At 71.1% G+C, this 44,007-nt stretch carries 38 protein-coding genes (1 of these 38 running past the window's edge); 29 read left to right on the forward strand and 9 right to left on the reverse strand.

Going from position 1 to position 44,007, the window contains the following annotated elements; translation table 11 throughout:
• Positions 1-2,018 carry the 3' portion of a glycoside hydrolase family 95 protein gene (locus AB0C03_RS18120; protein WP_357637912.1) on the forward strand. Its footprint begins 982 nt before the window's first position, so the window shows 2,018 of its 3,000 coding nt (coding positions 983-3,000); its start codon lies beyond the left edge, outside the window; the stop codon is at positions 2,016-2,018.
• A gap of 146 nt (positions 2,019-2,164) precedes the next feature.
• Here AB0C03_RS18120 and AB0C03_RS18125 read toward each other — a convergent pair whose 3' ends face one another.
• Together AB0C03_RS18125 and AB0C03_RS18130 are read right to left on the reverse strand one after the other, a co-directional pair.
• On the reverse strand, positions 2,165-5,632 hold the full coding sequence (locus tag AB0C03_RS18125) for an alpha-glucuronidase family glycosyl hydrolase (protein ID WP_156057261.1): 3,468 nt from the start codon (positions 5,630-5,632) through the stop codon (positions 2,165-2,167).
• A 145-nt stretch (positions 5,633-5,777) separates the two neighbouring features.
• Positions 5,778-6,860: a LacI family DNA-binding transcriptional regulator gene (locus tag AB0C03_RS18130; RefSeq protein ID WP_036410772.1), complete on the reverse strand. Its 1,083-nt coding sequence runs from the start codon at positions 6,858-6,860 to the stop codon at positions 5,778-5,780.
• Between the two features lie 185 nt (positions 6,861-7,045).
• Between AB0C03_RS18130 and AB0C03_RS18135 the strand changes: the two genes are divergently transcribed.
• Genes AB0C03_RS18135 through AB0C03_RS18150 form a run of 4 tightly spaced genes read left to right on the forward strand, consistent with a single transcriptional unit; the run spans position 7,046 to position 11,158 of the window.
• Positions 7,046-8,266 carry an ABC transporter substrate-binding protein gene (locus AB0C03_RS18135; protein ID WP_030328246.1) on the forward strand — a complete coding sequence of 407 codons (1,221 nt, stop codon included), beginning with the start codon at positions 7,046-7,048 and terminating at the stop codon, positions 8,264-8,266.
• Positions 8,263-9,378, forward strand: coding sequence for an ABC transporter ATP-binding protein (locus AB0C03_RS18140; RefSeq protein WP_030328244.1), 1,116 nt, complete (start codon positions 8,263-8,265; stop codon positions 9,376-9,378). The genes AB0C03_RS18135 and AB0C03_RS18140 overlap by 4 nt, the downstream gene beginning before the upstream one ends.
• Positions 9,375-10,268, forward strand: coding sequence for an ABC transporter permease (locus AB0C03_RS18145; RefSeq protein WP_030328241.1), 894 nt, complete (start codon positions 9,375-9,377; stop codon positions 10,266-10,268). Before AB0C03_RS18140 ends, AB0C03_RS18145 begins: the two co-directional genes overlap by 4 nt.
• Positions 10,268-11,158, forward strand: coding sequence for an ABC transporter permease (locus AB0C03_RS18150; protein WP_156057259.1), 891 nt, complete (start codon positions 10,268-10,270; stop codon positions 11,156-11,158). Before AB0C03_RS18145 ends, AB0C03_RS18150 begins: the two co-directional genes overlap by 1 nt.
• Here the strand turns inward: AB0C03_RS18150 and AB0C03_RS18155 are convergent.
• Positions 11,136-12,659, reverse strand: coding sequence for a gluconokinase (locus tag AB0C03_RS18155; protein WP_051708140.1), 1,524 nt, complete (start codon positions 12,657-12,659; stop codon positions 11,136-11,138). The two genes, AB0C03_RS18150 and AB0C03_RS18155, sit on opposite strands and share 23 nt — an antisense overlap.
• A gap of 162 nt (positions 12,660-12,821) precedes the next feature.
• Between AB0C03_RS18155 and AB0C03_RS18160 the strand changes: the two genes are divergently transcribed.
• On the forward strand, positions 12,822-13,592 hold the full coding sequence (locus tag AB0C03_RS18160) for a class I SAM-dependent methyltransferase (RefSeq protein ID WP_030328235.1): 771 nt from the start codon (positions 12,822-12,824) through the stop codon (positions 13,590-13,592).
• A 13-nt stretch (positions 13,593-13,605) separates the two neighbouring features.
• Here AB0C03_RS18160 and AB0C03_RS18165 read toward each other — a convergent pair whose 3' ends face one another.
• From AB0C03_RS18165 to AB0C03_RS18175, 3 genes are all read right to left on the reverse strand, one after another.
• A complete protein-coding gene (locus AB0C03_RS18165) occupies positions 13,606-14,319 on the reverse strand; it encodes a hypothetical protein (protein WP_030328233.1) in 714 nt (237 codons plus the stop codon).
• A 106-nt stretch (positions 14,320-14,425) separates the two neighbouring features.
• Positions 14,426-15,088, reverse strand: coding sequence for a response regulator (locus AB0C03_RS18170; RefSeq protein WP_030328231.1), 663 nt, complete (start codon positions 15,086-15,088; stop codon positions 14,426-14,428).
• 70 nt (positions 15,089-15,158) lie between these two features.
• The gene (locus AB0C03_RS18175; protein WP_357637920.1) at positions 15,159-16,289 is read right to left on the reverse strand and encodes a sensor histidine kinase; all 1,131 of its coding nucleotides are present in this window, start codon (positions 16,287-16,289) and stop codon (positions 15,159-15,161) included.
• 144 nt (positions 16,290-16,433) lie between these two features.
• On the opposite strand from AB0C03_RS18175, the gene AB0C03_RS18180 reads away from it, so the two are divergent.
• From AB0C03_RS18180 to AB0C03_RS18230, 11 genes are all read left to right on the forward strand, one after another.
• Positions 16,434-17,423, forward strand: a complete 990-nt coding sequence (locus AB0C03_RS18180; RefSeq protein WP_030328227.1) for a carboxymuconolactone decarboxylase family protein — start codon at positions 16,434-16,436, stop codon at positions 17,421-17,423.
• 10 nt (positions 17,424-17,433) lie between these two features.
• Complete coding sequence (locus AB0C03_RS18185) at positions 17,434-17,883, forward strand: DUF6220 domain-containing protein (protein ID WP_030328225.1); 450 nt, start codon at positions 17,434-17,436, stop codon at positions 17,881-17,883.
• On the forward strand, positions 17,880-19,622 hold the full coding sequence (locus AB0C03_RS18190; protein WP_030328223.1) for a multicopper oxidase family protein: 1,743 nt from the start codon (positions 17,880-17,882) through the stop codon (positions 19,620-19,622). The genes AB0C03_RS18185 and AB0C03_RS18190 overlap by 4 nt, the downstream gene beginning before the upstream one ends.
• Positions 19,623-19,647: 25 nt before the next feature.
• The gene (locus AB0C03_RS18195; RefSeq protein ID WP_030328221.1) at positions 19,648-20,091 is read left to right on the forward strand and encodes an OsmC family protein; all 444 of its coding nucleotides are present in this window, start codon (positions 19,648-19,650) and stop codon (positions 20,089-20,091) included.
• A 57-nt stretch (positions 20,092-20,148) separates the two neighbouring features.
• Positions 20,149-21,231 (forward strand): hypothetical protein, encoded by a 1,083-nt coding sequence (locus AB0C03_RS18200; RefSeq protein WP_156057257.1) that lies wholly within the window; start codon positions 20,149-20,151, stop codon positions 21,229-21,231.
• A 185-nt stretch (positions 21,232-21,416) separates the two neighbouring features.
• Positions 21,417-22,823 carry a glycoside hydrolase family 62 protein gene (locus AB0C03_RS18205; RefSeq protein WP_357637926.1) on the forward strand — a complete coding sequence of 469 codons (1,407 nt, stop codon included), beginning with the start codon at positions 21,417-21,419 and terminating at the stop codon, positions 22,821-22,823.
• Between the two features lie 212 nt (positions 22,824-23,035).
• Positions 23,036-23,536, forward strand: coding sequence for a GNAT family N-acetyltransferase (locus AB0C03_RS18210; protein WP_357637929.1), 501 nt, complete (start codon positions 23,036-23,038; stop codon positions 23,534-23,536).
• Between the two features lie 101 nt (positions 23,537-23,637).
• A complete protein-coding gene (locus AB0C03_RS18215; protein ID WP_357637932.1) occupies positions 23,638-24,252 on the forward strand; it encodes a dihydrofolate reductase family protein in 615 nt (204 codons plus the stop codon).
• Between the two features lie 61 nt (positions 24,253-24,313).
• Positions 24,314-24,988, forward strand: coding sequence for a DUF6891 domain-containing protein (locus AB0C03_RS18220; RefSeq protein ID WP_357637934.1), 675 nt, complete (start codon positions 24,314-24,316; stop codon positions 24,986-24,988).
• Between the two features lie 123 nt (positions 24,989-25,111).
• Positions 25,112-26,005: an SGNH/GDSL hydrolase family protein gene (locus AB0C03_RS18225; protein WP_210859870.1), complete on the forward strand. Its 894-nt coding sequence runs from the start codon at positions 25,112-25,114 to the stop codon at positions 26,003-26,005.
• A 153-nt stretch (positions 26,006-26,158) separates the two neighbouring features.
• Positions 26,159-27,586, forward strand: a complete 1,428-nt coding sequence (locus tag AB0C03_RS18230) for a serine/threonine-protein kinase (protein WP_357637938.1) — start codon at positions 26,159-26,161, stop codon at positions 27,584-27,586.
• Positions 27,587-27,710: 124 nt separating this feature from the next.
• Here the strand turns inward: AB0C03_RS18230 and AB0C03_RS18235 are convergent, their stop codons facing one another.
• Positions 27,711-28,688: a glycoside hydrolase family 11 protein gene (locus AB0C03_RS18235; protein ID WP_374224345.1), complete on the reverse strand. Its 978-nt coding sequence runs from the start codon at positions 28,686-28,688 to the stop codon at positions 27,711-27,713.
• On the opposite strand from AB0C03_RS18235, the gene AB0C03_RS18240 reads away from it, so the two are divergent.
• Positions 28,687-28,809 (forward strand): hypothetical protein, encoded by a 123-nt coding sequence (locus tag AB0C03_RS18240; protein WP_256443362.1) that lies wholly within the window; start codon positions 28,687-28,689, stop codon positions 28,807-28,809. The genes AB0C03_RS18235 and AB0C03_RS18240 overlap by 2 nt on opposite strands.
• Positions 28,810-29,160: 351 nt before the next feature.
• Here AB0C03_RS18240 and AB0C03_RS18245 read toward each other — a convergent pair whose 3' ends face one another.
• Positions 29,161-30,306, reverse strand: coding sequence for an RNA polymerase sigma factor (locus AB0C03_RS18245; RefSeq protein ID WP_210867031.1), 1,146 nt, complete (start codon positions 30,304-30,306; stop codon positions 29,161-29,163).
• A gap of 8 nt (positions 30,307-30,314) precedes the next feature.
• Positions 30,315-30,722 (reverse strand): YciI family protein, encoded by a 408-nt coding sequence (locus AB0C03_RS18250; RefSeq protein WP_030337686.1) that lies wholly within the window; start codon positions 30,720-30,722, stop codon positions 30,315-30,317.
• Between the two features lie 199 nt (positions 30,723-30,921).
• On the opposite strand from AB0C03_RS18250, the gene AB0C03_RS18255 reads away from it, so the two are divergent.
• From AB0C03_RS18255 to AB0C03_RS18305, 11 genes are all read left to right on the forward strand, one after another.
• On the forward strand, positions 30,922-31,377 hold the full coding sequence (locus tag AB0C03_RS18255; RefSeq protein WP_280940615.1) for a Fur family transcriptional regulator: 456 nt from the start codon (positions 30,922-30,924) through the stop codon (positions 31,375-31,377).
• Entirely contained in the window at positions 31,374-33,650 is a 2,277-nt protein-coding gene (katG, locus tag AB0C03_RS18260; RefSeq protein ID WP_357637942.1) for a catalase/peroxidase HPI, read from the forward strand. Before AB0C03_RS18255 ends, katG begins: the two co-directional genes overlap by 4 nt.
• A gap of 141 nt (positions 33,651-33,791) precedes the next feature.
• A complete protein-coding gene (locus tag AB0C03_RS18265) occupies positions 33,792-34,061 on the forward strand; it encodes a metal-sensitive transcriptional regulator (RefSeq protein ID WP_210859486.1) in 270 nt (89 codons plus the stop codon).
• Positions 34,062-34,255: 194 nt separating this feature from the next.
• A complete protein-coding gene (locus tag AB0C03_RS18270; protein WP_030337682.1) occupies positions 34,256-35,656 on the forward strand; it encodes an MBL fold metallo-hydrolase in 1,401 nt (466 codons plus the stop codon).
• A gap of 92 nt (positions 35,657-35,748) precedes the next feature.
• On the forward strand, positions 35,749-36,348 hold the full coding sequence (locus AB0C03_RS18275; RefSeq protein ID WP_030337681.1) for a rhodanese-like domain-containing protein: 600 nt from the start codon (positions 35,749-35,751) through the stop codon (positions 36,346-36,348).
• Positions 36,345-37,223, forward strand: a complete 879-nt coding sequence (locus AB0C03_RS18280; protein WP_357637947.1) for a sulfite exporter TauE/SafE family protein — start codon at positions 36,345-36,347, stop codon at positions 37,221-37,223. Before AB0C03_RS18275 ends, AB0C03_RS18280 begins: the two co-directional genes overlap by 4 nt.
• Before the next feature lie 231 nt (positions 37,224-37,454).
• Positions 37,455-38,771 (forward strand): glycosyltransferase family 4 protein, encoded by a 1,317-nt coding sequence (locus AB0C03_RS18285; protein ID WP_156057993.1) that lies wholly within the window; start codon positions 37,455-37,457, stop codon positions 38,769-38,771.
• 179 nt (positions 38,772-38,950) lie between these two features.
• Positions 38,951-40,408 (forward strand): O-antigen ligase family protein, encoded by a 1,458-nt coding sequence (locus AB0C03_RS18290; RefSeq protein ID WP_156057990.1) that lies wholly within the window; start codon positions 38,951-38,953, stop codon positions 40,406-40,408.
• 24 nt (positions 40,409-40,432) lie between these two features.
• Positions 40,433-41,440 carry a Wzz/FepE/Etk N-terminal domain-containing protein gene (locus AB0C03_RS18295; RefSeq protein WP_357637950.1) on the forward strand — a complete coding sequence of 336 codons (1,008 nt, stop codon included), beginning with the start codon at positions 40,433-40,435 and terminating at the stop codon, positions 41,438-41,440.
• A 31-nt stretch (positions 41,441-41,471) separates the two neighbouring features.
• Positions 41,472-43,067, forward strand: a complete 1,596-nt coding sequence (locus AB0C03_RS18300) for an oligosaccharide flippase family protein (RefSeq protein WP_357637953.1) — start codon at positions 41,472-41,474, stop codon at positions 43,065-43,067.
• Positions 43,064-43,930 (forward strand): sulfotransferase family protein, encoded by an 867-nt coding sequence (locus tag AB0C03_RS18305; RefSeq protein WP_357637956.1) that lies wholly within the window; start codon positions 43,064-43,066, stop codon positions 43,928-43,930. The genes AB0C03_RS18300 and AB0C03_RS18305 overlap by 4 nt, the downstream gene beginning before the upstream one ends.
• Positions 43,931-44,007: the final 77 nt, after the last annotated feature.

Raw genomic sequence — 44,007 nt, forward strand, 5'->3', positions numbered from 1 at the left:
CCCTGGATCTGGGTCGCACGTCCGCTGCCGACCAGACGACGGATGTCCGGATCGCCCAGCACAACAGCGTCAACGACCCGCAGTTCTCCACGCTGCTGTTCCAGTACGGCCGGTACCTGCTGATCTCGTCGTCGCGGCCCGGCACCCAGCCGGCGAACCTCCAGGGCATCTGGAACGACTCACTGGCCCCGGCGTGGGACTCGAAATACACGATCAACGCCAACCTGCCGATGAACTACTGGCCGGCCAACACCACCAACCTGGCCGAGTGTCACAACCCGGTCTTCGACATGGTCAGAGACCTTGCGGTCGCCGGAGCGCGGACCGCCCAGGTGCAGTACGGCGCCGCCAGTGGCTGGGTCACCCACCACAACACCGACGCCTGGCGGGCCACCGCCGTGGTGGACGGCGCGTTCTGGGGCATGTGGCAGACCGGTGGGGCCTGGCTGTCCACGTTGATCTGGGATCACTACCTGTTCAACGGCGACATCGAGTTCCTGCGGACGAACTACCCGGCCATGAAGGGCGCCGCACAGTTCTTCCTCAACACCCTGGTCACCGAGCCGACCCTCGGCTACCTGGTGACCAACCCGTCGAACTCGCCGGAGCTGAGCCACCACTCGAACGCCAGCGTCTGCGCCGGCCCCACCATGGACAACCAGATCCTGCGGGACCTGTTCGACGCCTGCGCCCGGGCGAGCGAGATCCTCAACGTGGACAGCACGTTCCGCGCCCAGGTTCGTGCCACCCGGGACCGGCTCCCACCCATGAAGGTCGGGTCGCGGGGCAACATCATGGAGTGGCTCTACGACTGGGTGGAGACCGAGCCCAACCACCGGCACATCTCGCACCTGTACGGGCTGGCCCCGAGCAACCAGATCACCAAGCGCGGCACCCCGCAGCTGTTCGAGGCGGCCCGGCGGACCCTCGCCCTGCGCGGCGACGACGGCACGGGCTGGTCGCTGGCCTGGAAAATCAACTTCTGGGCTCGGATGGAGGAGGGCAAGCGGGCCCACGACCTGATCCGCTACCTCGCCACCACCGCGCGACTCGCGCCCAACATGTTCGACCTGCACCCGCCCTTCCAGATCGACGGCAACTTCGGGGCCACCGCGGGCATCGCCGAGATGCTGCTGCAGAGCCACATCGGCGAGCTGCACATCCTGCCCGCGCTGCCGCCGGCCTGGCCGAGCGGGCGGGTGACCGGCCTGCGCGGTCGGGGCGGGCACACGGTCGGCATCACCTGGGCGAGCGGTCAGGCCACCGAGATCCTCGTCCGACCGGACCGGGCCGGCACCGTCCGCCTGCGCTCCCGGATCCTGACCGGCACCGTGACCGTGGTCGACACCGCCGACGGTACGGCGGCCCGCACCACCCGGATCGAGTCCGACCTGATCGAGGTCGCCGTGCAGGCCGGGCGCACCTACCGGGTCACCAGCTCCGGGGCCACCACACCGACGTTGGAGCAGAGCTTCAGCAACGTCGGCATCACCAGCGACAGCAACACCAACGTCGGCAACTTCGACGGTGGCGGGGCGTCGCTCTCCGCGCAGGCGCTGGCGCAGGCCGGTGCCAGCCCGGGAGGCACGATCAGCCGCAACGGGGTCACCTTCCGCTGGCCCAACGTCAGTTCCGGGGCCTCCGACAACGCCATCGCCTCGGGCCAGACCATCGGCATCAGCGGCACCGGCAGCACGCTGGGCTTCCTCCTCACCGGCACCTACGGCGCGGTGTCCGGCACCGGCACCGTGGTCTACGCCGACGGCACCCGCCAGACGTTCACGCTCAGCTCGCCCGACTGGTACGGCGGGCCGCACTCCGGGGGAACGGCGGCCATCGTGTCCGCGTACCAGAACCGGCCCAACAACGTCCGCCAGAACACCGCCGCGTGCATCTACTACGTCGGTGTCGGGTTGCAGAACAAGGCGGTGGCCTCGGTCGTGTTGCCCAACATCAGCGCCCGACCGGCGACGAACGTGCCGACCATGCACATCTTCGCCATCGCGATCGGAGGCTGACGGCAGGGGCCGCAGCCTCGGGGGAGCGTGACCGGGCCCGTCCCAGCTGGGACGGGCCCGGTCACGGATTTCGGGGGCGCTGTCGGGGTGGATGCGGTATGCCGCTCATCAGCACATCGACATGCCGGGCCAGCCGGAGCGCACGGTCAGCGGACGCGTTCCCCGTGGCTCTCGATGCGGAAGTAGTCGAAGGCGACGTCGAGGTCGGTGGAGGTGCCGGCCCGGTTGAAGGCCAGCAGCCCGGCCTTCGTCGGCTCGACGTTCAGCGTCTGCGAGCCGATGTAGCGGTAGACGCTCCCGTCGCTGGAGTAGTAGGCGCGGTAGCGGTCCCCGACCTTGGTCAGGCGCAGCCAGATGGCCCCGTCGGCCCCGACGATGCGCTGGGCGTCCGCACCGGTGATCTCCAGCGTCGACGCCGTGCCGTTCTGTTCACGCAGGAAGACGATCCGGGTCTTGTTGATGGCCGCAGTCGCGTTGCCCATCTCCCAGGCGAGCTTCACGTAGTTGTTGTCGTCCGCGTACCCGAGAACACCGCCCTGCTCGTTGTTGCCGGCGAGGGGACGGGAGAAGACCACCCGGGACTCGGCCGTCCAGTCGCCGTCGACGTCCTGCAGGGCCAGGTTCCTCGCGGTGTTGACGTTGCCCTGGAGGTCGCCCTGCTGGGCGGTGACGACCAGGGACCCGTCGGCCAGTCGTTGCCTGCTCTCGTCCGGCCGGACCCACTGCCACTGCGGGCCGAGCGGGGTCGACTCGAACTCGTCGCTGCCGGTGAGGGTGGTGTTCAGGTCCACCGTGTAGACCGACGACGCCGCGCCGTTCGTGACGGTGACCCGGGCCTGCCCGGTGGCGTTGGCCGCCTGCTCCACCGCGACCGAGGCGGCGGGGTCGGCGGCGCTGGCGGTGACCGTCGGCACTGTCGTGGCGCCGGCCGGCGTGAGGGCGTTGTAGCGCAGCACCGTCGGCGCGAAGGACGTCAGGCGCCTGCCGTCGACGCGCAGCGCCGTCAGCGTGGTGTCGGGCACCAGGTTGAAGACGTAGTTCTTTACGAGAGGCCCGAAGAAACTCTCGGTCGTGACCTTGACGACCGCCTGCCCGGGTACGCCGGCCGCCTGGGAGATGATCTCGTAACGGGCCTTGCGGTCGGCGGTCCGCACCTTCGTGATGGTCGGCGACGCCCCGGCCGGCAGCGGGATGGTGTACGAGGCGTCCGAGAGGTTGAAGCCGCCGAACGTCTTCCCGTTCACGACGATCGTCGCCGACAGTGGCGCGTCGTCGACCGGGATGTCCCGCCCGCTGAACTCCTTCCAGTAGTTCACCGAGGTGTCCCGCCAGTCGGCGGCGTCCGCCTCGTGGACCGCCAGCTTGGCACGCACCTCGGCGAACCGGCGCGCGTCGATGTCGGGCTGGAGCGCGTCCCAGGTCTCCCGCATCCAGGTCACGTACTGCACGCCCATCTGGTAGCGGTAGACCAGCTCTTCCCAGAACGTCCGCCCGCTGTCCATCCGATGGCCCCACGGCACGTGGTGGAACCACATCAGCAGGTTCTCCGGGATCGAGTCGATGGTGCCGTAGCGCTGCTCCAAGCGGGGGAAGTACTGGGCGGCCAGGTTGCTGCCGGTGGGGGAGCGGTCGAAGCCCAGACCGACGCTGTCGGCCTTGTTGTAGTAGACCGGGCTCCAATCGTCGCGGCCCGCCCAGTCGGCGGGGTCGGGACGGTAGTGGGCGCCCTCGGCGAACTGGTGACCGATGCCCAGCGGCGTCTGGTAGCTGACCAGCGACTCCCACGAGCCCATCATCATCTTCCGGATGGTGTCGACGACACGCCGGTCGTTGCTCCAGGTCATCCGCGTCCAGTCGGTCGCGATGTCCGCCGAGTCGAGGGTCCAGTCCCACGCCTGACGTCCGAAGGCGAAGAGGTTCGCCTGGGCGAAGTGGTGCCCGGTCAGGTTGTCGGCGTTGCCGAGGTTCGCGACACCCACGATGGCGGTGTCCGAGTGGTGCTGCGCGGTCCCGTCGACGATGTCGCCGACCAGCCGCTCCTTGAGCAGCTTCCCGTTCGCGTCGGTCGCGTACGTGTCGGTCTTGAGGATCTCCTCGTACATCGGACCGAGGTAGGCCAGCATCCAGTTCTGGCCGGTGTACTCCTGCGTGATCTGGAGTTCCAGGGCCTGGTTGGTGTTCTCCATCCGGCCGAACATCGGGTGGATGGGCTCGCGGGCCTGGAAGTCCAGTGGCCCGTTCTTGGTCTGCAGGAACACGTTGTCGGCGAAGCGTCCCCGGCTGCCGTCCGGCTGGACCTCGTCGTCGATCGGCCCGAACTCCAGGTAGGCCCGCTTGAGCCGGTCGTTGTCGACGTCGGCGTTGTAGACGAACGTTCGCCAGTGCACAGTCATCCCGAGCGGCGCCACCGCGGCGGCGATGGCGTTGGCGCCGTCACCGTGGTCGTACCCGAAGTCCTGTGGCCCCGGCTGGCCCTCGGAGTTGGCCTTGACGGTGAGTCCCATGAAGTCCGGGATCGCGGCCTGGATCTGCTGGGCCCGGCGGTGCCACCAGCCCCGGAAATCCGCGCCGTACGGGTCGAGCTGGCTGTTGGTCAGCGTGTCCGGCGCGAACCTGCTGTCGGTGGGCGCTGTGTACCGGATCGACAGGCCCAGCCTGATGCCGTACGGCCGCAGCGCGTCGGCGAGGGCCGCCTCCTGCGCGATGCGCGCGCTCGTCAGGTACGCGTTGTCGGCGTTGACGTTGTTGATGGTGATGCCGTTGATGCCCAGTGACGCCAGCGCGCGCGCCATGACGAGGTAGCGGTCGAGGATGACGGGCAGGTTCCGGCCGGCGCTGGCACCGGTCGCCGCGAAGTTGAAGATCGCCCCGCTCTCCCCGTTCAGCCCGCCCAGCCCGGAGGCGTTGTTGCCCGCGTAGAGACGCTCGGTCTCCCAGTTGTTCAGCAACCGGTGCTTGATCTTCGGTGACTCCGCGACCCGGAGATGGTCGATCGGTTTCCGGGTCTGAAGGAGCCGGAGGAAGGCGAAGGTGCCGTACAGCGCGCCGAGGTCGGTGTTGCCGGCGATGACGGTGAACCGTGCCCCGCCCTTCGACACCGTGCGGACTAGGTAGCCCTCGTCGCCCACAGTGGCCAGGTCGCGGGTCGCGATGGTGCGGCCCACCAGCGGTGAGCTCGCCGGTGTGCCCACCACCACCGCGCCGTCCGAGACGCCGTCGGCCGGCAGCGTCGGTGTCGACTGGACGAGCAGCCCGTTCAGGCCGCGTACCAGCTCGTCCCGGGCGGCGCCCAGCGTGGTCTCGACGAGCTTCTCGGCGGAACCGGGTGCCATGGCCAGGTCCGTGGTGTGCCGGTGCACCTTCGTGGCGTCGGCGTTTTCGACCACGATCGCCGTGGCCGCGCGGCGGTAGTCGCGCAGCAACTTCGCGTCGTCGACCGGCACGTACCGCAGCCACAGGTCAGAGCCGTTGTAGTCGTCGGGCGACGCGACCGCGGTGACCGGTGTCGCGGCGACCGGTGTCGAGGTGACAGTGAGGGTGGCCGCGACGGTGGCGAGCACCGTGCCCAGCACGATGAAGGTCCGTCGTAACCTGGGCGTCGAGCCTCGGATCATCGCCATCTCCTCGTTCGTCCGCTGGGGGCGCCGTCGCGCCCGTCCCGCGAGCGCCCGACGTTGACGGATGGATGCGCGTCGATCCTGGTCGCCGCCGCCGCGCCTCGGCAACGAGTTGTCGTTTCTTGTCGTGGGCCGGGCGGCCTCACGGCCGGTGGGCCGCCGGGTCCGGTGCGGACCGGTTCCGCGCCCACTGCCGGCGGGCGCGACCCGGGCCCGGGTTACGCGTGGCCGTCGAGTCGCGGACCACGAGGCGTACCGGCAGGACCATCGGCCGGCCGGTATGCCCGGGTGCCCCCGCGATCATCGTGAGCAGGTGCCGGGTCGCGGCCGAGCCCTCCGCGTAGAGCGGCGCCGCGACGGTGGTGAGCCCGGGCGTGACGATGTCGGCGGCGAGGATGTTGTCGAAACCCACGACGCTGACGTCACCCGGAACGTTGACGCCCATCCGGCTGAGGCCACGGATGATCCCGATGGCCATCTGGTCGTTGAAGGCGAGGACCGCCGTCGCCGGGCGGGCGCACAGCTCCCGCGCGGCCCGCTCACCGCCGGCCATGGTGGGGCTGAACGGCCCGATCTGACGGACCTTGATCTCCAGCTCCATGCCCGCCTCGAGCAGCGAACGCCAGCGGATGCCGTTGGGCCAGGACGCCTGCGGCCCCGCGACGTAGGTGATGTGATCGTGCCCCAGCTCGCCGAGGTGCTCGGCGGCCCGCCGCACCCCACGGGGGTCGTCGGTGACGACGCACGGCACGTCGGCGAGAGCGCGGTTGAGGACCACCACCGGCCGCTGTTTGGCGACCATCCGGATGGCCGAGTCGGACATCCGGCTGCTGGCCAGCACGATGCCGTCGACAGTCGACATGGTGCGTTCGACAGCCGCCCGTTCCAACCGGTCGGACTCCTGGGCGTCGATCAGCACTGTGGTGTACTCGCCGTCGGTCGCCGCCTCCTGCGCGCCGCGCACGATCTCCGCGTACACCGGGTTGGTGATGTCGGCGATGACCAGCGCGATCATCCGCGTGCGGGACGTGGTGAGGGCGCGGGCGAGGGGGTTGGTCCGGTAGCCCAACCGCTCGGCGACCCGTCGGATCCGATCGGCGGTCTCGGAGTTGACGCGACTCGGTCGCGAGAACGCGCGGGACACCGTCGAGGGTGAGACGTCCGCCTCGGCAGCGACGTCGTAGATCGTGACTCTCTTTTCCGGCGGCCTGGTGTGGTCGGGCATCTGCATGCTCCTCCCGGCTACGCGCAGTGATCATGGTATGGCGGCCGTGAATACTCGGCAATGCCCCCGCAACAATCCGGCCGCCCGATCGCATTCGCACGAGGCAATACATGGCAACCCGTTGCCGCCGTGGCGCGCCGGCTGAATCAATCAGCACCGATGACACCTGGCGGAGGGAACGGCTCATGGGTATGACGCGGCGCGGCGCTCTCCTGGTCACGGCATCGTCGCTGCTGGTGGGCGCGGTCGGGTGTGGAGCACCCGAGGCTCCCGGTGACACCACCGGCGACACCACTGGCGAGGTGCCACAGCGGCCCGGCAAGGCCGTCACCCTCAACGTCCTGGACGTGGCGGGCAACCTCCAGTTGACCCAGGGGATGATCGACGAGTTCGTCTCGAAGAACCCCGACGTGATCTCCCGGGTGACGTATTCGAAGGCACCGGCACCCGAGCTGGCCGGAAAGATCAAGGCCCAGCAGGGGGCGGACCGGGTGGACATCGGTCTCGTGCTGACCGGCGTCGACGGCCTGGCCGCCGGGATCGAGCAGGGGCTCTGGATCGACGTGTTGCCGACCTTCCAGGACCGCCTCGGCGGCATGCGCGACTACCTGGCACCGGCCGCCGCGATGCAGCAGCTCGCCGGCAACGCGGGGGTCACCGTCACCTACTACCCGTCCGGCCCGCTGCTCGAATACCTGCCGTCGCGCCTTCCGACGCCACCCACCAGCGCGGACGCGCTGCTCGCCTGGGCCAAGGCCAACCCCAGGAAATTCCAGTACGCCCGCCCGGCCAACTCGGGCCCAGGCCGGACCTTCCTGATGGGGCTGCCCTACATCCTGGGCGACTCGAACCCCAAGGACCCCACCGCGGGATGGGACAAGACGTGGGCCTTCCTCAAGGAGCTGGGCCAGTACGTCGACTACTACCCGTCCGGCACCACAGAGACGATGAAGAACCTCGCCAACGGCACCGCGCACCTCATCGTCAGCACGACCGGTTGGGACATCAACCCGCGGGTGCTCGGCACCGTGCCCAAGGAGGCCAGGATCACCCCGATCGACGGCTTCCACTGGGTCACCGACGCGCACTACGCCGTCATGCCCAAGGGCGTGTCGACCGACACCCAGGCCGCGGTGCTGGCCCTGTTGGCGTTCATGCTCACCCCCGAACAGCAGGCGAAGGCGTACGACGAGGGTTACTTCTACCCGGGCCCGGCGATCAAGGAGGTCCAGCTCTCCTCGGCCCCGCAGAAGAGTCAGGACGCGATCCGGGAGTTCGGTCGCCCGGAGTACGACGCGCTGATCGCCGGAAACCCGACCGAGGTTCCGCTCGACGCGAAGAGCCTGGTGGCGGCGTTCAGCCGCTGGGACCGTGAGATCGGCGGCGGGAAGGTCAAGCAGGGATGAGCGCCTTCTCCCAGCTGCGGCTGGACGGGGTGTCCCGACGGTTCGGCGGCCAGGCCGCGCTCACCGAGCTGGACCTGACGATCGGGGCGGGGGAGTTCATCGCCCTGCTCGGCCCGTCCGGCTGTGGCAAGTCGACGGCGTTGAACTGCCTGGCCGGGCTGCTGCCGTTGACGGCGGGGAGCATCTGGCAGGACGAGCGCCGCATCGACACACTGCCGCCGGAGCGGCGCGGCTTCGGCATGGTGTTCCAGAGCTACGCCCTCTTCCCGCACCTGACCGTCCGGGCGAACATCGCCTTCGGGCTGCGTATGCGGCGGCTGCCCAAGGAGGAGACGCGCCGGCGTACGGACGAGGCGGTGCGGCTGGTGCGACTGGAGGACCACGTCGACAAACTGCCCGGTCAGCTCTCGGGTGGACAGCAGCAGCGCGTCGCCATCGCCCGCGCCGTCGTGTTCGAGCCGTCCCTGGTGCTGATGGACGAGCCGCTGAGCAACCTCGACGCGAAGCTGCGCCTGGAGATGCGGACCGAGATCCGCCGGCTGCACCAGTCGCTGGGGCTCACCACCGTCTACGTGACCCACGACCAGGAGGAGGCGCTCTCCCTGGCCGACCGGCTGGTGGTGCTGCGGGAGGGGCGGGTGCAGCAGATCGGCTCGCCGCGCGAGCTGCACACCCGACCGGCGAACTGGCACGTCGCCGACTTCATGGGCTACCGCAACCTGTGGCGGGGGCGGGTGGAGCGGCGGGACGGCGCGCGGGCCACCGTCGAGTCGTCCGGGCACCGTCTGCTCGGCGAGGTGGTGGGCGACGTCCAGGCCGAGGCGGAGGCAGTGCTCGCGGTGCGCCCCGAGGACATCCGCGTCGACGGGCCCGGCGAGGCCCACAACGCCCTGTCGGCGACCGTCGAGGTGGTGGAGTATCAGGGCCGCGAGTTGGCGGCCGAGGCCCGCACCGACACCGGGCTGCTGCTGCACCTGCGCACCGAGCGGCGGATCGCCCCGGGCGACCAGGTCAGGCTCGGGGTCGACCCGCAGCGGCTGCTCGTCTATCCCGCCGACGCGGCGGCGGCGCAGACCAACCGCGTCCCGCAGGCCTCGGGGGCGACGCGGTGAGCCGGTCCGGGCGGCCGCTGACGCACTGGCAGCACCGCCTCGCCGAGCGGGGCGTCGACCGTCAGCTCTGGTTGCTGGTCCCGGCGCTGGTCTTCGTCATCGCCCTGTTCCTCTACCCGTTCTTCTACGGGCTGACGCTCTCGTTCCAGCCGACCACCGGCGGGCCGTTCAGCGACTACGCCCGGTTCTTCTCCGACTCCTACGAGCGGGGAACGATCGGCATCACACTGCGGATCGCGTTGCCCGCCGCGCTCCTGAACGTGCTCGCCGCGGTGCCGATCGCCTACCGGATGCGCGGCCGGTTCCGGGGCAAGCGGTTGGTCACCACCCTGCTGGTCGTGCCGATCACGCTCGGCACCGTCCTCACCGCCCAGGGGTTGTTGAACTTCCTCGGCCCGACCGGCTGGTTCAACCGTGTCCTGCTGGCCACCAACCTCGTCGACGAGCCGGTGCGGCTGACCCACAACTACTGGGGTGTGTTCCTCTCGCTGGTGATCACCGGCTTTCCGTTCGCGTTCCTGCTGGTGCTCTCGTACCTGTCCGGCATCGACCCGACCCTGGAACGGGCCGCCGCGACGCTGGGCGCGGACTGGCGTCACCGGTTCACCCGGATCACCCTGCCGCTGCTGATGCCCGGCCTGGCCACGACCTTCTGCCTGACGTTCGTCCTGGCGTTCAGCGTGTTCCCGTCGGCGGTTCTGGTCGGCAACCCGGCCGGTGAGACCCGGGTCATCTCCCTCGCCGCCTACCAGGCCGCGTACGAGCAGTACGACTATCCGTACGCGTCGGCGATCGCCATGATCATGGGCTTCGTCGAGCTGGTCGTCATCGCTGTGGTGCTCGCCGCCCGCAGCCGCTTCTACACCGGCTCCACCGGAGGCAAGGGCTGATGGCAACGACCACCCAGGCCCCACCGGCGCGGCCCCCCGCCACCAGCACCGACCGGCGGCGGCGCATCGCCGCGCGGCCGGCCGCCTGGATCGTGTGGGGCGTCGTCATCTTCTTCTTCCTCAACCTGCTGGGCGTCGTGGCGTCCGTGCTGGTCAGCTCGTTCGGCAGGCGATGGTTCGACACCTGGCTCCCGGACGGCTACACCACCGACTGGTACGTCCGGGCCTGGGACGAGTTCGCGCTGCTCCAGGTCATCGTCGTGACCCTGGAGGTCTCCGTTCTCGTCGTGGGCCTCTCGCTGCTGATCGGCGTGCCGGCCGCCTATGCCCTCGCGCGACGCTCGTTCCCGGGCAAGCGGCTGATCTTCCTGGTGTTCCTGCTGCCCATCCTGATGCCCCCGATCACGTACGGCATCCCGCTGGCGACAGTCCTCTACAAGTTCGGCCTGGCCGGGCACCTGTCCGGGGTGGTGTTGGCCAACCTCGTACCGTCGGTGCCGTTCGTCATCCTGACCATGACCCCGTTCATCGAGCAGATCGACCCGCGGATCGAGAGCGCCGCGCGCATGTGCGGCGCCGGCCTGCGCACGGTGTTCCTCCGGGTCCTCACTCCGCTGCTGGTGCCGGGCATCCTCGCCTCCGCGATCCTCGTGCTGGTCCGGACCGTGGGGATGTTCGAGCTGACCTTCCTGACCGCCGGGCCCGACTCGCAGACCCTGGTGGTGGCGCTGTACTACTCGATGTCCGCGTCCGGGATCCGGGCCCAGCAGTCGGTCGACGCCATGGCGGTCATCTACACCTCGATGATGCTGGTCCTGCTCGTCGTCGCACTGCGCTACGTGAACCCGACCCAGCTCGTGGCGCAGGTCAAGGACGAGCCGGAGCACTGAGCCCGGTGCCGGCGTCGAGGATCTCACCCAGACGACCCGCCACCGTGACGAGCGTGGGCAGCCTGGTCCGCAGACCGCGGTAGGCCGTGGCGAGCGCCGGGTCGACAGTGACGCGGTCGCCGCCGGCCCCCGGGTCGAGCTGGGTGACCGCCGCCTGGAGGTCGGCGGTGTGGCCGATCGCGAAGAGCCCGAGCGCCGCCGCGCCGAGGGTGACCTGGTCGGCCGCGCCCGCCACCTGGACGGGGCAGTCCAGGACCGCCGCCATCACCTCGCGCCACAGCGGAGACCGGAAGGCGCCCCCGGTCAGCCGTACGCTGCCGATCGGCGTCAGCTCGGCCAGCCGGTCACGGACACCGCCGAGTTGCAGGCAGACGCCCTCCACGGCGGCCCGGACCAGGTGAGCGCGTGAGTGCTCGCCGCGCAGCCCCAGGAACGCGCCGGGCGGCGCGCAGCCCTCCGGCGCGGCCGGGTCGGCCCACAGGTACGGCAGCATCACGACTCCGTCGCTGCCCGGTGCGATCCGCGCGGCGAGATCCAGCAGCGCGGGGGTGGCGTTGTCGTCGCCGAGAACCCGTGCCGCCCACCGCACCACGTTGCCGCCGTTGCCGACCGACCCGCGGACGACCCACGCGTCCTCGGTCAGCGCCGCACAGGAGAAGGTCTCGGCCGCGTCGGTGCGGGGTGCCCTGACGACGGTCCGCAGCGCCCCGGTGGCCCCGAGCGTCAGGCCGCCGACGGTGTGCTCGGTCGCCGCCGCGCCCAGGCTCCGCAACGGACCGTCACCCGCACCCACCACGACGGGTGTGCCCGGCGGCAGACCGACCGCGCGCCCGGCCGCCGGCGACAGCCGCAGCACCGCCGTGGTGGGCAGCACCGGAGGCAGTTGGCTCTCGGACACTCCGGCGAGGTCGAGGACCGCGGAACTCCACGCCCGACGGTGCACGTCGAACATCCCGGTGCCGGATGCCGAGGACAACTCGGTCACCAACATCCCGGTGAGCCGATGGACCACATAGTCCTTGAGGCCGACCCACCACCGGGTCGCCGTGCAGAGGTACGGCTCGTGCCGGGCGAACCACAGGAGCTTGCAGAGCGGGTTTCTCGGGTGCACCGGCGTACCTGTCGACCGGTGCAGCTCCCGGCTCTGACCGGACGACAGCAGTTCGCGGGCCGCCTCCGCCGACCGCGTGTCACGCCCGGTCAGCAGCGGTGTCACCGGCGTCATCGCCGCGTCCAACCCGATGAGGCCGTACCTGGCGGAACTCAGCGCGAGGGCGACCACCTCCGCCCCGGCGGTGCCGGCCACGCACGCGGAGGTGGCCGCCAGGGTGGCCGCCACGAGCACGTCCGGCTCCTGTACCCGCCAGCCGGGCACCGGCTCCACCACCGGGTACGCCCGGGTAGCGACGTGTCGGGCGGTGCCGTCCAACGTGAACGCGACCGCCCGCGCGGCGGTGGTGCCCACGTCGACTCCGACGATCACCCGACGCTCCGGCTGCATCCGCACATGGTCGAGCGGCGCTGCGCGGGCCGGCAAGCGGTTGCGCGCAGTTGTCGTCACGGCGGTGGCAGCCGCCGGTCGGGCTCGGAAGGGTCGGGCTCGGAAGGGTCGGGCTCGGAAAGACCGGGCACCGCCGACACGGGTCGTGACAGGATCGTCGGCATGTCTGCTCGGGCGCTGAGCTTCGGGATGGTGGCGAAACGGTACGAGCGGTACCGACCGGGGTACCCCGTCGAGCTTGTCGACCTGGTGTCGACGTACGCGGGTCGGCCGATCCGAACGGCCCTGGAGATCGGTGCCGGCACCGGCAAGGCGACCCGGCTGTTCACCGCCCGGGAGGTCACTGTCACCGCGACCGAGCCGGACGGGGCCATGCTCGCCGAGCTGCGCCAGCACGTGCCCGCCGACGTTCGGACCGTACCCGCCGCGTTCGAGGACCTACGGCCGGGCGCGGCGAGGTACGACCTGGTCTACGTGGCGGCGGCACTGCACTGGACGAGACCGGCGGGTCGCTGGTCGCGGATGGCGGCGCTGCTGGAACCGGGCGGCGTGTTCGCCTCGTTCGGCGGACCGGTCCAGCTGACCGACCCGGCCGTGGCGGACGCCGTCCGCGCCGTCCGGGCACCGTTCCGGGACAGCGACGAGATCCCGTCTCCCGACGGCACGCCCCCGGAAGAGGCCATGCAGTGGCCGGGCACCGAACTGCGCCGCTCCGAATGGTTCACCGATGTCCAGCAGAGCGTGATCGAGCGGCGTCTGACGATGAGCGCGCGCGACTACGTCGGCTACCTGTCGACGGTCTCGGCGTACCTCGAACTGCCGAGCGAGGCGCAGGGGCGGCTCTTCCGCCAGATCGAGCAGATCCTGCCCGAGACTGTCGAGCTCAGCGCCGACATCGTCGTGCACCTCGCGCGTCGACGCACCGAGCGGTAGCACCACCGGGCGGTCAGACCAGGAACTCCTCGCGCATCCGCGCACCCAGGTTGATCCCGCCGACCGTCCGTGGACCGGCCGGATCGTGCACGGCGACGGTGTTGTTGCGACGCATCAGCTCACGGACGGCAGGTGGCAGTCGCGGCGGGTCGTCCATGGCCACCAGGACCCGCCCGGCGCTGGAGATCAGTCGATCGGCCAGGGCGGCGGCGTCGGTGTCCACCCGCACCCGGCCGTACTCCCAGCCGGAGGTGGTGAGGTCGAGCACCTCGAACACGCGGGTCAGCAACGGGTTCGGGTCGGTCACCCGGTCGAGCCGGGGCGCCCGGCTGCCGACCACCGTGACGGCGGCCGCCACCTGCGCGTACGGGTGGAAGCCGCACGGCAGCGCGAACAGCGGCCAGCGCAGGGCCGGGCCGGCCTCCTTCCACAGCGGCCGGTAGTTGCGGCGGTGCACCAGCAGCCGCCGGCCCGTCCGCCGGTGGATCTCCTGGGCCTGGGCCTGCAGGTCCACATGGGCCTCGTCGGCTACCTGACTCACGATCCGGGTCGCCACCACCAGGCCGTCGTCGCTGTCCAGCGAACCGGTGAGCGCCTCGACCTGGTCGTTGAACCGGATCCGCGCGTGGGAGCCGTACCGGGACTGGACGTCGTGCAGCAGCGCCTGCTGGCGTCCCGGGTCGAGCTGGACCCGCCTACCGCCCAGCAACCGACGGAGCCAACGCATGTCGCCTCGATTCAGCAGAGCCGTCGCGGACGGCGGCAATGCTAGTGCGTCGCCTCTTCCCGGTGTCGCCAAGGGGGTTGATCGACTCCGCTGTCCGGGGCGGCGCTCACCGGCGACGGGGCGTGATCAGCCCTGACTCGTACGCCCACACGACCAGTTGGGCCCGGTCGCGGCAGTGCAGCTTCGTCATCGCCCGGTTGACGTGTGTCTTGGCGGTCAGCGGACTGATCACCATGCGCGCGGCGATCTCGTCGTTGGTCAACCCACGGGCGACCAGCTCGACGATCTCCTGCTCCCGGGCGGTCAGCACGTCGCGGCCGGCCGTCGGCTCGGCCGGCGGTGGGCCGGCCACGAACTCACTGATCAGCGTGCGGGTGACGGTCGGCGCGAGCAGCGCGTCCCCGCGCGCGACGACGGCGACGGCGTGCAGCAGGTCGGCGGGGTCGGCGTCCTTGAGGAGGAAGCCGCTGGCGCCCGCCCGTAGGGCGGCGAAGACGTAGGAGTCGAGCCCGTAGTTGGTCAGGATGAGAACCCGGATGCCGGCGAGGTCGGGATCGGCGGCGATGCGCCGGGTGGCCTCGATGCCGTCGAGACCGGGCATCTGCACGTCCATCAGGACGACGTCCGGGCGCAGGCGTCGCGACAGGTGGACGGCCGAGCTGCCGTCGGTCGCCTCGCCGACGACCTCCAGGTGGTCCTCGGCGTCGAGCAGTGCCCGGAAGCCGGCTCGCATCAGCGCCTGGTCGTCGGCGAGCAGCACCCTGATCATCGCGGCCCCGGCGGCCGGCGGGTGCCGCGCGCTCCGGCCCGGCTCGCTCGGGCCTGGCTCGATCGGCCGGTCACCGCGGGCCGTCCAACGGGAAGGTGGCCCGCACGGTGAACCCGTGGTCGTCGTGCGCGGCGGCCCGCAGGGTGCCGCCCAGTGCGCTGACCCGCTCCCGCATGCCCCGCAGACCCACGCCCGGGGTCAGCGGCTGGCCCGGTGACGCCCGACCGTCGTCGGTGACCGCGACGGTGAGCCCCGCCGGGGCGTACTCCACCTGGATGTGCGCGGTCGCGGGGCCGGCGTGGCGGGCCACGTTGGTCAGTGCCTCCTGGATGACCCGGTATCCGGCCTGGTCGACCTCGTCGGGCAGGTCCCCGCGCTGACCGGTGACGGTCACCTGCACCGGTACGCCGACCGCCCGGGTCCGCTGGGCCAGCTCGTCCACCCGGGCCAGCCCGACGCGATCGGCGTCGGTGGGCGCGCGCAGGACGTCGAGGGTGGTCCGGAGTTCCCGCATGGCAGCGCCGCTGGCCTCCTGGATCGCCAGCAGGGCGGCCGACGGCGCCTCGCCGTGTTTGCGGGCCAGGTGCACGGCGATCCCGGCCTGCACCTTGATCACCGAGATGCTGTGGGTCAGCGAGTCGTGCAGGTCGCGGGCGATGCGCAGCCGCTCCTCCCCGGCACGCCGCAACGCCATCTCCTCGCGGGTGCGTTCGGCTTCGACCGCCCGCTGCTCGACCTGCTCCAGGTACGCCCGACGCTGCCGTCCGACGAGCCCGGCGACGTTGGCGGCCACGAACCAGCCGAACAGCAGGGCCGTCCGCTCGAGGATCACCTGCCCCGGCTGGCCGGGCGGCGCCACCGAGACGTCGCGGGCCAGGAAGCCGCCGAGGAAGGCGACACTGGCCACGACGGCCGCCGATCGGTGCCCCTGCCAGGCGGCGAGGTACACCGCGCCGAGAACGGGGAACGCGGCGGACACCCCGGGGTGCACCCGGAGGTGAACGGCCAGCATGGCGACGGTGACCACGCCCAGCGCCACCACCGGGTAGCGCCGGCACACCGCCAGGGCCACCGCCATGGCCAGGACCAGGGCGACGTCGAGCACCTCGACCGTCGCGGCGTCCGGGGTGAGCGCGGCGTTGCCGAGCAGGAGGACGCCGAGGGCGAGACCGCCGAGGGCGTACGGGAGGTCGCGGCGCATTGTCGCACTGTAGAACGGCCGCCGCCGGTGCAGCATCCCGCGCGCGTGGTACCTGCCGCGTACCACGGGCGCGGTATCGGCGACCCGGCAAGTGTCTGCACCGGAACGACGCTTTCCCGGCCCGCCGCAACAAGCATCGAGCCCATGACATACCGCTTCTTCACCCCCACACCGACGAGGGCGGCCACCGGCCTCACCGCGGCGGTCTACCAACAGCTGCGCGACGACTTCCTCGGGCCGTTGCCGACCTTCCAGGCGCTGTCGGCGGTGCCGGAGGTGCTGGCCGCGACCTGGGCGTTGATGCGGGAGGCGCTGCTCGCCGGCGACGCTTCCCGGGTCGAGCGGGAACTCGTCGCGACCGTCGTGTCCCGGGCCAACCGCTGTCAGTTCTGCGTCGACGCCCACGTGCTGCTGCTGCACGCGCTGGGCGCGTCGAAGCTCGCCGAGGCCGTTGCCCGGGGTGAGACGCCACCCGAGCCGGAACACGCCCGGCTCGTCGAGTGGGCACAGGCCAGCCGCAGTCCCAGAGCCGCCGACTGGACCAGCCCGTACCGGGTGGAGATCACCGGCACCCTGCTGGTGTTCCACTTCATCAACCGGGTCGTCTCGGCGTTGCTCGACCCCGATCTGCTCCCCGGCGGCCTGCAACGCTCCCCACTGGTGCGCTCGGTCGGAGGCCGGCTCTACGCCAGGGCGGCCCGGGAGCCGAAGGAACCCGGCCGGAGCCTCCCGCTGCTCGACGCCGACGCGACGGCGGCGCCGGCCTGGGCGGGGGACAGCCCGGTGGGTGTCGCCTACGCGTCGTTGCGCGATGCCGCCAACCGCGGTGGGGAGCTGCTGGGCGAGGTGGCGCGCGAGACCGTCACGGCGACCGTGCGCTGGGAGGACGGGCGGTTCCCGGCCCGGCCTGCGGACTGGGCCGTCGACCTGGTGCGGGACGTGCCGGGCACGGACCGCATCGGGACGCGGATCGCGTTGCTGGCGGCGTTCGCTCCCAGCGCGATCAGCCCGGGCGACGTCGCGCTGTGGCGGCTCTCCCACCCGGCCGACGCCGACCTCGTGCGGCTGGTCGCGTACGGGGCGATCACGGCCACCGATCATGTCGCCCGGGCTCTCGCCTCGGCGCACCTCTAGGAGGTATTCCATGCGCAAGGCTCTCGTCGTCATCAGCGCGCTGACGCTCGTCGCGTTCGCCCTCCAGTTCATCTTCGCCGCGGTGGGCGGGTTCACGAAGCCGGCCGGCGACGGCGCGTACGCGTTGCACAGCGTCAACGGCATGGCGGTCATCCCGGTTCTCACACTGCTCACCGTCCTGTTCGCCGCGCTGGCGAAGGCGCCGGGCCGGCTCATCGGGCTGGCGGTGCTGCCGGTCGGCCTCGTCGTCCTCCAACCGCTCATCGCCATGCTCGCCAACGGGTTCGCCGACGCGTCGGGCGTCAGCACTCCGCTCGGCCTCACCATCGGCGGGCTGCACGCGCTCAACGGAATCATCGCGGTGCACGTCGTGGTCGGCGTCCACCGGGCGGCCCGGAAGCTGGCCGGCCTGGTGCCGGCCGAGGCCGGGGTTCCCGCCCGGGAAGTGGAGCCGGCGTGAGCACCGGGTCGCTGCTCGCGGTCGACCTCGTGATCGCGGTCCTCGCGGCCGGCGCCTGGTTGGGTGGTGGTGCCGCGTCCGTCGCGCGACGCCGCCCGCTCGCACTGGGACTGGCGGCGGTCGCGCTGGTCGCGACGCTCGCCCGCGCGATCACGATCACCGCCCTGGCCCGCGCCGGCTGGTGGTTCGCCGCGGAGAAGGTTCTCATCGCCGCCCCCCTGTCGCTCGCGGCGGTGGCCGTCGCCGGTCCGCGGCTGTTGCGGGCCCGGGGTGACGTCCGGGCCGTCGCGCTTGCGCTGCTCTTCGCCGGGTACGCCACGGGCAGCGCCCTGCTCGTGACGGTCCTGCACGGTTATCCGGCGTCGGCGGGGGCGGGGCTGCTCGCGGTCGCCGGGGTCGTCGCGGCGACGGTGATCTCGGGGCGTGCCCTCGGCGCGCGCCCGTCGCGGCCGGTGTCCCGGGTGGCGGTCGCGGTGGCGGTCGCGGCGCTGGTCACCGGAACCGGGCTGACCGTCGCCCCGGAGACCGCCCCCGCCGTACCGCACGATCATGGCTTTCCGGCGGCGACCCGGATCTCCGCCGAACCCACCAGACGGTTCACCCTGACGGCCGGGACCGCCACTGTGAACGCGGGCGGCCGGGACGTGGCGGCGTGGGCGTTCAACGCGCAGGTACCCGGACCGGAGTTGACCGCCACCGTCGGCGACATCCTGGAGGTGACGCTGCGCAACCGGGACATCGGGCGCGGCGTCACGCTGCACTGGCACGGGTACGACGTGCCGAACGACCAGGACGGGGTGCCCGGGGTGACCCAGGCGGCGGTGCGACCCGGGCAGGAGTTCGTCTACCGGTTCCGCGCCGACCAGGCCGGAACGTACTGGTACCACACGCACTCGGCCTCCGATGTCGGCGTCCGGATGGGTCTCTACGGTGTGCTGGTGGTGCGACCGGGGTCGGTCAGCGGCCTCGACGTCACGGTGCCGGTGCACACCCTGGCGGGGCGTCCGCTGCCCGCGCCGACAGTGCAGCGGGTGGAGGCCGGCGTGCCGGTGCGGTTGCGGCTGATCAACACCGACAGCACCACGCACCGGTACGCCCTGGCGGGGACCGCGTTCCTGGTGGCCGCGATCGACGGCGTCGACCTGCGGGGCCCGACACCGCTGGTGGACACCGCCGTGCTGATCCCCGCCGGGGGCCGCTACGACCTGGTCTTCACCGCGCCGGCGACCCCGGTGTCGCTGTTCGTCGACGGACGGGCGGTCTACTCGACCGGCCCGGTGTCGACGGCGACCGGCGCCTGGCCGGTGCTCGATCCGCTCGGCTACGGCGCTACCGCGGCGGTGCCCTGGCCCCGGTTCGACCGGACGTTCACCCTCGTTCTCGACCGCGGCCTCGACCTGCGCGGATTGCTGCCGCGCTACGCCCACACCGTCAACGGCGCGGCCGACCCGGACATCCCACCGCAGGTCGTACGCCGGGGCGACGTCGTGCTGTTCACCATCGTCAACCGGTCGCAGGTGGTGCACCCGTGGCACCTGCACGGCCACCACGTCCTGGTGCTGGCCCGCGACGGCGAGCCGGCGGTCGGCAGCCCGCTGTGGCTGGACTCGTTCGACGTCCGTCCGGGCGAGGTGTGGAAGGTGGCGTTCCGGGCCGACAACCCCGGGATGTGGGCCAACCACTGCCACAACCTGGCGCACGCCGATGCCGGGATGACGCTGCATCTCATGTACTCCTGATCACGGATGCCGGTAGGTTTCAGCCATGACTGAGGACACCTTCCGCTCGGTGGCGATCGAGCGCTCCAGCCTGGGCAACTACGTCGTGCGGAACGTCCGTGGCGGGTCGGTGTCGCTGGGCACGGGTAAGGACGGCAGTTTCACGCCGGTGGAGCTGCTGTTGGCCGCCATCGGCGGCTGCACCGCTGTGGACGTGGACCACATCACCAGCCGCCGTGCGGAGCCGACCGGTTTCACCGTCGCCGTCACCGGTGACAAGATCCGCGACGAGGCGGGCGGCAACCGGATGCAGAACCTGCGGGTCGAGTTCACCGTGACGTTTCCGGAGGGCGCGGACGGCGACCAGGCCCGTGCGGCGCTGCCCCGGTCGCTGCAGCAGTCGCACGACCGGTTGTGCACCGTCTCCCGTACCGTCGAGCTCGGCACTGCCGTGTCCATCGTCGAGTCGTCCGCGCCCACCGCGGAGTGATCGTCACTGAGCCCGGCTACTCAGGTCCGGTGCGGTCGTTCGTGTGAGGGTGACGGGATGCGTCGACTACTTGTGCCACTGCTGATCGTCCTCGCCGCGGCGGTGGCCTGCGCCGAGCCGAACGCCCGGCCGGGGCAGCCGGACCCGACGGAGGCGGAGCCGGTGCCCACCGAACTGCTCGCCGACGGCAGCGTCCCCTGGGCCGACCTGAAGATCACCGACGAGGACCTCAACGGCCGCCCCGCCGAGCCGAGGAGGCCGGCCCGCGGCAGCGAGCCGTGCCGTGCGGAGCAGCTGACCGGCCGGCTCACCAGCTGGACCCGGCCGGGCACCGGCGGTGAGAAGCCTCGCGGCTTCGACGCCGCCATCGGCAAGCTCATCGGCGAAGTGGACGTGCGGAACGCGTCGAAGAAGGAGTGCACGCTGCAGGGCGAGGTGCCCACCAGGATGCTCGTCGGCGGCCGCGAGGTCCCGATGCTCTACACCCACGGCATCAACGAGGAGGGCCGCTCCCGGGTCGTTGCCGTGCCGGCCGGTGGCCACGCCAGCCTGCGCCTGGACTGGTCCGGGCCGTTCTGCCAGCCCCTCGGGCTGTTCGAGCTCGCGATCGAGCTGCCGCACGACGGGGGCACCCTGCGCGCGCCGGTCACGGCCGATGAGCGCCCGGGCTGTCCGCAGGGGGAGGGGGTCAACCCTCGCGCCCGGGCGACGTTGTCCGCCAGTGGGTTCACCGAGCCGGTGGCGATGTCGAAGCCTCCGTCCTCGCCGCTCGACCAGCTCACCGTCGCTGTTCAGGGGCCGCCAACCGCCGCCGCCGGTTCGCGGGTCTCCTTCCGGGTGACCCTCGGCAACCCGACCGACGGTCCCCTCGCGTTGGACCCCTGCCCGGCCTACCTGATGGAACGGTTCTCGCTCGGCGACGCGACGAACGACGCGGTGAACTCGGCCCAGCTGTACCGGCTGAACTGCCGCCCGCTCACGCAGATCCCGGCCGGCGGCACGGCGGTGTTCGAGATGGTCGCCGAGGTGCCGGCCTCGATGCGGGCCGGGCGCGAGCTGACGGTGACGTGGAAGTTCTATCTGCCGCACTACGTGCAGCGCAGCGGTCAGTTCGGGGTGCTCACCCTCACTGTCGGCTGAGGAGCGCCGCTCCGGGTCCGCGCAACGGGAAAGTCGGCGGTGAACGAGAAGCAGGCATAGATGTTGTTGATGGTATGGGAGCGCTCCCGTAACATACCCGACGCGGCCTGTTAACGCTCACATTCAGTTACTGAGCAGCGACCATCACCACCGGGTAGGCCGCCGTCCCGCGAGGAGGGTGCAATATGACCAGATCCAGAGCCACCAATGCCGGTCTGGTTGTGGCCGGCGTCGGTTTACTGGTGTCGTCGACAGTCGTCGCCGCGCTGCCGGCCGGCGCTGCGGCCGAGGGTTGTTCGGTGAGCTACGCCGTGTCGTCGCAGTGGCAGGGCGGCTTCGGCGCCAACGTGGCGATCACCAACCTGGGTGATCCGTTGAGCAGCTGGACGTTGACCTGGTCCTACGGTGCCGGGCAGACGGTGACGCAGGCCTGGAACACATCGCTGACGCAGAGCGGGTCAGCGGTGACGGCGAGGAACGTGAGCTACAACGGGTCGGTCCCGACCAACGGCACTGTGTCGTTCGGGTTCAACGGGTCCTGGACGAGCAGCAACCCCAACCCGACGAGCTTCGCTCTCAACGGCGTCACCTGCACCGGTGGCACGACGACCCCGCCGACCACCCCGCCGCCGACCACCCCGCCACCCACCGACCCGCCGCCGACGACTCCACCGCCGACCCAGACGTGTGACCTGCCCTCGTCGTACCGGTGGTCGTCGACGGGTGCGTTGGCGCAGCCGAGGTCGGGTTGGGTGTCGTTGAAGGACTTCACCGTCGCCCCCTACAACGGCCAGCAGCTCGTGTACGCCACCACCCACGACACCGGGACCCGGTGGGGTTCGATGAACTTCGGCCTTTTCTCGAATTACTCGCAGATGGGTTCGGCGAGTCAGAACGCGATGAATTCGGCGACGGTGGCGCCGTCGTTGTTCTACTTCGCGCCGCGCAACATCTGGGTGTTGGCGTATCAGTGGGGTGGGCCGGCGTTCTCGTACCGGACGTCGTCGGATCCGACGAACCCGAATGGGTGGTCGTCGCCGCAGACGTTGTTCAGTGGGAGCATCACTGGTTCGGGTACGGGTCCGATTGATCAGGCGGTGATCGGTGACAGCCAGAACATGTATCTGTTCTTCGCCGGTGACAACGGGAAGATCTACCGGGCGAGTATGCCGATCGGGAACTTCCCGGGCAGTTTCGGGTCGAACTACACGACGATCATGAGTGACACGACGAACAACCTGTTCGAGGCGGTGCAGGTGTACAAGCTGCAGGGCCTGAACAAGTACCTGATGATCGTGGAGGCGATCGGGTCGCAGGGTCGCTACTTCCGGTCGTTCACCGCCACCAGCCTGGGTGGTTCGTGGACGCCGCAGGCCACCAGTGAGAGCAACCCGTTCGCGGGTAAGGCGAACAGTGGTGCGACCTGGACCAACGACATCAGCCACGGTGAGTTGCTGCGGACCAGCGCTGACCAGACGATGACTGTCAACGCCTGCAACCTGCAACTGCTGTATCAGGGTCGGTCGCCGAACTCGGGTGGTGACTACGGTCTGCTGCCGTACCGGCCGGGTCTGCTGACGCTGCAGCGCTGACACGATGTGATCACGCTCGACTGACAGGGAACGGGCGGGCTCGGCAGGACGCCGAGCCCGCCCGCGCCACGCCAGGTGTGGTGCACCTCTCGCGACCGGCAACCGGTCGGTTCCCGCCGTTCCGGCCGGTGCCGACAGCCGTGCAAGGATGGTGTGTGAGCTGCGAATCCACGACGTCGCCGGCGGTCGGTCCCACCGCCTTCCCTCTCGTTGTGAAGGGGGAGGGGATCGTGCTGCGCGACTGGCTCGACGCGGATCTGCCGTCCATGCCGGGTCTCTTCGACGCGCCGGACATCGCGGCGAACACCGACATCCCCTCTCCGTTCGACGCGGACGCCTTTCTCAGCAGGATCCGACGGCGCCGCGCGCAGGGCGTCGTCGACCTGGCCGTGACACGCGACGGCGGGGAGCCGCTCGGCCTCGTCGCGCTGCACGTGGCGATCGGGGTGCTCGGGTACGCCGTCGGCCCGGCGCACCGCGGCCGGGGTATGGCGTCGCGTTCGCTGCGGTTGATGACGGCGTTCTGCCACCAGGAACTCGGCTTCACCCGACTACGGTTGAGCATCGTGCAGGGCAACGTGCCCTCGCAGCGGGTCGCCGAGTCCGCCGGATACCTCCGAAGCGACGATGACGTCGTCGAGAGGACGAACGGGTTGGGGCAGTCGAAGCTGCTCGAAACGTGGCACTGGCTCGCTCCCGTGACGTCCGTCTGACAAAAAGACGGGATACGACACGCGTCATCGGGGCTGTCGGTGGCGGACGAGTTTGGGACGATGCGCCGGTCGACATCACCGACGCGAAGGGATCCCCCGCGATGGCAAAGGTCATCTCCACGCTGTTCATCTCGGCCGACGGCGTGGCCGAGATCGACCCTGACTGGCACTTCCCGTACTTCGACGAGAACATGGGACGCGCCGTCACCGAGGACTACGACACCGCCGACGTGCTGCTCATCGGCCGCGAGACGTACGACAGCTTCGCCGGGGCCTGGCCCGACCGGGAGGCCGCCGGTGGTGACGACGCACCGTTCGCCAAGCAACTCGGCGACATGCGCAAGGTCGTCGTCTCGCGTCAGTCGCTGGAGTTCTCCTGGCGCAACTCGGAGCTGATCAACGGGGACTTCCTCGACGCCGTCAGCGCGCTCAAGGCCGATGCCGGCGTCCGGGGCATCCTCATCCCGGGGTCGATCTCGGTGGTGCAGCAACTGCTGGCCGCGGGCCTGGTCGACGAACTGCGCCTGCTGGTGCACCCGGTGGCCGCGCGCAAGGGCCGCAGGCTGTTCGACGAGGGCGAGGCGGCGTACCACCTGCGGCTCGTGGCTTCGGAGGCGTTCCCGACCGGGGTCCTCCGCGTGATCTACGCCCCGGGCACGGCGCCGACGCCGGTCGGCTACGACGAGGTCAAGGATCAGGTGCCGGCCGGCAACTAGGGCGTTCCTGGCCGGTCGCTCGCGGACCGGGATAGTCGTACGCCCATGTGAAGATCTCGTCGTGACTGAGTGGACGTACAACGACCGCCCCGAGGGCGTCAGGTTCCTCACCGATCGGGTCCCTGAGCCGGGCCGCACCGCCGTCGACGACGAGCTGTGGGGCTGGGTGGTGCGGGGTGAGAGCGACCCGGACGAGTTCGTCGACGTCTTCGACGACCCCGACGAGCGGTGCGGTGCCACCGACGACGACCTCAGGACGGCGTACGAGGCGGCGTTGGCGGTTCGGCGGGAGCAGCAGCGCGGGTGGGGTGAGGTGCGCGGCAACCTCACCCGTGCCTTCGCCGAGCTCAATGAGCTGGGGGTGTTGGCCCGGGAGGATTTCAGTTGCTGCGGCACCTGCGCGAGCGCCGAGATCCACGACGAGCGGGACGACTCCCGCCACTGGCACGGGTTCCTCTGGTACCACCAGCAGGACACGGAGTCGCTGATCGCAAGCGAGGACGGCGAGGTCTACCTCGGCTACGGCGTCTATCCCGCTGCCGACTTCGACGAGGTCGCCTATGCCGCCCTGTCGGAGGCCGAGCAGCAGGCCGGCTACCAGGCCGACCTGGAACGACTGCTGGACGAGGTCGCGTTTCCGGTGCTCCGCAAGCACGGCATGCGGGTGGAGTGGAACCGTAAGCAGTCCCGGCGGATCCGGGTCACCGGCGCCCGATGGTATGCGCCGCTGGATTGACGGCTACCGATTCATCCCACACTCCGGACGGGTGTTTAGTGAGGCCGATCGATATTGACGGGGGCGGTCGGCGGCGACAGGATCTCGGGCACCACCACCCCTGATCCCCTCCTGGGAGCCTCCATGACCCGTCCCCGCCTGCCCCGGATGCGGGCAGCCACCCGGTTGGCCGCCCTCGCCCTCGCCACCGCCGGTGTGCTGCTCACCGTCGCCACCCCCGCCAGCGCGGCCGTGCCCACCGGCCGTTACGTCGCGCTGGGCGACTCGTACACCTCAGGTCCGCTGGTCCCCACCCAGATCGACCTCAACTGTCTGCGGTCCAACCGCAACTACCCGTCGCTGGTGGCGGCGTCCGCCGGCTCGTCGTCGTTCGCCGACGTGAGCTGCTCCGGCGCCACCACCGACGACATCCTCTACGGCGGTAGTGGCGCACTGGGCATCACGCTGCCGCCGCAGCTCAACGCGGTCACCTCGAACACCTCGCTGGTGACGGTGCAGATCGGGGGCAACGACATCGGCTTCGCCGGCATCATCGGCGACTGTGCGGAGGCCAGCGTCAGCAGCCCGCTCGGCTCGCCGTGCAAGAACCGGTACACCGCCGGAGGGGTCGACCAGTTGCAGGCGCGGATCGTCGCCGCCACGCCGAAGGTCACCGCCGTGCTGCAGGCGGTCCGGCGGGCCGCCCCGAACGCGCGGGTGGTGGTGCTCGGTTACCCGGCGATCCTGCCGGACACCGGTTACGGCTGCTGGCCGGTCGTCCCGATCGCCTACCAGGACGTGCCGTACCTGCGTGGCATCGAGAAGTCGCTCAACGCCATGCTGGCCAGCGCCGCGAGCGCCAACGGCGCCACCTACGCCGATGTCTACACCCCGTCGATCGGCCGCGACGCGTGCAAGAGCAGCGGCACCCGGTGGGTCGAGGGTCTGGTGCCGCAGAACTCGGCCGCGCCGTTCCACCCCAACGCCCGGGGTGAGCAGGGCATGGCCACCGCCCTGCTGGCCAGGCTGAACAGCTGACCGGACCCGGTTGAGCCGGCCCCGTCGGAAACGGCGGGGCCGGCGCAGCACCGTCGGCGCTGACGGTGCTTCCCGACGCGGCACCACCACCCGAGGCGACCTCGCGGTGCTTGAGATCGCGCAGTCCGGGGTACCGAACGTGTCATGCCGAGCGTGGGGCAAGTCATCGGAGGCCGTTACCGCCTGGTCGAGAGCATCGCCAGCGGTGGGATGGGTGACGTCTGGCGGGCGGTCGACGACACCCTGGACCGCTGCGTGGCGGTCAAGATGCTGCAACCTCGGCTGGTCGCCGACGCCGGCTTCGGCGAGCGCTTCCGCCGCGAGGCGCGGGCCATGGCGGCCCTGCGTCACCCGGGCGTGGCCCAGGTCTACGACTACGGCGAGGTGTCCCAGGCCGACGCGCCGGTCCTCGCGTACATCGTGATGGAGTGTGTGCAGGGACAACCCCTGTCGGAGCGGATCGCCGAGGTCGGCCGGCTGGGGGTGGCCGAGACGATGTCGATCGCCGCGCAGACCGCCCGTGCGCTTCAGGCCGCACACGACGCCGGCCTCGTGCACCGGGACGTGAAGCCCAGCAACCTGATCATCGAGCCGGACGGGCACGTCGTACTCGTCGACTTCGGCGTCGCGGTGACGCCGGAGGCGGCGAGCCTGACCGGCACGAACCAGGTCGTCGGCACCGCCCACTACATGGCCCCCGAGCAGATCACCAGGAACGAGACCACCTCGGCGATCGACATCTACGCGCTCGGTGCGGTCGTCTACCACTGCCTCGCCGGTAGGCCCCCGCACCAGGGCGAGCACGCCGTCGCGGTGGCGCTGCGCCATCTCGAGGAGGAGCCACCGGCGCTGCCGGAGGACGTTCCGGCGGAGGTCCAGCGCCTGGTCGCCACCGCGATGGCCAAGGAGCCGACCCGCCGTTTCCCGACGGCGGCGGCGATGGCCACCGCCGCGCAGACGCTCGCGGAGCCGTCCGATGAGTTGGTGCGGACGGCCGTCGGCGCGCCGGTCGCGGCGGCGGCCGGGCGCTTCCCGGCCCGGCGCTCGGTTGCCGGCGGCGCGGCGAAGCGGTCGGGGGGTCCCGGGCCGAAGGTGCTCGCGGTGCTTCTCGGATCGATGGCCGCCGCGGCCGCCGTCCTGGTGTTCGCCGATCCCACCGGCATGATGCCGGGCCCGGCCGGGCGATCGTCGACGCCACCCGGAGCGCCGTCCTCGGTGTCGCCAACGGCGCCCGCTCAGCAGGAGCCCGGGCCCGGCGTCGGCGGCGGTGAACCGGCCAACCGCGGTTCAGCAGGCGTGCCGGTGCGTGCGCCCGGGTCGCCGACGCCCAGCCGTTCGGCGGGCGGCGGGGCGGCGGGGCGACCGACTCCCTCCAGCACGAGCACCTCGGACGCGCCCGGACCCACCACCTCCGAGAGCCCCGATGCGGAGCCGACGACCGACCCGACCGGTGGAACAACGGCGCCATCCTCGGTGGCGCCGACCGAGGCACCAGCGGCCGACAGCGAGGAATCCGACGACACTGAGGAATCGCCGGAGCGGGAGACGGTGGCCGGCGAGAGCGCCGCGCCGCCGGTCTAGCGGACGGCGGCGACTGTCACGGCCGGGGCGCGCCCGTCGGGACCGTCGAGGCGTGGCGGCCGGGCACCTCTGGCGTGGCGGCCGGGGCCGCCACGCCAGAGGTGGTGTCAGGTGGTGCTCAGCGTCAACTGGTACGACAGGTGACCGTCGGCCAGGTCCAGTTGCCGTTGGCCATGATCGTCACACCGAAGTTGTTGCCGTTGCCGTTCGGCGTCGCGGTGACAGTGCCACTGTTGCCGTTCACCGCGGCGTTCCAGCTGTTCTGGATGCTCTGGCCGCCACCGAGGCCGAGGCTGACGACCCAGTTGTTGGTGCCACTGACCGCGACGTTGAGGTTGAACCGGTCACCCCACTGCTGGCCGGCGGAGAGCGTCGCGGTGCAGTTGCCGGTCCCCGGGTTGCCGGTGGTGGGCCCGGACGTCGGGTTGCCGCTACCGCCCTCCCGGACGGTGATGTCGGAGCTGCCGCTGCTCTGGTAACCCTCGGTGGCCATGATCTGGTAGCTGTGGTTGCCGAGGTTCAGGCCGGCGCGGGCCCAGGCGTCGAAGTGGTTGGCGGTGGTGATGGTGCCGCTGGAGCGCTTCTGCTGGCGGACGCTCCAGTACTGGTAGAACGTCTGGGTGCCGTCGATCGACGGGGCGTTGACCCGCTGGCTGCGGAGGATGTCGTAGGTGCCGCCGTCGGTGGTGACAGTGCCCAACCGCTGGGCGCCGCTGCTCGGGTTGTAGCTGCCGAAGTTCTCCACCACGTAGTACTCGACCAGCGGGTTGCGGGTCCATCCGTACAGGGCGAGGTAGGTGTTGTTGTTGCCCGGGTTGTAGCTGCCCGAGTAGCTGACCGTCCGTCGGTTGCCGGTGGCCCAACCCTTGCCGCCGACCCAGTTGTTGGTGCTCCGGTCCCAACTGCTGGTGTACCGGCCGTCGGCGCGCAGCGTCATGCTGGCGTTGCCGCTGTCCTTCCAGAACGAGAAGTAGTACCCGTTGTGCGTGCCGGTGAGGTTCGAGGTGAGCGTCCGGTCGGCCTCGGCGTACGCATTCGTGGCCGTCATCGTGCCGGCGACGGCCAGGACGGCGGTGCATGCGGCGCCGAGGAGCAACCGCATGCGGCCGCGACTTCTCGGTCTGGTGTGGCTGGTGTCGGTCATGGAACTGTTGCCTCCTCGTGACGGCTGGCGGGGGGCCAGCGGCGCGGTACGCCTCGGCAGGCTGCCGGTGGTCGGGTAAGGGCCACGGCGTCATACCGCTCTGGTGGTGGGGCCGGTCGTCCTGCACGACGACCGGAGAAGTGGGTCGCGGTGGTTTGGTGCTGACGACGATTGAGCGCCGTCGATGGCGACCGTATGACCCGGTCCACGGCTTGTCAACAATTTTCGGAAACACAATGGCAACACAGCCGTCGTCGCTGATTCCACATTCATCCAGGTCAGTAGTGGATCAGAGCGCAGGGTGGTCATCGGACGTTCACAGTGGCGGAGCGAGGGCTCGGCGGAAGATCGCTGAAAGTTCCGGAGACTTTCCGGATCTCGTGCGCCGACAGTGGCAGATGGTGCGGACAACGACCGCTGGTGCGACCGGTCAGCGACGCCCGAGCGCGTTGAGCCGGGCGGCCTGCCGGGTCAGGTGGTCGCGTTCGGCGAGGTTGGGGGCCTGCCGGGCCGCCTCGGCGTACCGCCGCGCCGCCGTCGCCAGGTCGCCGTCGCGCTCGTGCAGGTACGCCGCCACCGCCGTGTACCGGGGCAGTGTGTCGTCCAGCGCCGCGAGAGCCCTCAGGCCGGCCCGGGGACCGTCGGCCTCACCGACCGCCACCGCCCGGTTGAGTCGGACGACCGGGTTGTCGGTCAGGCGCACGAGTTCGTCGTACCACTCCACGATCTGCACCCAGTCGGTCTCGGCGGCGGTGGGCGCGTCGGCGTGCAGCGCCGCGATGGCGGCCTGGGCCTGGAACTCGCCCAGTTGGTCGCGGGCCAGGGCCGCCTGGAGGATCTCGACGCCCTCGGCGATCAACCGGGTGTCCCAGCGGCCGCGGTCCTGCTCGGCGAGGGGCACGAGGGTGCCGTCGGGCGCGGTACGGGCGGCGCGGCGGGCGTGGTGCAACAGCATGAGGGCGAGCAGCCCCGCCACCTCTGGGTGGTCGATCGCGGCCGCGAGCTGTCGGGTGAGCCGGATGGCCTCGGCGGCGAGGTCCACGTCACCGGAGTAGCCCTCGTTGAAGACCAGGTAGAGGACGCGGAGCACGGTGGCGACGTCACCGGGTCGGTCGAACCGCAGCCCGGAGACGGTGCGTTTCGCCCGGCTGATGCGCTGCGCCATGGTCGCCTCGGGCACCAGGTAGGCGTGCGCGATCTGGCGGGTGGTCAAGCCGCCGACGGCGCGCAGCGTGAGTGCTACCGCCGACGACGCCGTCAGCGACGGGTGGGCGCAGAGGAAGTAGAGCGCAAGGGTGTCGTCCACGGTGGGGGCGGGCCCCGGCGCCGGCTCCTCGTCGACGAGATCCTCACGCCGACGGCGAGCGGCGTCGGCTCGGGCCGCGTCGAGGAACCGCCGCCACGCCACAGTGGTCAGCCAGCCCAACGGGTCGCGCGGCGGGTCGACCGGCCAGACGCGGACCGCCTCGACCAGGGCGTCCTGCACGGCGTCCTCGGCCGCCGCGAAGTCGATTCCGCGGCGGACGAGGATACCGAGGACGCTCGGCGTGAGGTTGCGCAGCAGCGTCTCGTCCATCGGAGTTGTCACTCCGTGATGGTCGGCGGCTCGCTCAGGAACGGGCGCAGCTCCAGCCACTCGTGGATCGGCTTGCCGCCGGCACCGGGAGCGGCCGACAACTCCCCGGCCAGCTCGACCGCCCGGTCGTAGCTGTCGACGTCGATCACCATCCAGCCGGCGATGAGATCCTTGGTCTCGGCGAACGGGCCGTCGGTGACCGGCGGTCGGCCCGGGCCGTCGTACCGGACGAACGTGCCCTCGGGGGCGAGTGCCTGGCCGTCGACGAACTCGCCGGTTGCCTCGAGCCGGGCCGCGAAGTCGCGCATGTACTGCATGTGGGCGGAGATCTCCGCCGGCGTCCACTGGTCCATCGGCACGTCGTGCACCGCCGCCGGGCCGCCCCGGTAGTGCTTGAGCAGCAGGTACTTGGCCATCGTGATGCTCCTTGAAGCTGGCTGCGACCCATCGTGGTCACGTTCACCCCGGGGACGGAGCCGGTCGGGACTTCTCGACATGGCTGTCCGCTTTTTCTTCCCCCGCAGGTTAACCTCGGGTGAATCGTCCACCCTTGGGGTACCTCGGGTCGGCCCAAAACTTGATTCGTTCCAAAAAAGTGAGCTAGTGTTCGTACCCGTGATGTCCGACTTCGAGGCGCAGCTGCGGGCCGTCTCGTTGCGCGTGACCCGGCCCCGGTTGGCGGTGCTCGCGGCGCTGCGCGACCACCCGCACATCGGCACCGAGGCGGTGATCTCGCTGGTCCGGGCGGGTCACCCCACGGTCTCCCACCAGGCGGTGTACGACGTGCTGCGCGTGCTCACCGACGCCGGGCTGGTGCGGCGCATCCAGCCCGCCGGGGCGACCGCCCGCTACGAGTCCCGGGTCGCGGACAATCACCACCATGTCGTGTGCCGCTCCTGCGGCACCATCGCCGACGTCGACTGCGCCGTCGGTCACGCCCCCTGTCTCACCGCCTCGGGCGACCACGGTTTCGTGGTCGACGAGGCGGAGGTCGTCTACTGGGGCACCTGCCCCGACTGCGCGACCGACCGCACGCCCCAGAGATCCGCAAGCTCGGAAGGAAGCACATGAGCGACACCCAGGAGAACCGCCCCACCAGTGCGCAGGGCGTGGACCAGAAGGCAGCGGCCGGCTGCCCGGTCGCGCACGACTCGGTGACCGCGCACGGCAGCGAGAGTGAGAACCCGGCGATCGACTCGCCGACCCCGAAGACCGGTGGTCGTCCGCGCACCAACCGGGACTGGTGGCCCAACCAGCTCGACCTCTCGGTGCTGCACGCCCACTCGAACAAGGGCAACCCGCTGGGCGAGAACTTCAGCTACGCCAAGGAGTTCGCGAAGCTCGACGTCGAGGCGCTCAAGCGCGACATCACCGACGTTCTCACCACCTCGCAGGACTGGTGGCCGGCCGACTTCGGCCACTACGGCGGCCTGATGATCCGGATGAGCTGGCACGCCGCCGGCACGTACCGCATCGAGGACGGCCGGGGCGGCGCCGGTGACGGTGGTCAGCGGTTCGCGCCGCTGAACAGCTGGCCGGACAACGCCAACCTGGACAAGGCCCGCCGGCTGCTCTGGCCGGTCAAGCAGAAGTACGGCCAGAAGATCTCCTGGGCCGACCTGCTCGTGCTCGCCGGCAACGTGGCCCTGGAGTCGATGGGCTTCAAGACCTTCGGCTTCGGCTTCGGTCGCGAGGACGTCTGGGAGCCCGAGGAGATCTTCTGGGGTCCGGAGGACACCTGGCTGGGCGACGAGCGCTACGCCTCCGAGAAGGAGATGGCGGCCGGCGTCGGCTCGACCGAGATGGGCCTCATCTACGTCAACCCGGAGGGCCCGCGCGGTAACGCCGACCCGGCCGCGGCGGCGCACTTCATCCGCGAGACCTTCCGCCGGATGGCGATGAACGACGAGGAGACCGTCGCCCTCATCGCCGGTGGTCACACCTTCGGCAAGACCCACGGCGCCGGCGTCGCCGACAACCACGTGGGCCCGGAGCCCGAGGGCGCCCCGCTGGAGGCGCAGGGCCTGGGCTGGCTGAGCACCCACGGCAGCGGCAAGGGCCGCGACACGATCACCAGTGGTCTCGAGGTGACGTGGACCGACGTACCGACGCAGTGGAGCAACCGCTTCTTCGAGATCCTCTTCGGCTACGAGTGGGAGCTGACCACCAGCCCCGGTGGCGCGAAGCAGTGGGTCGCCAAGGACGCCGAGGCGATCATCCCGGACCCGTTCGACCCGGCGAAGAAGTACAAGCCGACGATGCTCACGACCGACCTGTCGCTGCGCGTCGACCCGGCGTACGAGAAGATCTCCCGCCGTTTCCTGGAGAACCCCGACGAGTTCGCGCTGGCCTTCGCCAAGGCGTGGTACAAGCTGCTGCACCGCGACATGGGCCCGATCGAGCGCTTCCTCGGGCCGTGGGTGGCCGAGCCGCAGCTGTGGCAGGACCCGGTGCCGGCCGTCGACCACGAGCTGGTGGGTGACGCCGACATCGCCGCGCTCAAGGCGAAGGTTCTGGAGTCCGGGCTCACGATCGACCAGTTGGTCTCCACCGCCTGGGCCTCCGCCGCGAGCTTCCGCTACACGGACAAGCGCGGCGGCGCCAACGGGGCGCGCATCCGCCTGGAGCCGCAGCGCAACTGGGAGGTCAACCAGCCCGAGCAGCTGGCGACTGTCCTGACCGCCCTTGAGGGCATCCAGCAGGAGTTCAACGCGGCCGGCGGGGCGAAGATCTCGCTCGCCGACCTGATCGTGCTGGCCGGTTCGGCCGCTGTGGAGAAGGCGGCGCGGGACGCCGGCGTCGAGGTGACTGTGCCGTTCCGGCCGGGCCGCACCGACGCGACCCAGGAGCAGACCGACGTCGAGTCCTTCAAGGTCATGGAGCCGCGTGCCGACGGGTTCCGCAACTACCTGCGTGCCGGCGAGAAGACCCAGCCGGAGGTGCTGCTCGTCGACCGCGCCTACATGCTCAACCTCACCGCGCCGGAGATGACCGTCCTCATCGGCGGTCTGCGTTCCCTCGGCGCCAACGTCGGCGGCAGCCGGCACGGTGTGCTCACCGACCGGCCGGGCGTGCTCACCAACGACTTCTTCGCCAACCTGCTCTCGCCGGGCACCCGGTGGAGCGCGTCGAAGTCCGAGGAGCACGTGTACGAGATCCGCGACCTGGCCACCGACGAGCTGAAGTGGACCGCCACCGCGGTCGACCTCATCTTCGGGTCCAACTCGCAGCTGCGCGCCCTCGCCGAGGTCTACGCCAGCCAGGACGCCCGCGACAAGTTCGTGGCCGACTTCGTGACCGCCTGGACCAAGGTCATGGAGCTGGACCGGTTCGATCTCGCCTGACAGGGAGCACCGAGAGCCCCGGCCGATCCGCTGTGATCGGCCGGGGCTCTTTCGGCATATGACACCCGATATGGCCGTTTTCTCGGCTACTGTTGGCAGGGTGGGTACCCCCGGGGGTATGGTTGCCTCCAGGAGGTGCCGATGAAGCTTCGACCGGAGATGACCTCGGATGCGCTGACCCGGCTCAAGCGGGCGCGTGGGCAGCTCAACGCGGTTATCGAGATGATGGAAAACGGTCAGGATTGCCGCGAGACGCTGACCCAGCTGGCGGCGGTGTCGAAGGCGATCGACCGCGCGGGTTTCAAGATCATCGCGTCGGGCATGCGGCACTGTGGGGCCGCGCGTGACCGTGGCGAGGAGCCGGAGATGACCGAGGAGGAGCTCGAGAAGCTCTTCCTGGCTCTCGCCTGAGGCGTTCCCGGGTCCGCCCTCTCGGGGGCGGGCCCGGACCGTCCCGTCGAGGTGTGGCGCGGCGGGCTCATCGTGCCCGAGGGTCCGCCGCGCCGACTGGCAATGGTGTGGGGCGGGTAACAGCGTGGGTGAAGAACCAGGCAGCAGTGTGTCGTCCACATACCCCCCGGGGTATCCGGAAAGGAGCGCAGGACATGTCAGTTGAGGTTTCCGTCGTCGCCACGTCCGCCCTCGGCGATCGCAGCTACCTGGCCTCGGACGGGCAGGTCGCGATCGTGGTCGACCCCCAGCGCGACATCGACCGGATCATGTACCTGGCGGGGGAGAAGGGCGTGCGGATCACCCACGTCCTGGAGACGCACCTGCACAACGACTACGTTTCCGGCGGGCTGGAACTCGCGCGGATCACCGGCGCGCACTACCTGGTGGCAGGGGCCGACGAGGTCGGCTTCGCGCGGACGTCGGTCGCCGACGGCGACCAGGTGAGCGTCTCCGACTCCCTGCGCCTGCGGGTGATCGGCACGCCGGGCCACACCTTCCACCACCTGTCGTACGTCCTGGACGTGGCCACCGACGGCGGCTGGGAGGCAACCGGCGTCTTCACCGGCGGGTCGCTGCTGTTCGGCACGACGGGCCGTACCGACCTGCTGGGCCAGCAGCACGCCCACGAGTTGGCCCAGCAGCAGCACGCCTCGGCGAAACGGCTGGCGGATCTGCTGCCCGAGGGTGCGCAGGTGTGGCCCACGCACGGGTTCGGCAGCTTCTGTTCGGCCAGTCAGGCCGACGCTCCAGAGTCGACCATCGGCCGGGAGAAGGAGAAGAACCCCGTCCTGCGCCTGGCCGCTGACGACTTCGTCACCGAGACCCTCGCCGGCCTCGACGCCTACCCCGCGTACTACGCCCACATGGGGGTGGCCAACGCCGCCGGCCCGGCCCCGGTCGACCTCACGCCGGTGACCCGCGCCGACGCCGCCGAACTACGCGAGCGGATGACAGCAGGGGAGTGGGTGGTGGACCTGCGCCACCGCAAGGCGTACGCCGCCTCGCACCTGGCCGGCACTGTCAGTCTCGGTCTGGACGGTCCGATGGCCACCTGGCTCGGTTGGCTGATCGAGTGGGGGGTGCCGATCACCCTGCTCGCCGAGACACCGCAGCAGGTCGCCGACGCCCAACGTGAACTGGTCCGCATCGGTATCGACCGTCCCGCCGCGCAGGCCACCGGCGACGCCACGCGCTGGGCGACTGACCCCGGTCAGCTGCGCGAGCTGCGGATGGCGGACTTCGGGGCCCTCGCGGCGGCGCGGAAGGGCCAGATCCCGGCCGGTCTGCCCGGCGCGGACGTGATCCTCGACGTGCGGATGACCAACGAGTGGCGGGCCGGCCACATTGACGGCGCCGCGCACATCCCGCTGCCCGACCTGCCCCGGCGGCTGGCCGACGTCCCGACGGGCACCGTCTGGGTGCACTGCGGCTCGGGCTACCGGGCCACCGTCGCCGCCTCTCTCCTGACGAACGCCGGCCGCGAGGTGGTCGTGGTCGACGACGCGTTCGGGCACGCCCGGACCGCCGGCCTGGACCTGGTCACCGCTGCCTGACCGGAACAGTCCGCACCACCGGCCGACGCCACCGCCGCCGGCCGGCTTCCCCTGCCGTGACAGCTGACACCCCATCCAAGAAAGCGGAGTAAGTGAGTACTTCCGAGACCGCGCGCCCTGCCACGCTCGACGCCACCGGCCTTCGCGAACTGATCGAATCCGGTCATGCGCCCCGGGTGCTGGACGTGCGTACCCCGGCGGAGTTCGAGACGGCGCACATCCCCGGCTCCTACAACGTGCCGCTCGACCTGCTCAAGGAGCACCGCCGGGAGTTGCGCGACCAGCTGGACGAGGACGTCGTTCTGGTCTGCCGCTCCGGTGCCCGCGCCCGCCAGGCCCAGCAGGCCCTGGCGGGGGTCGGCCTGCCCAACCTGACGGTGCTGGACGGCGGCATCATGTCCTGGCAGGCGGCCGACGCGCCGGTCACGCGGGGCGTGCCCCGCTGGGACCTCGAACGTCAGGTCCGCCTGGTGGCCGGCTCGATCGTGCTGGTCAGCATTCTCGCCTCGGTGTTCGTGCCGCAGCTCAAGTGGGTGGCCGGGGCCATCGGCGCCGGCTTGACCGTCGCTGCCGTCACCAACACCTGCGCCATGGGGATGTTGCTCGGCAAGCTGCCCTACAACCGGGGTGCCAGCCGCGACCTCGACACCGTCATGGGCCAGCTGCGTGGGAGCCCCGTGGAGCGGGCATGACCGCCACAGTGGCGCTGACCGTCGGGCTGGCCGTGCTGATCGGGGTCAGCCTCGGGCTGTTGGGCGGGGGCGGCTCGATCCTCGCCGTACCGCTGCTGGTCTACGTCGCCGATCTGCCCGCGAAGGAGGCCATCGCGACGTCGCTGCTCGTCGTCGGCGCCACCAGCCTGGTGGGCGTCATCCCGCACGTCCGCGCCCACCGGGTGCGCTGGCGCACCGGCCTGATCTTCGGTCTCGCCGGCATGACCGGCGCCTACGCCGGTGGTCGCCTGGCCGGGCTCATCCCCGCCGGAATCCTGCTCACCGGGTTCGCGGTGATGATGCTGGCCACCGCGGTGGCGATGATCCGTGGCCGACGCGAGGCCGCCGGCACCGTGGTGCCACACGAGCTGCCGGTGCCACGGGTGATCCTCGACGGTGTGGTGGTCGGCCTGGTGACCGGCCTGGTCGGCGCGGGCGGCGGCTTCCTGGTGGTGCCCGCCCTGGCGCTGCTCGGTGGCCTGCCGATGCCGGTAGCGGTCGGCACCTCGCTGGTGGTCATCGCCATGAAGTCGTTCGCCGGCCTGGCCGGCTATCTGGCCGGAGTGGACATCAACTGGGGCCCCGCGGCAGCGGTCACCGTCGCTGCCGTCGCCGGCAGCCTGGCAGGTGGACGACTCACCGAGCGGATCCCGGCGGACATCCTGCGCAAGGCGTTCGGCTGGTTCGTGGTGGTGATGGGCGTCTTCGTCCTCGGTCAGCAACTGCCCGACGACCTGCGGACCAGGCCGCTGCTCTGGGCCGGCGTCGGCGTCGCCGCCGCGATCACCGTGACGCTGACCGTCCTGCACACCAGGAGAGCGTCCGAACCGAGCGGATCGTCGCCCCGCCACTGACACCCGGCCGCCTGGCGCGCGCGGTGGGACGCAAGCCGTTGCGGCTGTTCATCCGCTGGTCGACCTGGTTTGACAGCCGTCCGCGTAGATGTCATCCGGATGGCATGTCACGAGCCACGAATCCCACCGATGATTTTTTGTCTGGATGATCGGCTGGCGGACGGGCCCGTTCATGGCAAGGTGTTGATCTGCCCGGGCGCGGGCGCGCACCTAGTCACGCAGGGAGTCATCGTGGCCCACCCCGACCTGCAGACCGACAATGTGGACCAGGGCACCGGACATTCTGCGATTCCCCGCCAGCGGGGCGAGGGTGTCGCGGCGCGGCAGGCGCTCGACGCGTGGGCCGCCGGACGGGACAGCGCCGCAGCGGGCGCGAGCTGGCGTCCGCTGCGGATCGCGATGATCGGCCAGAAGGGGATGCCGGCGACCTACGGCGGGATCGAACGGCACGTGGAGGAGATGGCCAGCCGGCTCGCCGGCTACGGGCACGAGGTCACCGTCTACTGCCGCCGCAGCTACGGCGAGACACCCGCCGACGGCTACCGGGGGGTGCGGCTGCGCCAGACCCACACGATCGCGAGCAAGCACCTCGACGCCATCGTGCACGCGGCGACCTCGACCATGGCGGCGATGACCGCGCGGCCCGACATCGTGCACTACCACGGGCTCGGGCCGGCCCTGGTCGCCCCGCTCCCGCGCGCCCTGTCCCGGGCGCGGGTGGTGCTGACAGTGCACGGACTGGACAACCAGCGGGGCAAGTGGGGGCTCGCCGCCCGGGCGGTGCTGGGCAGCGCCCACTGGTTCAGCGGGTACGTCCCGCACCAGCGGGTGGCCGTCTCCCAGGGGCTCGCCGCCCACTACAGCACCCGGTTCGGCAGCCCGACGACCTACATCCCGAACGGCGTGAACCCGGCCCGAACGGCACGGACCCGGCAGATCCAGGACCGGTTCGGGCTGACCCCCGGCGGCTACCTGCTGCTGGTCGGGCGGCTGGTGCCGGAGAAGGCGGCCGACCTGCTGATCCGGGCCTTCCGGCGCACCGAGACCCCGATGCGCCTGGCGATCGTCGGCGGGTCGTCGTTCACCGACGACTTCGTGGACCGGCTGCGCCGTGAAGCCGGGGCGGACGACCGGATCGTCTTCACCGGGTTCGCCTACGGCGACCTGCTCGCCGAGCTGTACTCCGGTGCGGCCGGATTCGTCCAACCGTCCCGGCTGGAAGGGCTGCCGTTGACGTTGCTGGAGGCTGCCGCGTACGGGCTGCCGATCGTCGCGAGCGACATCGCGCCGCACGTCGAGGTGCTGAGCGCCGACGCCGCCGGAGGGCGGTTGTTCCGCGACGGCGACGAGGACGACCTGTTCCGGGCGCTGACGTCGCTGCTCGCCGACCTGCCGGGCGAACGGGCCGGTGCCGTGGCACTGGGCGAGCGGGTCACCGGCAGGTACAGCTGGGACACCGCCGCCCGCGAGTTGGAGCAGCTCTACCTTCGCCTGGCACCGGAGCCGGGACGACGGGGCAGGGCACGACGCGCGGCGGCCGCCGACTGACCGGGCGGTGTTCGCCGGGGGAGCGGGGGTCAACCCGGCGGAGGACGCAACAGTCGGCGCAACGGCCCCTTCTACCGTCGAGGGGACAGGGCTAGATTGAACCGATCTTGTGCCGGGAGGACATCGGTTGGCCGCGCCCGGCAGCGGCCGGGCAGCGCCGATTCAGTTCAGTGGGATCAGTGGAACAACACACGCAGCAGGTCACTCCGCTCATGACCAGGCGGCTCGACCCGACCCGCCTCCTCACCGGCGGCGCGGCGCTGGCCGCCGCGGTCGTGGCGGTAATCGCCGGTGTCTCCATGGCGGCCGGTGACCGTCGGGGCATGGTGCTGCCACTCGCGGTGGTAGCGGGGATCGCGGTGGCCGTGCTCGCGCTGACCCGGTTCGCCGGGTACGTGCTGCTGATGCTCGCGGTGCGTTCCTGCGTGGACCTGTTCAAGCTGACCGGACCGAGCGCCGGCCAGGCCAACTCCGCCGGAACGGCCCGGGCGGCGGACCCCTCCACACTGCTCGCGGTGCTGTTCCTCCTCGCCGCCGGGCTCTGGCTGGCCGCACAGCTCAGCCGGCACGGGCGGCTGCGCGGTTCCCCGCTGAGCTGGGCGATGCTGCTCGTCGGTGCCAGCAGCGTGGTCAGCGCCCTCGGTGCCAGCCGACCGGCGAACAGCCTGTTGGAGGCGCTGCGCATCCTCACCGTGGTGGTGATGTTCGTGGTGCTGGAACAGCTCATGCCGGACACTGCGGCGATCCGTCGGGTCCTGCTCGCCTGCTACGCCTCACTGGTGCTGGCGTTGGGCTACACCGTCGTCCTGTCGCTGCTGGGCAACCCGCCGGCCGAGGTGAAGGGCGACTTCACCCGGATCAGCGGCACGTTCAGCCAGTCGACCACGTTCGGCCGGTACCTGATGTTCATGGTGATCTTCGGGTTCGCCGTGTACCGCTTCCTGGACCGTCGACTGCGGGCGTCCCTCGGCGTGCTGCTCGCGCTCTCGCTGCTGTTCCTGCTGCTCACCAACACCCGAAGCGCCCTGCTCGGCGCGGCGATCGGCCTGATCGTGGTCGCGGTGCTGCATCGCAGCAAGCGGATGCTGGTCACCCTCTGCGTGGTGGCGGTCGCCGGGGTGGCACTGGTGCCCGCCGTCGGCGAACGGTTCGCCCAACTCGGCGTGTCCCGCGCGGTCGGTGGCGACCCGACCGGAAACACCCTGCAGTGGCGGATCAGCTACTGGACCGAGATCGTCACGCTGGCCGACCGGAATCCGGTGACCGGCATCGGACCGAACATGACCCAGCGCGAGACCGACGAGGCGAAGAAGCCGCACAACGACTTCCTGCGGGCGTACGTGGAGACCGGGTTGCTGGGTCTCGGGGCGTACCTGCTGATGCTGTTCGCCTTTCTGTACACCGCCCGGACCGCGCTGCGGCGGGCCCCTCCGGGCAGCTTCGAGCGTGGCGTCGCGGTCGGGTTCACCGGCTGCGCCGCCGCCTTCGTGGCGGTCAGCGCCGCCTCCAACGTGATATCCAACGTGGTCACCCTCTGGTACTTCGTCGCGTTCGCCGCGGCGGCCAGTGTGATCGCCCGCCAACCGGCTCCGCACCTGACCGGCGAGCAGCCACGACGCACGTCCGTCCCGGTTTGACTGAACGACAGCATTGGGGAAAAAGTGGAGATCGTCGACTACCTGCGGGTCGCCCGGCGGCGCCTCTGGGTACTCGTGGGGGTGCCGGTACTCGCCACCGGGGCCGCGGCCGCCATCGTCCTGCTCGCGCCACAGCAGTTCAGCGGAACCGCGTACGTGGCGGCGCCGGCCCTGGTGGGTGGCACGGCCGGGACGCAGTACACCGGTACGCAGGCGGCGAGCCAGTTCGTCGCGGCGTTCGGCGCGGCGGTCACCTCACCCCGGGTCCTCGCCGACGTGGCCGCTGACACCGGGGTGCCGCCGGAGCGGCTGCGCGACGGGCTCGCCATCAGCCAGGTCGGCGCGAGCAGCCAGTTGGAGGTGACGTACACCGCCGGTGACCGGGCGACCGTCGCGCCGGTGCTGACCGCCACCACCACCCGGGCGCTGGCGTTCCTCTTCTCCTCCCAGGTCGGCATCGCCACCGGTGAGGTCGAGGCGGCCAACGCCGATGTCACAGCGGCGACCAGGGCGATCGGCGAGTGGGAGAAGGCGAACAAGGTCTCCCAGCCGGACCGGATCTACCAGGCGACGCTGGGCGAGCTGACCAGCCTGCGCCAGCAGCAGCTCTCCATGCAGGCGGTCGGCAACGGCCGTGGCGTCGACGCGGCGACGAGCGCGATCACCGCCGCCCAGAAGAAGCTCGACGAGCTGGGGCCGAAACTCCCCGACTACCAGGCGCTGCTCGCCCAACGGGACGCGGCGACCAACGCGCTGTCCCAGGCGCGGGAGGGGTTGCAGGCGGCGCGGGCGCAGGCCCAGGCCGCCGACCCGAAGCAGGTGACCAGCATCGGCGAGGCGCACGAGGTGAGCCGGCTGACCGAGCTGGTGCGTACCGCCCTGCCGGTGGGCGGTGCGGGTCTGCTGCTCGGCGTGCTGCTGGTGGGCGTACTCGAACTGCTCTCGCGGGGCCGAGCCGCCACCCACCCGGCGGCCGCGAGCACCGCGGCCCCCGCGCTGCCGGCGGAGACCGTGACCGCGGCACGGCCGTGACCATCGGAGAACGGGCCGCCGGGTGCGCGAGGTGACCGGCCGGCCGCCGGCCGCGCCGGATGCCGGCGACCAGCAGGTACGCGGTATGGCCCGCGGCGGTGTGCTGAACCTGGCCAGCGCCGTGCTCAGCCAGGTGGCGCTCTTCCTGGTCATGCTGTTGCTGGCCCGGGCCCTGGGGGTACCCGAACTCGGCCGGTATGCCCAGGTCTACGCGGTGTTGTCGCTGCTGGGGTTGCTCTCGCTCTCCGGTTTCCGGGCCGGGCTGACCCGGTTCGTGGCGGTGCATCTCGCCGACGACGAGCCGGCTGCCCTGCGGGGCGCGATCCGGCTCGGGATCGGCATCTCGGCGGCCGCGTCCACGGTGATCGCCCTTGGTCTGGCGGTCGGCGCGCCGTGGCTCGCCGACGCCCTGCACGACCCGCAGCTCACCACCGGGCTACGGCTGGTGGCGCTGTGCCTGCCCGCCTCGACGGTGTGCGAGGCAGCGCTCGCCGCCACCCGGGGCTGGCGCACCCAACGGGCCTACGCGCTGATCGGCCAGGTCTACGAGCCGGCCGCCCGATTGGCGCTCACCGCGTTGGCGCTCGCCCTCGGGGCGGGCCTGACCGGCGCGTTCTGGGCGCTGGTGGCGGCGAGCTGGAGCGCCGCCGCGTTCGCTCTCGTGGCGCTCGCCCGGATGCTGCGCCGGGTGCCCGTCGCCCGGCCCGCGTACCGGCCGGGGGAGTTGTTCCGGTTCTCCACCGTCAGCTGGGTCTCCTCGCTGTCGTCCACCGGGCTGATCTGGGTGGACGCGTTGCTGCTCGGCTTCTTCGACTACGGTGCCGACGCGATCGGTGTCTACCACGTGGCGACCCGGCTGGTCACCATCGCGGTGTTCGTGCTGGCACCGGTCAACGCCTCGTTCGGTCCGCACCTGGCGCACCTCTACCACCAGGGTCGACTGGACGAGGTGCGCCGCATCTACCGGGTCGCCACCGGTTGGGTGCTGCGGCTGTCGCTGCCGGCCTTCGTGGCGTTACTGGTCTTCCCGGAGCAGTTGCTGCGGCTGGTCGGCGGGCCGGGCCTGGCCGGCGGCGCGGCGGTCACCGTGGTGCTGGCGCTCGGTCAGCTGGTCAACGCCGCGACCGGGCCCTGCGGGACGTTGCTGAACATGTCCGGCCGGGTCTCGGTGAACATGATGGACAACCTCGCCGCCCTGCTGCTCAACGTTCTGCTCAACCTCTGGCTCATCCCGGCGTACGGCATTCTCGGCGCGGCGGTGGCCTGGGCGGTGTCGCTGGCGGCGGTGAACGTCGCCCGGGTCTGGCAGGTGCGAGCGCAGGTGCACACGGTGCCGGTGACGGCGGGCATGGTCAAGGGCCTGGTCGCCGCGCTGGTCGCGATGGGTGTGGGGTTCGGTGTGCGCTGGCTGGTCGAGGGGTGGACCGCGCAACTCGTTGTCGGCCTCGCCGCGATCATGGTGGCGTACCTGGCCGTGGTGTTCGCCCTCGGGCTCAGTCGGGAGGACGTCATGGTGCTGCGCGCGGTGACCCGCCGAGGCGGTCGACGTGCCGCCGCCGACCCCGCCGAACCGGCCGACGGGGTGGGTGCCGCTGCGGGTGCCGGCCAGCGCGGGGCGCGCTCGTGAGCGGCGGCGCACGGCGTCAGGTCACCGACCGGCTGCGTCGGGGGGTGCGCACGGCACGGGCCTGGGGACGGGCGGCGCGACCGGGGGAGCCGGGACCGCTGCCGGACTTCCTGGTGATCGGCGCGCAGCGCTGCGGCACCACGTCGCTGTACCACCACCTCGCCGCGCATCCCCGGGTCCGGGTGCCCACCGGCAAGGAGTTGCAGTACTTCAGCGTCCACCACGCTCGGGGGGCGCGGTGGTACCGGGGGCACTTCCCGCGCCTCGCCCCGGGGGAGCGCACGTTCGAGGCGAGCCCCTACTACCTGTTCCATCCGAGCGTGCCGGCCCGGGTCGCGGCGGCCCTGCCGCAGGCCCGCTTCGTCGTCCTGCTGCGCGACCCGGTGCAGCGGGCCTACTCGCACTACCTGCACACCCGCTCGTACGGCGCGGAGCCGCTCTCCTTCGCCGACGCGTTGGACGCCGAGGAGGAGCGGCTGGCGACGGCGACGCGGCGCGGCCCGGACAGCCCGGCCGCGCACCGGGCGTTGCGTAACCACTCGTACGCTGCTCGGGGCCGCTACGCCGAGCAGTTGGACCGGTGGTTCGCGCACGTCCCCCGGGAGCGGATCCACGTCGCCCGCACCGAAGACCTGCACGCCGACCCGGCCGGCACGTACGGCGAGATCGTGCGCTTCCTCGGCCTGCCGGCCTTCACCCCGGAGGCGTTCACCCGGCACACCCGCCGGGTCGACCCGGGCGTCTCCGAGCTGACCCCGGCCCTGCGGGAGCGCCTGAGCGAGCAGTTCGCGCCGCACAACGCGCGCCTGGCCGCCCTGTTGGGCTGGTCCGACCCCTGGCTTGGACTAGGGCCTGTTTCATAAGAACTGGCCGGCCTGCGGCGGGCCCGGACGACGACCGGCGGCGTTGCGGTTTCGTCCGGATACGACACCGGTATCCG

Source organism: Micromonospora parva, from assembly GCF_040649675.1.
GTDB lineage: Bacteria > Actinomycetota > Actinomycetes > Mycobacteriales > Micromonosporaceae > Micromonospora > Micromonospora parva.

What these genes read in the sequence shown, in the direction of transcription:
- AB0C03_RS18200 (WP_156057257.1), top strand. Translation starts at nt 20,149, where the DNA reads ATGCGTCGACTACTTGTGCCACTGCTGATCGTCCTCGCCGCGGCGGTG.
- AB0C03_RS18170 (WP_030328231.1), bottom strand. Translation starts at nt 15,088, where the DNA reads ATGATCAGGGTGCTGCTCGCCGACGACCAGGCGCTGATGCGAGCCGGC.
- AB0C03_RS18235 (WP_374224345.1), bottom strand. Translation starts at nt 28,688, where the DNA reads ATGCGGTTGCTCCTCGGCGCCGCATGCACCGCCGTCCTGGCCGTCGCC.
- AB0C03_RS18185 (WP_030328225.1), top strand. Translation starts at nt 17,434, where the DNA reads ATGCGCAAGGCTCTCGTCGTCATCAGCGCGCTGACGCTCGTCGCGTTC.
- AB0C03_RS18155 (WP_051708140.1), bottom strand. Translation starts at nt 12,659, where the DNA reads ATGCAGCCGGAGCGTCGGGTGATCGTCGGAGTCGACGTGGGCACCACC.
- AB0C03_RS18195 (WP_030328221.1), top strand. Translation starts at nt 19,648, where the DNA reads ATGACTGAGGACACCTTCCGCTCGGTGGCGATCGAGCGCTCCAGCCTG.
- AB0C03_RS18225 (WP_210859870.1), top strand. Translation starts at nt 25,112, where the DNA reads ATGACCCGTCCCCGCCTGCCCCGGATGCGGGCAGCCACCCGGTTGGCC.
- AB0C03_RS18160 (WP_030328235.1), top strand. Translation starts at nt 12,822, where the DNA reads ATGTCTGCTCGGGCGCTGAGCTTCGGGATGGTGGCGAAACGGTACGAG.
- katG (WP_357637942.1), top strand. Translation starts at nt 31,374, where the DNA reads ATGAGCGACACCCAGGAGAACCGCCCCACCAGTGCGCAGGGCGTGGAC.
- AB0C03_RS18215 (WP_357637932.1), top strand. Translation starts at nt 23,638, where the DNA reads ATGGCAAAGGTCATCTCCACGCTGTTCATCTCGGCCGACGGCGTGGCC.
- AB0C03_RS18205 (WP_357637926.1), top strand. Translation starts at nt 21,417, where the DNA reads ATGACCAGATCCAGAGCCACCAATGCCGGTCTGGTTGTGGCCGGCGTC.
- AB0C03_RS18165 (WP_030328233.1), bottom strand. Translation starts at nt 14,319, where the DNA reads ATGCGTTGGCTCCGTCGGTTGCTGGGCGGTAGGCGGGTCCAGCTCGAC.
- AB0C03_RS18135 (WP_030328246.1), top strand. Translation starts at nt 7,046, where the DNA reads ATGGGTATGACGCGGCGCGGCGCTCTCCTGGTCACGGCATCGTCGCTG.
- AB0C03_RS18125 (WP_156057261.1), bottom strand. Translation starts at nt 5,632, where the DNA reads ATGATCCGAGGCTCGACGCCCAGGTTACGACGGACCTTCATCGTGCTG.
- AB0C03_RS18130 (WP_036410772.1), bottom strand. Translation starts at nt 6,860, where the DNA reads ATGCCCGACCACACCAGGCCGCCGGAAAAGAGAGTCACGATCTACGAC.
- AB0C03_RS18240 (WP_256443362.1), top strand. Translation starts at nt 28,687, where the DNA reads ATGCGGCCGCGACTTCTCGGTCTGGTGTGGCTGGTGTCGGTCATGGAA.
- AB0C03_RS18265 (WP_210859486.1), top strand. Translation starts at nt 33,792, where the DNA reads ATGAAGCTTCGACCGGAGATGACCTCGGATGCGCTGACCCGGCTCAAG.
- AB0C03_RS18270 (WP_030337682.1), top strand. Translation starts at nt 34,256, where the DNA reads ATGTCAGTTGAGGTTTCCGTCGTCGCCACGTCCGCCCTCGGCGATCGC.
- AB0C03_RS18280 (WP_357637947.1), top strand. Translation starts at nt 36,345, where the DNA reads ATGACCGCCACAGTGGCGCTGACCGTCGGGCTGGCCGTGCTGATCGGG.
- AB0C03_RS18140 (WP_030328244.1), top strand. Translation starts at nt 8,263, where the DNA reads ATGAGCGCCTTCTCCCAGCTGCGGCTGGACGGGGTGTCCCGACGGTTC.
- AB0C03_RS18150 (WP_156057259.1), top strand. Translation starts at nt 10,268, where the DNA reads ATGGCAACGACCACCCAGGCCCCACCGGCGCGGCCCCCCGCCACCAGC.
- AB0C03_RS18180 (WP_030328227.1), top strand. Translation starts at nt 16,434, where the DNA reads ATGACATACCGCTTCTTCACCCCCACACCGACGAGGGCGGCCACCGGC.
- AB0C03_RS18245 (WP_210867031.1), bottom strand. Translation starts at nt 30,306, where the DNA reads ATGGACGAGACGCTGCTGCGCAACCTCACGCCGAGCGTCCTCGGTATC.
- AB0C03_RS18175 (WP_357637920.1), bottom strand. Translation starts at nt 16,289, where the DNA reads ATGCGCCGCGACCTCCCGTACGCCCTCGGCGGTCTCGCCCTCGGCGTC.
- AB0C03_RS18250 (WP_030337686.1), bottom strand. Translation starts at nt 30,722, where the DNA reads ATGGCCAAGTACCTGCTGCTCAAGCACTACCGGGGCGGCCCGGCGGCG.